The sequence below is a fragment of the Sulfuricurvum sp. IAE1 genome (assembly GCF_004347735.1).
GTDB lineage: Bacteria > Campylobacterota > Campylobacteria > Campylobacterales > Sulfurimonadaceae > Sulfuricurvum.
Genome location: NZ_SLTI01000042.1, coordinates 278,895 through 334,245, shown reverse-complemented (window position 1 = coordinate 334,245; position 55,351 = coordinate 278,895). Strand labels below are relative to the sequence as shown.

The 55,351-nt window shown below is 53.9% G+C and carries 58 protein-coding genes (1 of these 58 running past the window's edge); 30 read left to right on the top strand and 28 right to left on the bottom strand.

Annotated elements, in window-relative coordinates; all coding sequences use genetic code 11:
• The first annotated feature begins 212 nt into the window (after positions 1–212).
• Positions 213–767 carry a GNAT family N-acetyltransferase gene (locus tag E0765_RS06945; protein WP_188109928.1) on the top strand — a complete coding sequence of 185 codons (555 nt, stop codon included), beginning with the start codon at positions 213–215 and terminating at the stop codon, positions 765–767.
• Between the two features lie 80 nt (positions 768–847).
• Here the strand turns inward: E0765_RS06945 and rpsR are convergent, their stop codons facing one another.
• From rpsR to E0765_RS06920, 5 genes are all read right to left on the bottom strand, one after another.
• Positions 848–1,111: a 30S ribosomal protein S18 gene (rpsR, locus tag E0765_RS06940; RefSeq protein ID WP_037947828.1), complete on the bottom strand. Its 264-nt coding sequence runs from the start codon at positions 1,109–1,111 to the stop codon at positions 848–850.
• Positions 1,112–1,132: 21 nt separating this feature from the next.
• Positions 1,133–1,645 (bottom strand): single-stranded DNA-binding protein, encoded by a 513-nt coding sequence (locus E0765_RS06935; protein WP_132812495.1) that lies wholly within the window; start codon positions 1,643–1,645, stop codon positions 1,133–1,135.
• Between the two features lie 18 nt (positions 1,646–1,663).
• Positions 1,664–2,035 carry a 30S ribosomal protein S6 gene (gene rpsF, locus E0765_RS06930; protein ID WP_132812494.1) on the bottom strand — a complete coding sequence of 124 codons (372 nt, stop codon included), beginning with the start codon at positions 2,033–2,035 and terminating at the stop codon, positions 1,664–1,666.
• A gap of 119 nt (positions 2,036–2,154) precedes the next feature.
• Complete coding sequence (gene holA, locus E0765_RS06925; RefSeq protein WP_132812493.1) at positions 2,155–3,120, bottom strand: DNA polymerase III subunit delta; 966 nt, start codon at positions 3,118–3,120, stop codon at positions 2,155–2,157.
• Positions 3,117–5,063, bottom strand: a complete 1,947-nt coding sequence (locus tag E0765_RS06920) for a ribonuclease R family protein (protein ID WP_132812492.1) — start codon at positions 5,061–5,063, stop codon at positions 3,117–3,119. Before E0765_RS06920 ends, holA begins: the two co-directional genes overlap by 4 nt.
• A gap of 61 nt (positions 5,064–5,124) precedes the next feature.
• On the opposite strand from E0765_RS06920, the gene E0765_RS06915 reads away from it, so the two are divergent.
• From E0765_RS06915 to E0765_RS06905, 3 genes are read left to right on the top strand one after another with little or no spacing between them, the layout of a single operon-like run.
• The gene (locus E0765_RS06915; protein ID WP_132812491.1) at positions 5,125–5,451 is read left to right on the top strand and encodes a hypothetical protein; all 327 of its coding nucleotides are present in this window, start codon (positions 5,125–5,127) and stop codon (positions 5,449–5,451) included.
• 2 nt (positions 5,452–5,453) lie between these two features.
• On the top strand, positions 5,454–5,981 hold the full coding sequence (greA, locus tag E0765_RS06910; RefSeq protein WP_132812490.1) for a transcription elongation factor GreA: 528 nt from the start codon (positions 5,454–5,456) through the stop codon (positions 5,979–5,981).
• 14 nt (positions 5,982–5,995) lie between these two features.
• Complete coding sequence (locus E0765_RS06905; RefSeq protein ID WP_132812489.1) at positions 5,996–7,237, top strand: EAL and HDOD domain-containing protein; 1,242 nt, start codon at positions 5,996–5,998, stop codon at positions 7,235–7,237.
• 3 nt (positions 7,238–7,240) lie between these two features.
• Here the strand turns inward: E0765_RS06905 and E0765_RS06900 are convergent, their stop codons facing one another.
• Positions 7,241–7,696 carry an Hsp20/alpha crystallin family protein gene (locus E0765_RS06900; RefSeq protein WP_165921700.1) on the bottom strand — a complete coding sequence of 152 codons (456 nt, stop codon included), beginning with the start codon at positions 7,694–7,696 and terminating at the stop codon, positions 7,241–7,243.
• Between the two features lie 133 nt (positions 7,697–7,829).
• Here E0765_RS06900 and purL point away from each other — a divergent pair, with 133 nt between their 5' ends.
• Positions 7,830–10,043, top strand: a complete 2,214-nt coding sequence (purL, locus tag E0765_RS06895) for a phosphoribosylformylglycinamidine synthase subunit PurL (protein WP_132812487.1) — start codon at positions 7,830–7,832, stop codon at positions 10,041–10,043.
• Between the two features lie 221 nt (positions 10,044–10,264).
• On the opposite strand, the gene murA is transcribed toward purL, so the two are convergent.
• Positions 10,265–11,527, bottom strand: coding sequence for a UDP-N-acetylglucosamine 1-carboxyvinyltransferase (murA, locus tag E0765_RS06890; RefSeq protein ID WP_132812486.1), 1,263 nt, complete (start codon positions 11,525–11,527; stop codon positions 10,265–10,267).
• Between the two features lie 84 nt (positions 11,528–11,611).
• On the opposite strand from murA, the gene E0765_RS06885 reads away from it, so the two are divergent.
• Both E0765_RS06885 and E0765_RS06880 read left to right on the top strand, forming a co-directional pair.
• A complete protein-coding gene (locus E0765_RS06885; RefSeq protein WP_132812485.1) occupies positions 11,612–12,055 on the top strand; it encodes a hypothetical protein in 444 nt (147 codons plus the stop codon).
• Complete coding sequence (locus tag E0765_RS06880; protein WP_132812484.1) at positions 12,049–12,750, top strand: exonuclease domain-containing protein; 702 nt, start codon at positions 12,049–12,051, stop codon at positions 12,748–12,750. Before E0765_RS06885 ends, E0765_RS06880 begins: the two co-directional genes overlap by 7 nt.
• Here the strand turns inward: E0765_RS06880 and E0765_RS06875 are convergent.
• Entirely contained in the window at positions 12,732–16,241 is a 3,510-nt protein-coding gene (locus E0765_RS06875; protein ID WP_132812483.1) for an EAL domain-containing protein, read from the bottom strand. The genes E0765_RS06880 and E0765_RS06875 overlap by 19 nt on opposite strands.
• A 127-nt stretch (positions 16,242–16,368) precedes the next feature.
• Here E0765_RS06875 and E0765_RS06870 point away from each other — a divergent pair, with 127 nt between their 5' ends.
• From E0765_RS06870 to E0765_RS06835, 8 genes are all read left to right on the top strand, one after another.
• On the top strand, positions 16,369–16,755 hold the full coding sequence (locus E0765_RS06870; RefSeq protein ID WP_132812482.1) for a hypothetical protein: 387 nt from the start codon (positions 16,369–16,371) through the stop codon (positions 16,753–16,755).
• Complete coding sequence (gene rsmD, locus E0765_RS06865; RefSeq protein ID WP_132812481.1) at positions 16,745–17,332, top strand: 16S rRNA (guanine(966)-N(2))-methyltransferase RsmD; 588 nt, start codon at positions 16,745–16,747, stop codon at positions 17,330–17,332. The genes E0765_RS06870 and rsmD overlap by 11 nt, the downstream gene beginning before the upstream one ends.
• Positions 17,333–17,406: 74 nt before the next feature.
• Complete coding sequence (locus tag E0765_RS06860; RefSeq protein WP_132812480.1) at positions 17,407–18,453, top strand: flagellar basal body P-ring protein FlgI; 1,047 nt, start codon at positions 17,407–17,409, stop codon at positions 18,451–18,453.
• Positions 18,453–18,737 (top strand): rod-binding protein, encoded by a 285-nt coding sequence (locus E0765_RS06855; RefSeq protein WP_132812479.1) that lies wholly within the window; start codon positions 18,453–18,455, stop codon positions 18,735–18,737. Before E0765_RS06860 ends, E0765_RS06855 begins: the two co-directional genes overlap by 1 nt.
• A gap of 66 nt (positions 18,738–18,803) precedes the next feature.
• Positions 18,804–19,010, top strand: a complete 207-nt coding sequence (locus tag E0765_RS06850; RefSeq protein WP_132812478.1) for a flagellar biosynthesis anti-sigma factor FlgM — start codon at positions 18,804–18,806, stop codon at positions 19,008–19,010.
• A 33-nt stretch (positions 19,011–19,043) separates the two neighbouring features.
• Positions 19,044–19,457, top strand: a complete 414-nt coding sequence (locus tag E0765_RS06845; RefSeq protein ID WP_255417870.1) for a hypothetical protein — start codon at positions 19,044–19,046, stop codon at positions 19,455–19,457.
• A gap of 1 nt (position 19,458) precedes the next feature.
• Positions 19,459–21,315, top strand: coding sequence for a flagellar hook-associated protein FlgK (flgK, locus tag E0765_RS06840; RefSeq protein ID WP_132812477.1), 1,857 nt, complete (start codon positions 19,459–19,461; stop codon positions 21,313–21,315).
• Entirely contained in the window at positions 21,315–22,109 is a 795-nt protein-coding gene (locus E0765_RS06835) for an ABC transporter permease (RefSeq protein WP_132812476.1), read from the top strand. Before flgK ends, E0765_RS06835 begins: the two co-directional genes overlap by 1 nt.
• Positions 22,110–22,111: 2 nt before the next feature.
• On the opposite strand, the gene E0765_RS06830 is transcribed toward E0765_RS06835, so the two are convergent.
• From E0765_RS06830 to E0765_RS06775, 12 genes are read right to left on the bottom strand one after another with little or no spacing between them, the layout of a single operon-like run.
• Positions 22,112–22,315, bottom strand: coding sequence for a bacterioferritin-associated ferredoxin (locus E0765_RS06830; RefSeq protein ID WP_132812475.1), 204 nt, complete (start codon positions 22,313–22,315; stop codon positions 22,112–22,114).
• Entirely contained in the window at positions 22,312–23,490 is a 1,179-nt protein-coding gene (locus E0765_RS06825) for a glutathionylspermidine synthase family protein (protein ID WP_132812474.1), read from the bottom strand. The genes E0765_RS06830 and E0765_RS06825 overlap by 4 nt, the downstream gene beginning before the upstream one ends.
• A 3-nt stretch (positions 23,491–23,493) precedes the next feature.
• A complete protein-coding gene (locus E0765_RS06820; protein WP_132812473.1) occupies positions 23,494–24,084 on the bottom strand; it encodes a hypothetical protein in 591 nt (196 codons plus the stop codon).
• A 19-nt stretch (positions 24,085–24,103) separates the two neighbouring features.
• A complete protein-coding gene (locus E0765_RS06815) occupies positions 24,104–24,532 on the bottom strand; it encodes a Sua5 YciO YrdC YwlC family protein (RefSeq protein WP_132812472.1) in 429 nt (142 codons plus the stop codon).
• 1 nt (position 24,533) lies between these two features.
• Positions 24,534–27,791, bottom strand: a complete 3,258-nt coding sequence (gene carB, locus E0765_RS06810; protein ID WP_132812471.1) for a carbamoyl-phosphate synthase large subunit — start codon at positions 27,789–27,791, stop codon at positions 24,534–24,536.
• 57 nt (positions 27,792–27,848) lie between these two features.
• The gene (mreC, locus tag E0765_RS06805; RefSeq protein ID WP_132812470.1) at positions 27,849–28,610 is read right to left on the bottom strand and encodes a rod shape-determining protein MreC; all 762 of its coding nucleotides are present in this window, start codon (positions 28,608–28,610) and stop codon (positions 27,849–27,851) included.
• Entirely contained in the window at positions 28,603–29,640 is a 1,038-nt protein-coding gene (locus E0765_RS06800) for a rod shape-determining protein (RefSeq protein ID WP_132812469.1), read from the bottom strand. Before E0765_RS06800 ends, mreC begins: the two co-directional genes overlap by 8 nt.
• 8 nt (positions 29,641–29,648) lie before the next feature.
• Positions 29,649–30,881: an ATP-dependent Clp protease ATP-binding subunit ClpX gene (gene clpX / locus E0765_RS06795; protein WP_132812468.1), complete on the bottom strand. Its 1,233-nt coding sequence runs from the start codon at positions 30,879–30,881 to the stop codon at positions 29,649–29,651.
• Complete coding sequence (gene lpxA, locus E0765_RS06790; protein ID WP_132812467.1) at positions 30,878–31,663, bottom strand: acyl-ACP--UDP-N-acetylglucosamine O-acyltransferase; 786 nt, start codon at positions 31,661–31,663, stop codon at positions 30,878–30,880. Before lpxA ends, clpX begins: the two co-directional genes overlap by 4 nt.
• Before the next feature lie 5 nt (positions 31,664–31,668).
• Complete coding sequence (gene fabZ, locus E0765_RS06785) at positions 31,669–32,112, bottom strand: 3-hydroxyacyl-ACP dehydratase FabZ (RefSeq protein ID WP_132812466.1); 444 nt, start codon at positions 32,110–32,112, stop codon at positions 31,669–31,671.
• A 51-nt stretch (positions 32,113–32,163) separates the two neighbouring features.
• Entirely contained in the window at positions 32,164–33,246 is a 1,083-nt protein-coding gene (locus E0765_RS06780; RefSeq protein ID WP_132812465.1) for an epoxyqueuosine reductase QueH, read from the bottom strand.
• A gap of 3 nt (positions 33,247–33,249) precedes the next feature.
• Positions 33,250–33,756: a peptidylprolyl isomerase gene (locus E0765_RS06775; RefSeq protein ID WP_132812464.1), complete on the bottom strand. Its 507-nt coding sequence runs from the start codon at positions 33,754–33,756 to the stop codon at positions 33,250–33,252.
• Between the two features lie 105 nt (positions 33,757–33,861).
• Between E0765_RS06775 and E0765_RS06770 the strand changes: the two genes are divergently transcribed.
• From E0765_RS06770 to E0765_RS06710, 13 genes are all read left to right on the top strand, one after another.
• Positions 33,862–35,073: a HAMP domain-containing sensor histidine kinase gene (locus E0765_RS06770; protein ID WP_132812463.1), complete on the top strand. Its 1,212-nt coding sequence runs from the start codon at positions 33,862–33,864 to the stop codon at positions 35,071–35,073.
• Complete coding sequence (locus E0765_RS06765; protein WP_132812462.1) at positions 35,054–35,716, top strand: response regulator transcription factor; 663 nt, start codon at positions 35,054–35,056, stop codon at positions 35,714–35,716. The genes E0765_RS06770 and E0765_RS06765 overlap by 20 nt, the downstream gene beginning before the upstream one ends.
• Positions 35,717–35,848: 132 nt before the next feature.
• A complete protein-coding gene (locus tag E0765_RS06760) occupies positions 35,849–37,228 on the top strand; it encodes an OprD family outer membrane porin (RefSeq protein ID WP_132812461.1) in 1,380 nt (459 codons plus the stop codon).
• A gap of 12 nt (positions 37,229–37,240) precedes the next feature.
• On the top strand, positions 37,241–37,555 hold the full coding sequence (locus E0765_RS06755; protein WP_132812460.1) for a DUF485 domain-containing protein: 315 nt from the start codon (positions 37,241–37,243) through the stop codon (positions 37,553–37,555).
• Entirely contained in the window at positions 37,555–39,219 is a 1,665-nt protein-coding gene (locus E0765_RS06750) for a cation acetate symporter (RefSeq protein ID WP_132812459.1), read from the top strand. The genes E0765_RS06755 and E0765_RS06750 overlap by 1 nt, the downstream gene beginning before the upstream one ends.
• A gap of 53 nt (positions 39,220–39,272) precedes the next feature.
• Entirely contained in the window at positions 39,273–41,096 is a 1,824-nt protein-coding gene (locus tag E0765_RS06745) for a putative nucleotidyltransferase substrate binding domain-containing protein (protein WP_132812458.1), read from the top strand.
• Positions 41,096–41,710 (top strand): 3'-5' exonuclease, encoded by a 615-nt coding sequence (locus E0765_RS06740; protein ID WP_132812457.1) that lies wholly within the window; start codon positions 41,096–41,098, stop codon positions 41,708–41,710. The genes E0765_RS06745 and E0765_RS06740 overlap by 1 nt, the downstream gene beginning before the upstream one ends.
• Positions 41,711–41,722: 12 nt before the next feature.
• A complete protein-coding gene (gene acs, locus E0765_RS06735) occupies positions 41,723–43,681 on the top strand; it encodes an acetate--CoA ligase (protein ID WP_132812456.1) in 1,959 nt (652 codons plus the stop codon).
• A gap of 98 nt (positions 43,682–43,779) precedes the next feature.
• Entirely contained in the window at positions 43,780–44,307 is a 528-nt protein-coding gene (locus E0765_RS06730; RefSeq protein ID WP_132812455.1) for a YaeQ family protein, read from the top strand.
• Positions 44,308–44,392: 85 nt separating this feature from the next.
• Complete coding sequence (locus E0765_RS06725; protein WP_132812454.1) at positions 44,393–45,115, top strand: ATP-binding protein; 723 nt, start codon at positions 44,393–44,395, stop codon at positions 45,113–45,115.
• Between the two features lie 30 nt (positions 45,116–45,145).
• Positions 45,146–46,021, top strand: coding sequence for a DMT family transporter (locus E0765_RS06720; RefSeq protein ID WP_132812453.1), 876 nt, complete (start codon positions 45,146–45,148; stop codon positions 46,019–46,021).
• A 60-nt stretch (positions 46,022–46,081) separates the two neighbouring features.
• Positions 46,082–46,789: a YebC/PmpR family DNA-binding transcriptional regulator gene (locus E0765_RS06715; RefSeq protein WP_132812452.1), complete on the top strand. Its 708-nt coding sequence runs from the start codon at positions 46,082–46,084 to the stop codon at positions 46,787–46,789.
• A 101-nt stretch (positions 46,790–46,890) separates the two neighbouring features.
• Entirely contained in the window at positions 46,891–47,454 is a 564-nt protein-coding gene (locus tag E0765_RS06710; protein ID WP_132812451.1) for an outer membrane beta-barrel protein, read from the top strand.
• Between the two features lie 45 nt (positions 47,455–47,499).
• Here the strand turns inward: E0765_RS06710 and E0765_RS06705 are convergent, their stop codons facing one another.
• The 3 genes from E0765_RS06705 to E0765_RS06695 are packed head-to-tail and all read right to left on the bottom strand — an operon-like array spanning position 47,500 to position 49,890.
• Positions 47,500–48,147, bottom strand: coding sequence for a lytic transglycosylase domain-containing protein (locus tag E0765_RS06705; RefSeq protein WP_132812450.1), 648 nt, complete (start codon positions 48,145–48,147; stop codon positions 47,500–47,502).
• 33 nt (positions 48,148–48,180) lie between these two features.
• Positions 48,181–49,119 carry a bifunctional 2-polyprenyl-6-hydroxyphenol methylase/3-demethylubiquinol 3-O-methyltransferase UbiG gene (locus tag E0765_RS06700; protein ID WP_132812449.1) on the bottom strand — a complete coding sequence of 313 codons (939 nt, stop codon included), beginning with the start codon at positions 49,117–49,119 and terminating at the stop codon, positions 48,181–48,183.
• A gap of 57 nt (positions 49,120–49,176) precedes the next feature.
• Positions 49,177–49,890, bottom strand: a complete 714-nt coding sequence (locus tag E0765_RS06695; protein ID WP_132812448.1) for a pirin family protein — start codon at positions 49,888–49,890, stop codon at positions 49,177–49,179.
• A gap of 123 nt (positions 49,891–50,013) precedes the next feature.
• Here E0765_RS06695 and E0765_RS06690 point away from each other — a divergent pair, with 123 nt between their 5' ends.
• Entirely contained in the window at positions 50,014–50,895 is an 882-nt protein-coding gene (locus tag E0765_RS06690) for a DMT family transporter (protein ID WP_132812447.1), read from the top strand.
• A 2-nt stretch (positions 50,896–50,897) separates the two neighbouring features.
• Here the strand turns inward: E0765_RS06690 and E0765_RS06685 are convergent, their stop codons facing one another.
• The 5 genes from E0765_RS06685 to E0765_RS06665 all read right to left on the bottom strand — a co-directional run bounded on the left by E0765_RS06685 (position 50,898) and on the right by E0765_RS06665 (position 54,336).
• A complete protein-coding gene (locus E0765_RS06685; RefSeq protein WP_132812446.1) occupies positions 50,898–51,656 on the bottom strand; it encodes a TerB family tellurite resistance protein in 759 nt (252 codons plus the stop codon).
• A gap of 176 nt (positions 51,657–51,832) precedes the next feature.
• Positions 51,833–52,315 (bottom strand): BrnT family toxin, encoded by a 483-nt coding sequence (locus E0765_RS06680; protein WP_165921699.1) that lies wholly within the window; start codon positions 52,313–52,315, stop codon positions 51,833–51,835.
• Positions 52,316–52,590: 275 nt separating this feature from the next.
• Positions 52,591–53,127: a YbhB/YbcL family Raf kinase inhibitor-like protein gene (locus tag E0765_RS06675; RefSeq protein WP_132812505.1), complete on the bottom strand. Its 537-nt coding sequence runs from the start codon at positions 53,125–53,127 to the stop codon at positions 52,591–52,593.
• Positions 53,128–53,158: 31 nt separating this feature from the next.
• Entirely contained in the window at positions 53,159–53,632 is a 474-nt protein-coding gene (locus tag E0765_RS06670; protein ID WP_305000481.1) for a methylated-DNA--[protein]-cysteine S-methyltransferase, read from the bottom strand.
• Positions 53,617–54,336, bottom strand: a complete 720-nt coding sequence (locus tag E0765_RS06665) for a TIGR01621 family pseudouridine synthase (RefSeq protein WP_132812443.1) — start codon at positions 54,334–54,336, stop codon at positions 53,617–53,619. The genes E0765_RS06670 and E0765_RS06665 overlap by 16 nt, the downstream gene beginning before the upstream one ends.
• Positions 54,337–54,445: 109 nt before the next feature.
• Between E0765_RS06665 and E0765_RS06660 the strand changes: the two genes are divergently transcribed.
• Positions 54,446–55,351, top strand: partial view of a heavy metal translocating P-type ATPase gene (locus E0765_RS06660; RefSeq protein ID WP_132812442.1) — the beginning only. Its footprint extends 1,392 nt past the window's final position; 906 of the gene's 2,298 nt are visible here — the first part of the coding sequence; it begins with the start codon at positions 54,446–54,448; its stop codon lies beyond the right edge, outside the window.

Here is a 55,351-nt window from a genome sequence, read left to right as displayed (position 1 = left end):
CCGGCCCCATTCCGAACCCGGAAGCTAAGACCCTCTTCGCTCATAATACTGCATCTTTCAGGTGTGGAAACGTAGGTCGCCGCCAGGCCGCAAGATTCTTCTTTCTTTTAATACCTTCCTATACAAAAATAACTTATTCTATAAAATATAAGATTCAAAAAAAAACTTTATTCTAAAAACACCATCTACCTATTGTGCGTTATAATTCCCTCATGAATACGACACTTTATTTCCTTCGATCTTCCGAACAAAAAATTCTGAGCGATATCCTCCCTTATGCCATGCGTCTTGATCAACACGCTATGTCGCTGTCCGACGTACCGCAACTGAGCGTCTACGAAACGTTTTACGGCTATACAAGCAAAGATCTTGGTTTGTATGCCCTTGCCGATAACCAGCTTGCGGGGGCAGCGTGGATACGTCGTCTGAATGCCGATCACGGTGCTAACGGCTATATTGACGATAATACTCCGATACTCACTATGGCGGTTCTTCCGCAATACAGAGGGATGGGAATAGGCTCGCTGATGCTGGAGCAGCTGATGATTGAAGCCTCGGCTTTGTATGAGGCGATCAGTCTGGGTATTGTCGCCGACTCACCGGCACTGCGTTTTTATGAACGTCACGGTTTTACGTTGCATCCGAATGCTTTAAACGCAAAAAGCTTTACGGACGGCTCTGAGGTCGTGACATTGATCAAACGTTTGGAAAAAGGGGAAATTAAACGCCCTGGCGACGGTTACGATCCTAGACGCTGGATGGACTGAAAGGGTTTTCGGTATTTTGTACGGAGGGTAAAAAGGAGAGAAGTGAAAACATGCCGGTCGAGCCGGCATGAAAGAAGGAATTAACGAATTTCTTCGAATGGAGCGCCCGCAACCACTTTGCGTGATACGGTGTAAGGAACGAGGGCAGCCGCACGCGCTTGTTTGATCGCGATGGTGACCATGTCCTGGTGGCGTTTGCAGTTGCCTGTCAAACGGCGGGGCATGATTTTGTAACGCTCAGAGAGCGAGTATTTCAAAGACGCAACGTCTTTGTAATCGATGTAGTCAACTTTGGCTTCGCAGTATTTGCAATAGCGTTTTTTGTATTTTCTTTTTTCTGACATGGTTCTATCCTTGTACTTTCGTTAAAACGGAATTTCGTCTTCGTTGATATCAATCTCGGGGAGATTGTTTTCAGGCATTCGTGCCGGAGCGGGTTTCGAATACGACGGAGGCGGATTGTAGGCTTTCGGAGCCGGAGCATCATAGCCCCCTCCGTAGCTTGCGCCGTTATCGGAATATTCGTTATACCCTCCCTGCGAACCGCCTTCACCGCGTGAGTCAAGCATTTGCATCGTTTCGACGATGACGGAATGCTTCGAACGCTTCTGGCCGCTTTGCTGGTCAACCCACTGTTCGAACTGGAGCCGTCCTTCGACAAGAATTTTGGAGCCTTTGCGAAGGTATTGGTTGGCTACTTCACCCGAACGGCCGAAAAAAGTGATGTCGACAAAACATGTCTCCTCTTTTTTCTCGCCGTTCATCGTAAATTTACGACTGGTTGCGATGGCGGTTTTTGCGATCGCGGAACCGTTTTGCGAATATCGAAGCTCGACGTCGCGGGTGAGATTTCCGACCAAAATGACTTTGTTGTACATAGGGTTTCCTTAAAGGGCTTAAGAAGCGGCTTCTTCTTTTTTCTCAGCTACGGCAGGCTTTTTGGTTTTTTCAACCATATCGTTCCATGCTTTTACTTCGCGTTTGCTATCGTATTTCATGGTTACGAAACGCAAAATCTCCTCGTTGATACGGAAGCGACGTTCGATTTCACTAATTGCAGAAGGTGCTGCTTTGTAATACATCACGTAGAAATAACCGCGAGCGTTTTTCTCGATCGGGTAAGCCAGTTTTTTCATTCCCATCGCGTCGCGTGCAATGATTTCCGCACCGTTTACAGTGAGGATCTCTTCGACCTGAGCGATAGTGCTTTTGATCTCTTCTTCAGTAAGAGTAGGTTTGACGATTACTAGGTTTTCGTAATGTCTCATAACGTATGTCTCCTTTTGGTGTTCGCCCCTTATGGTATTCGTACAGCACGATCAGCTCGTGTTGCAAAGAGCAAGGAACATCGCGATTATACTAAAAAATAGCTTAATTTAAGTTTGAGTTATAAAACGCTTTGGAGTTTCAGAAGGGAGGAAAGAAGCAAGGACTCCTGGTCCGGGCTTCCGGAGGATTTCATTTTCAGTTCGGTATCGAGCAGAAGGTTAAGCCCTTTTTTATACCCTTCGGGTGAAATTTTTATCGAGAGCGAAGCCCGCTCTTTCTCGACGAAGCCGGGAAGTTTGTATCCCAAAACCAGCGCCGAATCGGCAACACCGTGAAGCTTGATGGAGGTGTTGAACAGGTATAGCTGTGTCAGGAATCCGCTGATGGCGGTAAGAATCTGGATTTCGTTTTCCCCCGATTCGAGAAGGTGGCGCAGGGTAGGGAGAAACTCTTTTTTTTCGATTACCTGGGCGATGAAGCGGTCGAGTTTGATTTCGCTGAGGCCGTGGACGTGCTCTTCGACGTCACGGACGGTAATAGGTTTATTTAAAACGGCCAGTTTGGGCAGCTCGTTGCATGCCAGGGCCAGATCGCCGGTGTGGATTTCCAGAAGGTGGAAAGCGGCCTGGTTGTCGAGCGTTATCCCCTGCAGCTGTGCCTCCTGCAAGAGGATAGCGCGGGCTTCGTTGGGATAGGGATGGAAAAAACGGACGGATCCCGCATCAGGCCCTTTGAAAGCCGTGTCGGCTCCTTTGACGTCATCGCCGTAATAGCAATAGAGGAAAAAGTTGTCGGAATTTTTCCCCACAAGCTCGACGAGGGTGTCCAGATCGCTTTTGGGGAGTTTTTTCTCCGACTTGACGATCAAAAGATTGCGGTCGCCGAAAAGGGAACCCTGTGAAAGGTGGGCCTTGGCGACGGACGCATCGTATTCGTCGTAATAGAGGCTCAGTACGGAAGCCCCTTCGATTGCGCCGAGGCGCTGTGCGTAGCGGTCGATCAGAAAATGGCTCTCTCCGAACAGCGCCATTGCCCGGGGTGCGGTATTGTTTTGGAGATGGCGGTCGAGGTCTTGTCGGTTCAATCCGTTTCCTTTTCGATTTTGCGTACGAATGACGCGGTGATTTTGGCGGTGGCGAGATCGGCTTTTTCAATCCGTACGACCACGTCATCAAAGAGCATCAGCCCGAAATGGCCCGTGACGGCGACGCTTGCCCCCGTCACGACGTCGTGGATTTCGGCGAAAACGTCGTCTTCGGCTTTCATGACGCGGGCTTTGAACTCCTGACCGATGACGGTAGCGGCCCAACGGGCGAATTTACGTTCGTGGAAGCGGATTTCGATGTCGCTGGCTTCGCGCTCTTTTTCGCTGATCGAGGTACAGAGCGATTCGATATTACGCAGGACGTAGGAACCTTCTTCCGTATCGCCCGCCTGGATAGCTTTGAGCAGACGGTGGACGACCAGATCGCTGTAGCGCCGGATCGGTGAGGTGAAATGGGTGTAGCGCTCGAACCCCAGACCGAAATGCCCCAGGTTGTAGGGGGCGTAGCGCGCCTGCATCTGGGCGCGGATGATGAGGGTGTCGACTTCGCTCACCAGCCCCCGGCGTTCGGCTTCGGCCTGAATGGCGGTGATGGTCTCTTTGACCGAAGCCTGGAACTCGACGAATATTCCGATCGATGCCAGTTCGGTGTAAAGGCTTTGAAGCTTCATCGGGGAAGGGGGCTCGTGGATCCGGAAAACGCCCCGCTCGTACATCGAGGCGGCCGCTTTGTTGGCCAGCAGCATGCAGTCTTCGATCAGGGCGTGAGAGGGGGTTTCGACGGCAAACTCGGTCGAGACGATGTTCTGTTCCGCGTCGATCCGCATCTCCAGTTCGCTGGAGCGGAAGTTGTACCCTTTTTTCATCCGCTCCTCGCGCAGTTTTGCCGTCAGATCGTTGAGCGGACGGATGTAGGCGAGGGCCAGCCTCTCTTTTTCACTCTGTACCGTGAAGTTCCCCTCCAGATAGGCGTCGATCTCTTCGTACGTGAAGCGGCGGTGGGAATGTATGATCGATTCGTAAAGGTCGAATGAATCGACGTCGTAGGTGGTCGGGTCAAGATGCATTTCAAACGTGTAGGCGAGACGGTCGACGTTCCCCTGCAGCGAACAGAGCGTTTCGCTGAGCTCGCGCGGCAGCATGGGAATGGAGCGGTGGGGAAGATAGATCGAGAAACTGCGGTAGATCGCCTCGGCGTCGATCGCACCGAAGGGTTTGACGTATTCGCTTACGTCGGCGATGGCGACGTAGAGGGTGTTGGTGTCGGGAACGTAGCAGATCGCGTCATCGTAGTCTTTGGCGGTGACGGGGTCGATCGTACAGAAAGGGAGGTGGCGCAGGTCGCGGCGGTGAGGGTAGAGGGAAGCATCGACCTCTTTGGGAAATTCCCGGGCCTGGCGTAACACTTCCTCGTCGAACGCATCGTGTTTGTTGTAGAGGGCGAGGACGATTTTTTCATCGACCGTGGGGTCGGAGAGGTTCCCCAGGTACGCTTCGATCTTTCCGCTTTGGTTGTTGATCTGGTAAAGCGATCCTTCCTCTGCGTTGGGAAGCTCCGAGAGGGCAAAGCCGGCGGGATGCAGGGTGCGGATGTCCTGCAACACGAGGCCGCCGAACCCTTGTGCTACCACCGCGATACTGAATGTCTCGCTTCGTCCCGCGATAAGGACTACTTTGGCCTGAGGTCCGCCGCGCCGCCCCATGAGCCGCTGGGCGATGACGAGATCGCCGTTTTTCGCCCCCATCAGGTTCGCCGCATCGATAAAATGGTCGCGGATGCTCTCCCCGATGCTCTGAAGATAAGCCCCCCGTTCCTGAACGAGGCCGATTGTCCCCGCACGGTACTGGGAAGCGAAGGTGTATTTCCCTTTTTCGTGGACGAGGAATTTCATCGAGAGCCATTGCGCGACGAGTTCACGCTCTTCGCTGGCGATATCCTGGTCGTAGAGGCCGTGGGTGAGGCGGATAAGGAGTGATTTCATGAAGCCCATTATATCTTCTGTGTTAGAATAAGCTCTTTAATTTTGCAAAGGAATGAAGATAATGACACACGAAGCGATTTTGAACCAGCTCGGATACACTCCCAATGAGGCGCTGAGCCTCCAGCTTTCCCGGATCGAAGCCAATACGCACGGGTACGAAAAAATCATCAAGCATATCCTTGATCTGCACGAGGCGCTGAAAACCGATGAATCGTATGTCGCCCTCTCCAACAGCAACGACTGTTTCAAAATCAAGATCGATGCGACGAACGAAACCAGTGCCGCCGATGCACTGGAGAAAATCAACCATTTCGCCGACAAATACAAAGTGGAACTGCAAAAAGTCGAAGGAAAACCGACCTATTACATCCTCGGATTCGCCAAATAACGATGAAAACGGAGCCGATGACGCCGAAGGGGTACGATGAACTGTTGCGGGAATTCAAGTATCTCAAAGAGGTTGAAAAACCCCGTGTAAACGGGGAAAAACAGCGTGCCGCGGAATTAGGGGACCGGAGCGAGAATGCCGAATACCATGCGGCCAAAGAGAAGCTCCGCCACATCGACAAACGCCTTTTCTACCTCAATGCAATGATCGAAAAAGCGCAGATTATCGATCCCCTTGCCCTCGATCATGCCCGGGTCCATTTCGGTGCGACGGTGGAGATTTGCGATATCGACAACGACGACGAGTATTGCTACACGATTTGCGGAACGTTGGAAAGCGAACCCGAAAACGGTCTGATTTCGGTCCATTCGCCTCTTGCACGGGCATTATTGGGAAAAGAGGTCGGGGACGAATTCAGCGTGCAGCTCCCGGCGGGGAAGAAGAGTTATGAAGTGCTTCGTATCCGTTGCACGGATCTGTTCGAACTGAAAAAAAACTGCCGCACCGAAGCGGATTTCGGATTTCATTAAGGCGAGGAAGAACGATGAGTCTGATCGGGCGCCAGAGCATCAGCGACAAAAACTACCGGATGTTCGGATACGACATCATGTTCCGTGACGATTCCGCAGATGCGGGCCGACCTACCGACGTTTCGGTTTCGGCATCGGTCCTTGACCGCGTGATGAATGAAATCGGCCCCGAAAATGCAGTCGGCGGCTACCGGGGGCTTTTGAAAACCGATCGGGAATTTCTTGAAAACGATATTGTCGAAACGATCCCCGCGCAGAAATTCCTACTGATGGTGCTGGAATCGTCGCTGGGCGACCCGCGTCTGGAAGAAGTGCTCAAACGGCGCTACTCACAGGGATTCCGGTTCGGCATCAACGATGCCGCGATCAACGAAGCCAACCTTGAACGGATCGAAGCACTCTCCCCCTGGATCGATATCGTTAAAATCGATACGCTTCGCACCATGAAGCGATGGGCGCAAGAGGGAATCGTGCGGCTTCACCGCAAGGGGAAAAAAGTGATCGCTTCGAAAGTCGAAACCCACGTGATGTTCGAATTTTACAAATCCCTCGGATGCGATTATTTCCAGGGGTTTTACCTCAAGCGTCCGCACGTCGTGCAGGGAGAGTCGCTGAGCCCTTCGAGGGAACAGGCGCTGATGATCTGGAATCTTCTTGAAAACGATGCCGACATCACCGAGATCGTTGAGGCTCTTGAGAAAAACCATGTCCTTTCACTGCAGCTGATGCGGTTTTTGAACTCGTCGTATTTTTCATTCCGGGCCCCGATTACGTCGATCCGGCAGATCATATCACTGATCGGGCGGAAGGCACTCGCCAACTGGCTGATGCTGATGCTCGCCGCTTTCCGCAGTGTGGGCGGGGCCAATCACCCGCTCCTTCTGATGGTTATCAACCGCACCGAAATTATGACGGGACTGTTGAAGCTGAGCCGGCCTGAGGCATCGCAGGAAAAAATCGATACGGCGTATCTGGTGGGGATGCTTTCGCTGATCCATTTGCTGCTGAACATGTCGCATCGGGAATTTTTGCACAAGATCAACGTCTCCCCCGAAATCGAGGAAGCGATGTTCGAAGCGCAGGGGGAATGGGGCGAGCTGCTCACCGTGACCCGCCACATCGAAAATACCGATTACGAATCGATCCGTCCGTTTATGGAACGCTACCGGATCGATCCGAAAAAAATGGACCGCCTGATTGCCGATGCGATGGAAAAAGTGAATCGGTTCGACGAACTGCTCAACCAGGAGTTCTAGCGGTTATTTGACCTCGATTTTTTTCGATACCTTTTTCCCCGTTTTGGGGACGGTAATGGTCAGTACCCCGTTTTTCGAACTCGCTTCGATCGCATCGAGGTTCGCATCAGGGGGAAGGAGGTAGCTTTGCTGGAACTGGGCGTAGCTTCTCTTGGACGACTCTTTGTCCGCGTTCTCTTCTTTGTGCTCTCCCGATACGCTAAGACGGTTTCCCGATGTTTCGACGGTGATCTCTTTTTTGTCGATCCCCGGAAGGTCGATCGTGATGAGGTAGCGTTTTTCATCCTCTTTCATTGTCGATGCGAAAGCGTTTGTTCTGGGATAGGGACGGTTGAAGAAGTTTTCCATCTCTTCGATTCCCCAGAACGGGCAACCCGAGTTGCAGGGTTTGGAAGGGGCCGCCGCCAGCAAGAGGGGAACGGCACTCAAAGCGATTACAAGACGTTTGGATACATGCATGGGTACAAACCTCCGATAATGTTTTTTCAAGTGATAATGTAAAACGGTTTGGTAAATCGACAGCAAATTAAGGGGGCGCTTGATTACCCTTTGGTATAATCGCGGCATTATTTATTTCTACAAGGAATTTGCCGTGAGCACTCCACTTCCAGATATCGAAAAAGTTCTCAAGCAGCACAAGCTGTCGACGGGTGACTACGAACACATCAAAAAAATTCTCGGACGCGAACCGAACCTCGTCGAGATCGGTATTTTTTCGGCAATGTGGAGCGAACACTGCAGCTATAAATCTTCCAAAAAACATCTGAGCGGCTTTCCGACGAAAGCACCGTGGGTCATTCAAGGACCGGGTGAAAATGCCGGGGTTATCGATATCGGGGGCGGCTATGCGGCGGTTTTCAAAATGGAAAGCCACAACCACCCCAGCTTCATCGAACCGTATCAGGGCGCCGCTACGGGCGTCGGCGGTATCATGCGCGACGTCTTTACGATGGGTGCCCGCCCTATCGCGAACCTCAATGCGCTCCGTTTCGGAAACGTTCTGAACAATGACGACGTGAGCAAGCACCAGCGTTTCCTCGTGCGCGGCGTCGTTTCGGGGATCGGCGGATACGGTAACTGTATGGGGGTTCCGACCATCGGCGGTGAAACAAGTTTCGATGAGTGCTACAACGGCAATATCCTCGTAAACGCCTTTACCCTCGGGCTTGCGAAAAGCGACGAGATTTTTTACGGCCGTGCCGAGGGGATCGGCAACCCCGTCATCTACGTCGGCTCCAAAACAGGTCGCGACGGTCTGGGCGGTGCGGTGATGAGTAGCGACAGCTTCACCGAAGCGTCGAAAAGCCTCCGTCCTACCGTGCAGGTCGGGGACCCGTTCACCGAAAAACTCCTCCTTGAAGCGTGTCTGGAGCTCTTCAAAACCGATTACGTCGTCGGGATTCAGGATATGGGGGCTGCGGGCCTCACCTCCAGCTCGTTCGAGATGGCCGGACGTGCCGGAAGCGGTATGATCATGCACCTGGACAAGGTGCCGGCCCGCGAAGAGGGGATGCAGCCGTATGAGTTCATGCTCTCCGAGTCGCAGGAGCGGATGCTCATCTGTGCGAAAAAAGGGTCGGAGCAGGCGATCATCGATATTTTCGAGAAATGGGACCTCGACTGCGCCGTCATCGGAGAAGTAACCGATACGGGCCATATGGAGCTGTTCTGGCACGGCGAAAAAGTGGCCGATGTTCCGGTCGATCCGGTAAGTGAAGAGGCTCCGGTTCTGGATCGTCCAATGAGTGAACCCAAATACCTCGCCGAGATCAAAAACGTCAAACTAGGGGATTTCGAAGCGGTAGACAACCAAAAAGCGTTCGAAAAACTGATCTCTTCGATGGAGGTCGTTGACAAAGGGTGGATCTATCAGCAGTACGATTCGATGGTCCAGACCAATACGATCAAAAAAGGGGGAGAGCTTGATGCATCGGTGATCCGTGTCAAGGAAAACGGTGTGGCGCTTGCGATGAGCGCGGACTGTAACGTCCGCTACTGCTACATCGATCCCAAAGCCGGAGCCGCGGCCGCCGTCATCGAGAGCGGCCGTAACGTCGCGATGAGCGGTGCGACCCCCAAAGCGATCACCGACTGTCTGAACTACGGAAACCCCGAAAATCCTGAAGTAATGTGGCAGTTCGCCCAGGGGTGCCTCGGGATAAAAGAGGCGTGCGCCGAACTGAACACCCCCGTCATCGGCGGTAACGTATCGCTCTACAACGAAACGAACGGTAAATCGGTTTTCCCGACCCCTTCGATCGCGATGGTGGGCGTCAATGAAGACCAGAACAAAGTGCTTCTCTCTTCGTTCCAAAAAGAGGGGAACATCCTTTACCTCGTCGGTGAAAACAAAAGCGAGTTCGGCGGGTCGCTCTACATGAAAGAACTCTACAACGTCGTTGCCGGAACGATTCCTGCGATCGATTACGATAAAGAGCGGGCTCTGTGGAACCTCGTCATCGAAGCGAATAAAAAAGGGCTTCTCGCTTCGGCGAAAGACTGCAGCGCCGGCGGTGCCGCGATCGCGCTGGCAAAAATGGCCTGTATCAGCGCCAAAGGGGTTCAAGCCGTCATTGAGGTCGCCGACAGCCGCGACATCTTTGCCGAGAGTATGAGCCGCGCGATCATCGAGGTCGCACCGGAAAACTGCGCCGCGTTTGAAGCGATGGCAGGCACCCTGGCCTGCCAGAAAATCGGAACCGTGGGGGGCGATACGTTTGTCCTCAACGACGTTACGATGGACCTCTCGGCGATGCGCGATGTCTACTACAACACCTTCAGAAAAGTGATCGAAGGCGATCTCTAACCCTTTCTCCCCTCGCTTCCCCGTAAGGGGGAAACTTCTTCTTCCCCATCTCTTTTTATTGGCATATTTTTTGCATGCAATTTGGTATGAAAAAGCTATTCCGAAAAATTTTTCGCAAACGATCAAAACGGTATTGCGAGTATTACATTACGAATCTTGCATACGGCTGCGGGGAGTAAAAGAAAAAGGGGTTTCCCGCGCCAGCGGGAAAAAGGCGGCGTTTATTCTTTGAGGCGGTCGATGGTCGCGCCGAGTGCGCGCAGTTTTTGCTCCAGGTTTTCGTATCCGCGGTCGAGATGGTAGATACGGTGGACGTTGGTCGTCCCTTCGGCTGCCATGCCCGCCAGTACCAGTGCACTGGAAGCGCGAAGGTCGGTTGCCATAACATCGGCTCCGAAGAGTTCGCAAGCCCCGATAACCGTTGCCGTATGGCCGCTGAGTTTGATTTCGGCACCCAGACGCTGCAATTCGCTTACGTGCATAAAACGGTTTTCGAACAGGCGCTCTTCGATGGTGCTCGCTCCGTTGGCACGGACGGCGAGGGCCATGAATTGTGCTTGCATGTCGGTCGGGAACGCAGGGTATTCCTGGGTGATGATATCGACGGGTTTGAGCTTTTGGGCAGGGTGAATCGTCATCGTCGTTTCGCCGAGTTCGAAGGTGCACCCCATGTGTTCAAGTTTCGCCGTGACGGCATCGAGGTGATCGGGGCGTACGTTTTCAAGGGTGATTGATGAATCGGTAATGGCGGCGGCACAAAGATAGGTCCCGGCTTCGATCCGGTCGGGGATCACTTCGAAATCGATCATGTCGATCGTTTTGCCGCCCGTTCCGATAATGACGAGTTCGGAAGTGCCGATTCCGCTGATGTCGATGCCGCTGTCGCGGAGGATCTCGCACAGCTGCACTACTTCGGGTTCGCGCGCGGCGTTTTGAATCACCGTTTTGCCGTGGGCAAGGGCGGCGGCCATAACGATGTTAGCGGTTCCGGTCACGGTAATTTTATCGAAAACGATATGTGCCCCTTTGAGCCCCTCGGGCGCTACGGCATGGACGTACCCCGCATGGATCGTGATTTCCGCTCCCATCTGTTCGAGTGCTTTGAGATGCAGGTCGATGGGACGCTGCCCGATGGCGCATCCGCCCGGAAGGGAGACCTCACAGTGGCCGAAACGGGCAAGCAGGGGGCCGAGGACGAGAATCGACGCCCGCATGGTTTTGACGATGTCGTAGTTGGCCATCGTGTGGTTGACCGTCGAAGTATCGATGGTGAGGGTATGGTTTTCCAGGTTGTAAGACGCTCCCAGATTCTGGAGCAGTTTGAGGAGCGTTTTGATGTCCGCGACTTCGGGCATGTTGGTCATAGTGACTTTGTTGTGAGCCAGCAGTGCCAGTGTGATAAGGGGTAATGCGGCATTTTTCGCACCGGAGATCACAACGGTTCCCTGGAGCTTGGTAGGGCCTTGAATACGTAGATAGTCCATAAAAATCCCATATAAAAAAAGTTTGATATTATAAGTCAATGTTCGTTAAAATTATCCAAATTTACGGTGTTCCAAGGAGAATATGTGAGTTCAGCCCTCGACCGTCTCAAAAACCTGACCGCACAGATCTCCAGTTATGAGCTCGAACGCAAAAAAAATCTCAAAGAACTCGAACGTCTCCATACCGTTTTGGGCATCGACGCAAAAGTTCCCCGTTTTGAGGAACTCTTTGATTTCAAAGCGATCAATCTCTCCGGGATCTCCCTTTCAGACGAAGATCTCGGTAGCCTCAAAGAGGGGAAATACGCCCAGATTATCGGGATCGTGTATGACAAAGAGGCGAAAGTCAAAAACAAAAATATCTCGCTCGCCTATTACGGACGGGTCGAAAAGCTTTCCGAAGGGCGAAAAAAAGAGATTGTCGCCTTTGTGTTGGGGTGGCGTTTCGAGAAAAGTTTCCGTACGCTCGAACACTATTACCGCCTCATGGGCCGTGTCGGCCCTGTCGGCGACGCTGAAGCATGTTGATCTTTTTTGACACCGAAACCACCGGAGTCGAGGCAAAAGACCGCATCTGCGCCGTCGGAATCGCCTGCGAGACTCATCTGCATGAAGAATTGATCCATCCGGGGAAAAAGATGCCCCCCGCAGCCTCGGCAGTGCACCAGATAACGAGCGAAATGGTTGCCGAAGCGCCGGAATTTTCCCGTTCGGAAAGCTGCCGGATCCTCAAAGCGTTCAATCTTCCTTCCAATACGCTCGTTTCGCACAATGCGCCGTTTGATCTTTCCATGCTTTCCAAAGAAGGGATCGAATGGCAAGGCGACGTTATCGACACCCTCAAATGCGCCAAGGCGTTGATGGACGATCTGGAAGGGTACTCTTTACAGTTTCTGCGGTACGAATTGCGGCTGTATCGCGAGGAAGAGGCGTTTTTTGCCGCTGCCGGCGTATCGGTTGCTCCTCATCGCCCTTTGAGCGATGCGCTTCACGTTCGGATGCTTTACGATTACCTGCTCGATCTCGCCGATCATCAAAAACTGGTCGATATTTCCCGTTCCCATATCCTGCTCAGCCGTCTGCCTTTCGGCAAATACGCCAAAAAGAGGATCGAAGAGATCGCCCTCAAAGACCCCGGCTATCTTAAATGGATGCTCGATTCCCTCCATGACATGGATGAGGATCTGCGTTACAGCATCGACTATTATTTACGAAACGACTGAACGTATTTACGCTCAAATTCCTGTGCCGGAATCGGTTTTTCATAATAATATCCCTGCACCTCGTCACACCCCGCAGCGCGTAGGATTTCAAGCTGTTCGGCGGTTTCCACCCCTTCGGCAATCGTTTTCATGTTCAGGCTGTGAGCCATTTTGATGATCGTGTTGACGATGGTGCGGTCTTCGGGATTTTGGGCGACGTCATGGATAAACGACTGGTCGATTTTGAGTTTATAGGCTTTGAACTGTTTCAGGTAGCTCAGTGACGAGTATCCGGTCCCGAAATCGTCGATCGACATACGAATCCCGTTGTCGTAGAGGGTATTCATGATGTTGATCGCTTCGAGCGGGTTTTCCGAGGCGATCCGTTCGGTCAGCTCAAGTTCGAGATGCTCGGGGGGAAGGGCCAGCTCTTCGAGAATCTCCAGAACCCTTTGGGTGAGCTGGGGGCTGCGGAACTGGACGGCGGAGAGGTTGACGGCCATGATGAACGGTTCTGCACCCGCATCGATCCAGGCTTTGAGCTGCCCGAGCGCATGGCGCAATACCCAATCCCCGATGGCGACGATTTGGCCGCTCTCTTCGGCGACGGGTATGAATTCATCGGGAGAAACGGCTCCGAGCTCGGGGTGGGTCCATCGCAGCAACGCTTCGGTCCCGATGAGTTTTCCGTCGGACAAAGAGATTTGAGGCTGATAGTGGATTTGGAGTTGATCGCGTGCAACCGCGTGTCGCAGAGCGTTTTCGATTTCGAGGTTGCGGGCCGAACGGGCCTGCATTTCGGGGGTGAAAAAGCAGTAGCGGTTTCGGCCGTTGTGTTTGGCCCGGAACATCGCCGCATCGGCCGCTTGGGACAACGTCGTGAAGTTGGTACCGTCCCCGGGATAGAGGGCTATTCCGATCGATGGGGTGATTGAAAGTTCATAACTTTGGATCTGATAGGGCTGGGAAATGCTTTCGATCAATTTTTCGGCGACATTCGCGGCGCCCTCTGCATCGATCCCGGAGAGGAGGATCATAAATTCGTCCCCCCCCTGCCGCGAGAGGGTGTCGGATTCGCGGATCATGGACTGGATGCGCAATGCAACCTGGACGAGCAGTTCGTCGCCGATATGGTGCCCGAGGTTTTCGTTGATGTTTTTGAAATGGTCGAGATCGAGATAAAGCAGTGCGACCGACGTATGGTTGCGGTAGGCGATCCGTATCGCGTAATTGAGCCGGTCGTTGAGCAGCGTCCGGTTCGGAAGCCCCGTCAGGGAGTCGAAATGGGCAAGCCAGTGAACCTTGTCTTCCGTCGCTTTTTGCGCCGTGATGTCCTGGATGGAACCTCTCAACCGGATGACTTCACCGTTTTCGATGACCGGGATACCGATGGTACGAACCCATTTTTTATTTCCGGCGGGGGTGGTCATGTGCACTATCAGATCGTAGGGCATCGCACGGGTGATTGCGTCATGGATGGCATTTTTTATCTTTTCGAGAGATTCGCCCTCGTATACGCTCAGTCCGATCTGTTCGGTCGTTTCGGCATCGGGGTCCATGTCGTGGATTCGCGCGGTAATTTTGGTCCATGTCCCTTTACCTGTTTTGACGTCGTATTCCCATCCTCCGATCAATGCCGCCTCGCTCATCTCTTCGAGAAGTTTTTCGGTACGGATAAGATCTTCTTCGACCGCTTTACGTTTGGCCTCGCGGTCGAAGTTTTCCATCGCGAAACTGATGTCCATCGCCATTTCGATCAAAAGTTCGCGGCTGGAAGGATCGAATGCATTGAGTTTAGTCGAGTAGACCATAAACGCTCCGACGGGTTTGCCGTAGAGATGAAACGGCAAAGAGGCGGATGATTGCCATCCGACCGCTTCACCGCGTTCGTGCCATGGAGCGGTCGCGGGATCGTTCATGAAGTCCTGACACCAGTAGGGGCGGTTTTCACGGATGGCGGTGCCGGTCGGACCGTTGCCCGATGGGATCTCCTCGCGGATCGAGATCTCGATTCCTTCGAGATAACCGAACCGATCACCGTATGATGCTACGGGACGGACGAGATCGCTTTGGGGATCGACTAACCCGATCCACGCCATGTTCATTCCCTCTTCGGATACGATCCCCCGGCACACTTCGTCGAAGAGCTCCTGGGGCGTCGATGAGCGAACAATTGCTTTGTTACAGTTACTAAGGGCGGCGTAGAGATGGGTGAGTTGCCGTATCCGCGTTTCGTTGGTATGGCGCTCGGTAATGTCACGGGCGATACCCAGGATCCCGACCAGGTTTCCCGTTTCGTCGATCATCGGGGTTTTGATCGTTTCCATCAGCGCGGTATGGCCGTCGTCGGTAAAGGTGAGCCACTCTTCGTTGACGCTCGGGGCGTGTTTTTCCATTGCAAGACGGTCTTTGGCCCGGAAAAAATCAGCAAGTTCCCGGTCCACAAAATCGTAATCGCTTTTCCCAACGATTTCGGTTTCTTTCGCACCGAAAAACCGTTCGAACATCGGGTTGCACAGCAAATAGGTTCCCCCTGTGTCTTTAAGCCATATAAGGTCGGGAATCGTATTGAGCAGCAGCCGGAGCCGGTTTTGGGTCAATGAAATCTCGGTGACCCGTTCGGCAACGCGGTGTTCGAGGGCGTTGCGCTGATTGCGCAGTTCGACGTATTGTTTCGCGATATAGCCGGCCAGAAGGCTGAACAATATCCCCAGGACGCTTTGGAAAAAAATCGTCCATCGATCATGCCATCCTGCGGCGGGGGAGATGCTCAGCGTCCAGTCGGCATTCGGAAACGCTATCCGTTGCCGTATCGGCCGATCGAGCGGCTGGGGATCCGAAGCCGAGATGATCTGAACCTGTTTTGAATTCGGATACGTTCGGGTGAGTTCGTAGCGGTATCCGCCCGCAGAGAGGTCGCCCAATGCGGCGGAATGAAGAAGATCGGGCATTTTTATGACGATGAGAACAAAGCCCCAGAATGTTTGATCTTCCTTGCGGAAAACGGGGAATCTGCCGACAACCCCTTCACCTCCTTGCATTAGGCGAATCGGTCCGGCGAGAGTGAGTTTGCCGCTTTTGAGGGCCAGCAGCGCCTCGGCCTTTTGTTCGGGATGCCTGAGCAGATCAAGACCGAGCGCTTTTTCGTTGCCTTTGACCGGAACGATGTGGGTAATGATCCCTTCCGGGGCCAGGGCGATTTCGTGGATGAGGGGATGGTGTGTGATCAGTTTGTCGGCGATAAATGTAAAATCTTGAGTATCCATCCCGGTTTCGATCGCCGCCGCAATCGGATATGCCAGTACCATGCTCTCGTCGATGTGCTTGTGCAGCCGGGATGCATGTTCGTGTGCAACGGACTGAACGACATGGAGTTTGTCATGCGTTCTCATCCGATCGAGATGGATGACCACGAACGCTGAGACGGCGGCGCCGAGTAGAAAAACGGCGGCACCGACGCTCCATTCTTTGCATCGGGGACCGCAGGAGAGATTCACAGAAAAAATGCGCAACAAAATACTCCCATATCTTCTTTTGCTCTATAGGCCAATAATAGCAGAAATAGGTGAAATTAGCGATGAGAAGCCTCCGAACTATGTTAATATACCGAGAATGGAACAAGGTGGAGGGGGAAAAGACGTGAAAGTAGCCGTACAATGCGATTCGCCGCTTTTGCAGCGCTCGCTGGAACTTTTTTTGGAAGGGCAGCTCAGCTCGATCCGCCAGTGCGATATTCTGATCCGCGATAAAGATATCCGTGACGACAACCGCCCCACTTTTGTCATCGGTGCGACGGAGTCGGCCGATTTGATCAAACCGTTTTCGAAAGCGCAGCTCCTCCACGCCCTGGGACGCAAACTCGAATCGCTCAACCGTTCTTCCGCGGAACCTCCCGCCTGCGAACCCCCGGCCTGTCCCGAAGAAGAAGCGATCAGCTTCGAAGTGCTCGAACGCCACATTGAAAAACTGACCCGCGAATACCAGGCTAATATCCTCAAGGCGATACGGGCGTTTTATGAAAAATAATCCTCCTCTCACCAAAAAAATCATTGCGGGGAAATTCAAAGGCAAAACGCTTTGCCTCCCTTCCAAGGAGACGACCCGCAGTTCCAAAGCGATCGTCCTCGAGTCGTTTTTCAACACGATCCAGTTCGACGTCATCGATGCCGTACTGGTCGAAGTGTTCTCCGGAAGCGGTTCGGTAGGGCTCGAAGCGCTCAGCCGGGGGGCGAAAAAGATTCTGTTCATGGAAAAAGACCGCGATGCGATTAAAACGCTTCGCCAGAATATCGCCCAGACCGATCCTGCCGCCTGCGAAGTGTTCGAAGGGGACAGTTTTTCGAATGTCGCACAGGTGAAAAAAAGGCTTGAAAGCCTCGGCGAAAGCGCTTTTGTCTATGTCGATCCCCCCTTTGCCTACCGCGAAGGGATGGAAGAGATTTACGACAAAACGCTCGATCTGATCGCCGCGTTTCCCCCGCATCTGGCCAAACTCTTTATCATCGAACACATGAGTACGCTCGAACTTCCCGAAGCGATCGGGGAATATCGGCGCCTCAAAAGCAAAAAATTCGGAAAAACGTCACTGACTTACTACGCCTGAGTATCCTTCATGGTTCCGCTTCCGAAGAAGTGGAATGAACTTTGCTTTTTCTTTGCACGTTTCAAAGGATAAGCATGAAAGTCATCGTAGCGTTTTTTTTACTCCTTTCATCACTGCAGGCCGCCCGCGTCGGTGAACTTGCCAACGTCGTAGGGGTGCGCGACAACCAGATCATCGGCTACTCGCTTGTCGTCGGTCTGAAAAAAACCGGGGACGGGACCACCTCTAAATTTACCCTCCAGTCGATTGCCAACATGCTTAAAGCGATGAACATCGATATGAACCCGGTCGACATCAAATCCAAAAATGTCGCGGCGGTCGTCGTTACGGCCAAGTTCGCCCCGTTCGCCCGTCAGGGGGACACGTTCGACGTCGTCGTTTCATCGATCGGCGATGCGAAATCGCTCGAGGGCGGGACGCTGTTGATGACCCCGCTCAAAGGGGTGGACGGAAAAATCTACGCACTCGCACAGGGACCGGTGAGCATCGGCGGTAAAAACGAGCGGGGTGCGGGTTCAGAATCGCATCCGACCGCCGGGATGGTGTACGGCGGCGGCCTTGTCGAACGCGAAATCCAGCAGGACCTTTACCACCAGCAAAACGCGACGCTTTCACTGAAAACATCGAATTTCAGCAACGCGGTCGCCATTCAGAATGCCGTTAACGCCCGCTACCGCAGCGAAGTCGCGACCGCGCTCGATTCCCGTACGATCAAACTCCAACTTCCCAAAAACCGTTCGATGGTCGAGTTTCTGGCCGAAGTGCAGAACCTGGACGTCAACTACGCCCAGGAGCCCAAAATCATCATCAACGAGCGGACGGGAACCATCGTTGCGGGAGTTGACGTCGAAGTCAAACCCGTTGTTATTACGCAAGGAGACATGACGGTTAAAGTGTTGTCGCAGGATAATGTGGCAAAGCCCGCCGGAAGCGTCGCGATGGATAAAAGCCTTGTCATCGGGTTGAACGAAAACGAAATATACACCGAAAAAGGGACGACGACAGTCGCGAACATCGCCCGTTCGCTCCAGAAACTGGGGGCAACCCCTAAAGAGATGATCGCGATTTTGCAGGCGATGAAAAGCGCCGGTGCCATTACCGTAGACCTGGAGGTGATCTGATGGACGTTTCACACGTACAGTACCAAAAACCCGTTCCGACGGTGGGGACGAAAGAAGGGGACGCAATCCTCAAAGAAAAAACCGATCAGTTTGAAGCGATCATCGTGAAGATGTTGCTCGATGAAGCGATGAAGGATGAAAAAAACCTTTTCAGCGCCAATGATCCGGGAGACAAAATCTTCAAATCGATGTACCGTGAGGAACTTTCCAACGCCAGTGCGGGGGGATTCGGATTTTCGCAAATGCTGTTTGAACATTTGAGTCAAAAAGGGGTAAAAAACTAAATTTTTCGGAGTGTTTGCCGATATGGTAGATAGACATCATAAACGGACAAACCGGAAGGATTCACCATGATCTCAAGTGTGAACAGCTCAATCATGAAAGGCGTTTACCAAGAAACGTCGCTTAAGCCGAAAGAACAGGAAAAATCCTCTCAGTCGGTTTCCAAACAAGGTGACACCAGCCGGATCGAAGAGATAAAATCTTCGATCGAAAAAGGCGAATACCGTGTCGATATCGAAGCGTTGGCCAAGCGCATCGCGCAAGAGCTGACTTAAACCAAACAGGAGTTTATGATGTTGTCGTATCAGTTGAAAAGCGCTATAAAAGAACTGGAAGCCCTTATCGCATTGTCTGAAGAAGACATCGCCGATATAAAGCAGGCCAAGCATAATACCCAGTTCGAACGGTTGGCGATCAAAGAAGAAAAAATCAAAAGTTTTGAAAACAAAAAAGCGATGATCGATCGCGAAATTTCGAAACTGATGACCGCCGAGCCTTCCAAAGCGCTTTTCGAACTTCTCGATGACGAACAACATCAGCTTCTCGATCTTCTTAAAGAAAACCTCGCAAAACTCCGCGAAGTCAACCAGCGTTACGCGAAAATGGTTTTAAGCGTCGGGGCTTTTTACAATACTCTTCTCGAACGTGTCGTTCCGACGCAAATGGAAGGGTATCAAAAAGTCGCGTCCGCCGACGCGTCATTTTTGGAAGTGAGAGCGTAAAATGGCCTCCATCTTCAATGCCCTTCATATCGGTTATACCGGCCTTAATGCCGCCCAGATCGGGATCGATACGACCGGTCATAATATTTCCAACGCCGAAACCGAAGGGTATTCCCGCCAGCGGGTCGTAACGTCGACCGCGTTTCCCGTCAGCGTCGATCCCGGACAGCGCGGTAACGGTACCCAGATTACCGAAATCGTCCGTATCTACGATTCGTTCGTGTTTAACCGTTATTCCAATACGGCACAGTCCAAATCGTATTCGGACACCATGAAAAAGCATCTGGAAGAACTCTCGACCTATTTTCCCGATATCGACAACATCGGGATCAAATCGGACCTTCAGAATTACTTCAACGGATGGCAGGCCCTGGCGAATAATCCGGGCAACAGTGCGTTGAAAGTTTCTCTTGCTCAACTGGCACAGACGCTGACTCAGCATGTCAACCAGACGCGCGACCAGATTGCGGCGCTACAGAGTTCGATCAACGACCAGGTTAAAATCAATATCGAAGAGGTCAACCGTATCGCCGAAAAAATTGCGGGACTGAACAAATCAATCAACGAAGCCGAAGCCGGAGGGATCAACAACGCCAACGATCTCAGAGACCAGCGAACGCAGCTCGAGATGACCCTCTCGAAACTGATCGGGGCAAAAACGGTTGTGGAAGGTGCAAAGACCAACAATTCGATTGACAGCAATATCGCAGTCGAAGAGGGGGGCTATACGATCCTCGTCGGCGGCTTCAACATCGTTGACGGTTCGAACTTCCACCCGATCGGCATCGAAAGCGCGAGCAGTTCAAAAGGATATAACACCCTTTACTTTGAACGCCAAGACGGAGTCCAGATGCCGTTTGCACAGGATGTACGCGGGGGAAAAGTCGGGGCGCTGCTCGAATTACGCGGATCGATCATCGGAGCTGACGGAGAATTCGAAAACGGTTTTTTGCAAAAGACCATCGATAATCTCGACACGTTTGCGGCCGGATTGATCGAAGCGACCAACAACCTCTACGCGCAAAGCGCGACGACATCGATGCAGTCGACGTCGCAGGCTTATGCAGATTCCCAGACGCTGCTGACGACGGGGAAAAATTTCAGCGCCGGAACCTTTGATATCGTCGTATACGATATCAACGGGAATGTCGCCGCCCGTCGTACGGTTACGATCGACGATGCGACGGTCATGGGATCGATGCCCGCACCTCCTGCCAACAGCATCGTCGGACAGCTCAATGCGGTTCAGGACGACACCGGAGACGGGAATGCGCTCAACGACATCGACGACATGCTCGAAGCGCAGTTCGGTACGGCTCAGAATATTCTCCGCATCGATTTCAAAGCGGGAAGCGGGCTGGCAGAGCAGGGGTATACTTTTGCCATCGAAGACAACGGCACGAATTTTGCCGGTGTAACCGGGCTGAGCCGCTTTTTCGACGGCGACAGTGCCAAAAACATCGATCTCAATATCGATATCAAAAACGACGTTACCAAAATCCGGGGATTCAAGTCACCCGTGGAAGGGGATTCCCAAACGGCGCTTGCCATGGTTGAGCTGCAATTCTCTCGTGTCAATTTTATGCAGGATGCCCAAACGACGGATGACACCCTCTACGGATATTACGATGCGCTGGTTACCACGGTGGGGACGACTACGAACTCGGTTATTCTGAGCAACGATACGATTACCGCGCAATTCAGTGCCATCCAGCAAGAATACGACTCGATCTCTAAGGTGAGCATCGACGAAGAGATGGCGAATCTCATCCGTTATCAGACCTCTTACGGCGCCGCCGCCAAAGTCATTACGACGATCGACCAGATGATGCAGACGCTCCTGGGGCTGAAGCAGTAATGAGCCTCTTTAGTATGGTCTCCCTTGCGGGGGTCATCCTTTTTTCTTTTTTCGGCCCTTTTTTCTATACGGTCGATCCGCAGTATTTCAATCCGAACGCTATTCTCCTTCCCCCCTCGTCAACTTATTGGTTCGGTACTGACCGTTTGGGGCGGGATATGCTCGCACGTCTGATGGAAGGGGGCCAGGTATCGCTGTTGATCGGTCTGGGAAGCGCTCTTTTTTCGACTCTGATCGGGCTGATGTACGGAGTCAGTGCCGCGCTGCTGCGGGGAGGGTTTGATAAGCTTTTTATTGTCGTCGTCGATTTGTTTTTGACGTTTCCGACCCTGTTTTTGCTGCTGACGCTGGTTACCTACGTCAATGCGTCGATCTGGGTGCTGATCGTCATTATCTCGGTAACGGGATGGATGAGCACCGCGCGTCTGATCCGTTCGGAGAGTTTTGCGATTTCGTCAAAGCCGTTTATCCGTATCCTGCGTATCGCGGGGGTCAACCCGCTCAAGATCATTTTTAAATATTATGCGCCGCTTCTTTCTCCGATCGTGCTGGTGAGTTTCACGTTCGGGGTAGGGGGGGCGATTCTGGCTGAATCGGGACTGTCGTTTCTGGGGCTTGGGATCACACCGCCCCAGATGAGCTGGGGGAGCATCCTCAGCACCGGAAAAGAGGTGATCGACATTGCATGGTGGGTCAGTTTCTTTCCGGGGCTGATGATTTTTATCGTTACGTTTGCGCTGATGAACATTTCGAACGACGTACAAGCGAGGATGAATCGCAAAGAGGTACGCTAAAGTCAGGAACGCTCCAAGATGGCTTCGGCGTTGAGGAGCGCGTAGGGGAAAGGGAGATCGACGTCGCCGCAGGCAGGATCGAGGCATTCGGTGCATCCCTGTCCCACGCAGGTGATGCTTCGGATCGTTTCGGCGTCGTTGCCGTGGCGTTCCATCGCTTCGATGATCTCTTCGAGCGTGACGCTTCGGCAGGCGCAGACGATCATCTCAGCACGTGCCCGACGAATTTGGAGAGATTGTCCAGAATGGCCCCTCCGCGGCGGAATCCGAGCCCGCACGCTTCGTAGGCGAAGAACACTCCCGCCTGGTAGGCGTTCCCGTGTGTATCGCGGGGGAATTCGACGTATTCTTGGTAGACCGGTTTGAAATTGCCGTAGGGGCCGCCGTTGGAAGCGGTAACGTTTCCGGCCGCGTCATGGATTCTGACATTCGATCCCTCGCGCCCGAACATCCGTTTCTCGACGTACGGAACCCCCTTGAGTGGTTCGAAGGACGTTTTGAGGAGGTAGGGAGAATCGGGGAAAAGATCGCACAGGATCTTCATCATACCTTTGGACTGGAACAGCAGGGTGTAGGCGGGGTTGAGGATGATCGCCTTCTGGTTAGCCATGATCGATTGAAGCTGGGTTGCGAGTTCGGGTTCTTCGATGGCGATATCTTCCCACGGGTAGAGCTTGAACCAGTATTCGTAGGGATATTCATGGGAATCGTAGATCCCCTCATCGTCGAATTTGACGCCGCCGAGGGGCTCGAACCCCGTTTCGAATCCGGCATCGATTGCCATCTGCTGCAGCAGCCGGACCGTTTGTTCCTCTTCGATGTTGCCGCTGACAGAGCTGAAGAGAATTTTCCACCCTTCGTAATAACGTTCGAACAGCCCGGGATCGTCAAACAAGGTAATCAGACGGCGGAAATTGTCGCTGATGGCCGAATAGACGTTGTTGAACTGCCGATCTTCGTCCATGCGGTTGTGTTTGAGTATCGCCCACTGGATGATGGCCGTCTCGAAAAGGGCGGTCGGAGTGTCGGCATTGAATTCGATCAGTTTGATCGGTGCGCCGTCGATCCCCCCGGCGAGGTCGAAGCGTCCGTAGAGATGCCAGTGGACGTCGCTTTCCCAGCTTTTCTTGATCGTTTCGACGAGATTGAAAGGGATGCCGAGGTCGAAAAACAGGTTGTTGTCGATAACGTGCTGAGCGGCGGTGGCGTACATGTCGTAGATATCGTTGACCGCTTCGTAGTAGGCTTCGGCTTCGGCGTCGGTGACGACGACGAGTTCGTCAGCGACGTATTTTCCCGACTCGGCATCGGTGTGCCAGTGAAATCCGATTTGTTCAAGGACGCGGTCATCGATCGGGGCGACTTTTTCGAGGGCAACCATTCTTTAGCCTCCGTAGCTGCTGCTGGAGGTTGTCGATGAGGAAGCGGTATTGCCGAAGTAGCTTTTTTTCTGGGTAGATCCGGTCGACGTCGGGGTGCCGCCGGAGGTAGAACGGTAATAGCCCGAACGGTTCGACATGTCCTGGTGTTTGCGGACGTTGGCGTTGTTCATCAGGGCGTTTCCGATCATGTTCCCAAGCAAAGCTCCCCCCGCCGCGGCGAGGATCGTTCCGGCAAGTCCCATCCCTTCGCCGGAGGGTTCGGCATTGAGCTCGGATTGCCCGGCTTCCATTTTTTTGTATTCCTGGTCGGCCAGCTCTTTCATCTCCGCTTCGGTAAGGACCCGTTCGTGGACGGTGCCGTTTTCGTCCGTTTCGCGGATAATGGCGCGGCTCGGTCCTTCGGTCGGCATCTCTTCGACGATGACGTATTTGCCGTTGGTGAGCTGCTCGACGACGAGGAATTTGTTTTTGGCCTGTGCCTGTTCTTCGGCGGGTTGCTCTTCGGGTGCGCTCTGGCATCCGGTGAGGGCATTGATGAGGATGAGTCCGAATGAACCCAGAAAAGCGGATTTGGCATTAAAAACGTGTTTCATGATGACTCCTGTATTATGGTTATCGGATCCGTTTGAGACGGGTGCGGCCCAAACGGTAAATTTTCGAGGAGGGCTGTTCGCTCAGCCCCCGAGCATCTTCGACGATCCGGTTTGCCCTCTCACGGCAAAAATCGGGATCGAACGAGGCTCCGCTGGCATTGGCCGACGTGGAGTAAAACCATCCGTGAGGACGGAGGAATCGGGCGTGTTCGGGTTCGGTTACGTAGCGGAATGCCTGGTTCTTGACGATAAATGTGGTTTTTCGCGCATGGCGCACGCGGCGTCTGTGGACAAGGGGGACGCGCAATTGCGCTTTGAGGACGTGCAGCTCGCAGAAGACTTTTAAAAATGGTTTGTTCTGATCGCGCCCTTTGGCTTCAAAGAGGCGTCCGGCGTCTTGGGAGAGAAAACCGACGGTGGTGTCGGTCTGCGCGAGATAAAGGCTCATGTTACGAGCGGAGATAGTCTTGCAGCGCGTTCGGAGACATCCAGCTCTCGTCGCTCATGTGCCCCATCGCTTCGATGGCGGCGCGCGCCGCGCTCAGTGTCGTGAAATAAGGAATCCCCATACGCAAGACGATCTGGCGGATCTGTTCGGCGTCTTTTTTGGCCGTCTGGTTATCAGATGTGTTGATCGCCAGGGCGATTTCGCCGTTTTTCATGACGTCTTCGATGTTCGGGCGACCTTCGGAGATTTTGAGAACCGCTTCGCACGGGATTCCCGCATCTTCGATGATCTTCTGGGTTCCGCGCGTCGCGATCAGCCGGAAGCCCTGATTGTGGAGCCCGCGGGCAATTTCGGGGGCGTGTTTTTTGTCGCCGTCGATAAATGACAAAAAGCAGGTTCCCGACGTCGGGATTTTGTTTCCTGCCGCGAGCTGGCTTTTGGCGAAACTGACACCGAAGTTGGCGCTGATCCCCATTACTTCGCCCGTCGATTTCATTTCGGGGCTGAGAACGAGGTCGGCACCGTAGAGTTTATTGAACGGGAAAACCGCTTCTTTGATCGCGACGTGTCCTTTGAGGCGCGGTTTGAGCAGACCGTTCTCTTCCATCACGATATTGTAGTGATCGTAGTATTTGAGGGCGTCGCGGAGCTTTTCGCCCATCATGACGCGCGTCGCGACTTTTGCCAGCGGCATTCCCGTCGCTTTGGAGACGAAAGGAACGGTGCGCGAAGCGCGCGGATTGACTTCGATCAGGTAGATTTCGTTTTGATAGATGGCGTACTGGATGTTCAGAAGACCGATGACGCCCAGCCCGAGCGCGATTGTCTTGGTCTGTGCCTCGACCTGCGCTTTGAGTTCGGGAGTGAGGCCCACCGGCGGGAGCGAACACGCGCTGTCGCCTGAATGGATCCCGGCCTCTTCGATGTGCTGCATGACCGATCCGATGTAGACCTCGGTACCGTCGCTGATCGCATCGACGTCGAGTTCCACCGCCTGGTCGAGGAATTTGTCGACGAGGACGGGAGAATCGTTGCTCACCGAGACCGCGACGTCCATATAGGTGCGCAGTTCGTCTTCGTTGTAGACGATCCGCATCGCGCGCCCGCCCAGAACGTAAGAAGGACGCACAAGAACGGGATAGCCGAGTCGCTGCGCGATTTCGAATGCCCCTTCTTTGGTCATCGACAGACCGTTTTCGGGCTGTTTGAGCCCTTTTTCAACGACGAATGCCGAGAATTTTTCGCGGTTTTCAGCCAGATCGATGACCTCCGCCGAGGTTCCGGCGATTTTCGCGCCGATCGCGTGAAGACCGTTGGCCAGTTTAAGCGGCGTCTGCCCTCCGAAATGGACGATGATACCATCAGGCTGTTCGGCTTCGACGATCGCTCTGACGTGCTCGAAATCGATCGGTTCGAAGTAGAGGACGTCGGAGGTGTCGTAGTCGGTCGAGACGGTTTCGGGGTTACAGTTGACCATAATGGTCTCGATCCCCATCTCTTTGAGTGCGAATGAGGCGTGGACGCAGCAGTAGTCGAACTCGATACCCTGACCGATCCGGTTCGGTCCGCCGCCGAGGATCATCACTTTTTTCTTGTCGCTGGCTCTGGGGGCCTGAAGCCCGAGGCGGGTGATGTTGGTGGTCGAGTACAGATACGGTGTCAGCGAACCGAATTCGGCCGCACACGTATCGACTTCATTGTATTCAAAAGCGATTCCCAGCGCTTTGCGGGCGTTGTAAACGTCGAGTTCCGTCGCGCTTCCGCCGTTTTGGGCAATCAGTTTGGCGATCATCTTGTCCGAGAACCCTTCGGTTTTGAGACGGCGAAGCTGTGCTTCGTCCGAGAGGGTTGCCGCAGTGACGTTCGCTTCCTGCGCCACGATCTCTTCGATCTGGTTCAGGAACCACGGGTCGATTTTGGAGAGTTCGAAAATATCCTCGACTGAGAGGCCCATGCGGAAGCCCTGAGCGACGTAGAGGATCCGCTCGGCGTTGGGGCGGCGGATTTCATGTTTGATGAATTCGGGATCGGCACTGATCGGATCGAAGCCGCACAGACCGGTTTCGAGCGAGCAGAGGGCTTTTTGGACCGACTCTTTGAAGGTGCGCCCGATGGCCATTGCTTCCCCGACCGATTTCATGCTCGTCGTAAGGGTCGACTCGGCTTCGGGGAATTTTTCGAAGGTGAAGCGGGGGAGTTTGGTGACGATGTAGTCGATGACCGGTTCGAACGCAGCCGGGGTTCCGGTGATGTCGTTGGTGATCTCATCGAGGGTGAAACCGACCGCCAGAAGGGTTGCGACCTTGGCGATCGGATAACCCGTCGCTTTGGACGCCAGCGCCGAGGAGCGCGATACACGGGGGTTCATCTCGATGACGATCATCCGGCCCGTTTTGGGGTTTACGGAGAACTGGACGTTCGATCCGCCCGTATCGACGCCGATTTCGCGCAGGATCGCGAAACTCGCGTCGCGCATACGCTGATACTCTTTGTCGGTGAGGGTGAGCGCCGGGGCGATGGTGATAGAGTCTCCGGTGTGGACTCCCATAGGATCGAGATTTTCGATGGAGCAGACGATGATACAGTTGTCGTTACGGTCGCGGATAACTTCCATCTCGTACTCTTTCCAGCCCAGAAGCGACTCTTCGATCAGGATTTCGGTGATGGGTGACTCGTCCAGACCGCGCTGGGCGAGGAGCTTGAACTCGTCGATGTTGTAGGCGACGCCGCTTCCGCCCCCCGCGAGGGTATAGGAAGCGCGGATGATGATCGGGAACCCGATCTCTTCGGCCGCCGCGAGGGCTTCTTCCATGTTGTAGGCGTAGCGGGAGATCGGGAGGTCCATTCCGATTTTGATCATCGCCTCTTTAAACGCCTGACGGTCTTCCCCTTTTTTGATCGCAGCGGGGTTTGCACCGAGGAACTCGATCCCCTCAAGCATCCCTTTCTCAAACATCTGCATGGCGGCGTTGAGCGCGGTTTGACCTCCCATTGTCGGGAGGATCGCGTCAACGTTCTCTTTTTTGATGATTTCGGCGATGATTTCGGGCTTGATCGGTTCGATGTAGGTACGGTCGGCAAATTCGGGGTCGGTCATGATGGTAGCCGGGTTCGAGTTGATCAAAACGACGCGGTATCCGAGCTCTTTGAGCGTTTTAACCGCCTGTGTTCCGGAATAGTCGAATTCGCAGGCTTGACCGATGACGATCGGGCCTGATCCGATGAGTAATATCGTTTTGATGTCGTCGCGTTTTGGCATTGAGACCCCTCATACAAAAAATTTGTATATTATAGGGCAAAGGCACTTAAAATCGGATTATCTGACCTTCGTGATGACGTGAAAATAGGCGGGATTCTTACCGTAGAAGTAGGGTTCGACGACGGCGCTTTGATACCCCTGTGCTTTGGAAATCGAGACTACTTTTCCTACCTTGAGCCCTGCAAGGAAAATTTTGTCGAGTCCCGACGTCAACACTTCGTCCCCGACCGCAATAGGGATCCAGGTCGGGATGAACTCGACGATCAGGCGCTTGCTGTTGTTTCCGCGCACGATACCGGGGGCCATATTGGCCCCGACGCTCACGGCATAGGAGCTTTTGACGTCGCCGTTGAGCAACGCCATCGCACGGCCGTTGTTCGAGACGACGATCCCCGCCGCATAACCCCGATACAAAAGTCCGTAAACCGAGCGGGGGTTAAACCCGCTCATTTCGATCCAGAGTTTGTGCGGATCGCCGAAACGGACGTAGGAGAGGGCGCGGACGAGGGATACGTTCGCGTCGGTTTGCATCGTGCTGTTGTGTTCTTTGAGCAGTTTTTGGTATTCGTCCGCAACCTGGTGCAGCGAAAGGAGCTCCGTCTCGTAAAAACGGTTTTTTTCGCGCAGGTCGATGATGGTGCGTTGCTGGTCGAAATGTTCTTCGATCGAATGTGCGACGGCTTCAGTCCCTTGATGGTAGGAAAGTTTGAGGGCGGATGTCAGGCGGAGGATCGGGGATTGCAGCAATCCGGTAAAGTAAAGGGCCCCGCTGACCGCGAGGGCCAGCAGGAGAATGAGACTCAGTTTTTGTTTATTCATTATCGAACAGTTCGTGGAGTTGGTCGATCTCCTCGAGTGCGCGTCCGGTACCGCGGGCGACGCACAGCAGAGGCTCGTCGGCTACGTAGACCGGGATTTTGATGATTTCGGAAATGTATTTGTCGAGCTGGCGGATCAATGCGCCTCCTCCGGTGAGGATGACCCCGTTGTTGACGATGTCGCCGGCAAGATCGGGAGGCATGTTCTCCAGGACGTCACGTACCGCTTCGAGGATCTCTTTGAGTGGCTCGCGCATCGCTTCGCGGGCATCTTCGCTGGTCAGTTCGATCGACGTCAGAAGCCCCTCCACCTGGTCGCGGCCGTTGATGATCATTTTGAGTTCCTGGTGCAGCGGCATCGCCGTCCCGATATTGATCTTGATGTCTTCGGCGATACGCTCCCCGATGAGGAGGTTGTATTTGCGCTTGACGTAATCCATGATCGCGCGGTCGATTTTGTCCCCTGCGATACGGATCGAGCGGCACAGTACGAGACCGCCGAGCGAGATAACGCCGATTTCGGTCGTACCCCCCCCGATGTCGACGACGATGTTCCCTTTGGGCTCACGGATGTCGATTCCCGCTCCGATGGCGGCCGCCATCGGTTCGTCGATCAGGTACACTTCGCGTGCGCCGGCGCTCATCGCCGATTCGCGGACCGCTTTTCGCTCGACCTGCGTCAGACCGTAAGGGACGCAGATGATGATCCGGGGGCTGATGAGGCTGCTGCGGCCGTGCGCTTTTTCGATGAATTTACGGATCATCTTTTCGGTCATGTCGAAGTCGGCGATCACCCCGTCTTTCATCGGGCGGATCGCTTTGATGTTCCCCGGGGTTTTCCCCACCATCTCTTTTGCTTCGCGCCCGACGGCGAGGACTTTCTGCTGACCGTATTTTTCGGTTTTGACGGCAACGACGGAGGGTTCGTTGATGATGATTCCGCGTCCTTTGGAAATGACGAGCGTATTAGCAGTCCCCAAGTCGATGGAGAGGTCATTTGAAAACATTCCGATAAGTTTGTTGAATAGCATTCTCTGTCCTATGCGCTTTTTTGATTCGATTTTTTAATGTAAACCGGCTGGGTCTGTGATTCGACCACCTCTTTGGTGATGAGCACCTCGTATCCGCTGTATTCGGGGAGCTCGTACATGGTGTCGCCCATGATCTCTTCCATGATGGCACGAAGCCCCCTGGCCCCCGTTTTACGGGCGAGTGCTTTCGCGGCGATCGCTTTGAGGGCGTCGGGTTCGAACGAGAGCTCGACGTTGTCGATGGCGAAGAGCTTTGTGTATTGTTTGACGAGCGAGTTTTTCGGTTCGGTGAGGATGCGGACCATCTCGTCTTCGGTGATTTTGTTCAGCGACGCGATGATCGGCAGACGGCCGATCAGTTCGGGGATGAGGCCGTAGCTGACCAGGTCGTCGGGCTCGACGTTGTCAAAGCTGTCGTCCATGTCGGCTGATGAGCGTTTTTCCTGTCCGAATCCCATGACGTTTTTCCCCTGTTTGCGCTCCAGGATCTGTCCAAGGCCGTCAAACGCCCCGCCGCAGATGAAAAGGATTCCCGACGTGTCGATCTGGATAAAATCCTGGTTGGGGTGTTTGCGTCCCCCTTTGGGCGGGATGTTGACGACGGCACCCTCGATGATTTTGAGCAGTGCCTGCTGGACCCCTTCGCCCGACACGTCGCGGGTAATGGAGCGGTTTTCGCTCATGCGCGAAATCTTGTCGATTTCATCGATAAAAACGATCCCCTGCTGGGCGCGCTCGACATCCCCTTCGGCTGCCTGCAGCAGTTTGGTCAGGATGTTCTCGACGTCTTCGCCGACGTATCCCGCTTCGGTGAGGCTGGTGGCGTCGGCGATCGCGATGGGGACGTTGAGGACCCGTGCGATCGTCTGGGCCATGAGGGTTTTACCGCTTCCGGTCGGCCCGATCAAAAGGACGTTGGATTTGGCGATTTCGGTTTCGTCTTCGATCGCCGAATGTTTGAAAATCCGCTTGTAATGGTTGTAAACGGCAACGGAAAGGAGCTTGCGGGCACGTTCCTGGCCGATGATGTACTGTCCCAGGAACGCGTTGAGCTCTTTGGGGGTCAACAGTTCGGTGGGGATATGCTCGATTTTTTCGCTGCTTTGTTCGTCATGGTCGCCGAACATGATTTTATAGGCCGAAAAAACGCAGTTTTTGCAAATGTAGACGTTGTTGCCGGCGATGAGCGGGTTGTGGTCGCTCTCTTGCGCTTCGCAGAAGCTGCAGTGGCGATGGATCATGACTCTTTCCTTTCAAACGGAATACCCCGCTTGGTGTTGATGATAAACGCGCACATGTTTTTGACGTACTCGCTGGCAGTGTTTTCGGCGAGCGCCGCGGCGACTTCCTGAAGCGGTTTTCCCGATTCGAACAGCTCGCGGTAGGCCGAACGGAGCGCGTCGATGTGCTCGCGTTCGATGTGGCGGCGCAGGCCGTTGAGGTTCAATCCGCGCAAAACCGCCCGGTTCCCTTCCGCCAGACAATAGGGGGGGACGTCCTGCGAGAGTGCCGAGGCTCCGGCGATCATCGCATAGTCGCCGATTTTGACGAACTGGTGGACGGGGGTCATCCCGCCGATAACGGCATGATTCCCCATTTCGACGTGCCCGGCCAGCGTCGCGGCGTTGGCGAGGATGCAGTGGTTCCCGATGATGACGTCGTGTCCGAGGTGGACGTACCCCATAAAGAGGTTGTCGTTTCCGACGACGGTTTTGCCGCCCCCTCCGGCGGTGCCGGGATTAAAAAGGGTGAATTCGCGGATTTTGTTGCGGTCGCCGATGATCAGTTCGACCTCTTCGCCCGCGTATTTGAGATCCTGCGGGATGGAACCCAGGACCGCGTGAGAGAAAATCTCGTTATATTCACCGATCGTGGTGTTTCCGTAGATGCACGCACCCTGCGCGATGCGGGTCCCTCTGCCGATTTTGGCTTTGCCCGAGATGAAGCAAAAAGCGCCGATTTCGACGTCGGGGCCGATCTGCGCTCCCTCTTCGATGATGGCGTGTGGAGAAATCAGACTCATAAGGCCTACTTGTCTACGATCATGGCTTTGAGCTCGGCTTCGGAGACGAGAGTGTCGTCAACGTAGGCTTCCCCTTTGAGAACCCAGATCGAACCCTTGTGCTTGACGACGCTCATACGGTATTCGAGACGATCGCCCGGGCGGACGGGAGAGCGGAATTTGGCTCCGTCGATACTCATGAAGTAGACGACTTTCTGCGCCGCTTCCTCTTCGGTCATATCCATGCTCTGGAATGCGAGGATGCCTCCCGCCTGAGCCATACCTTCGAGAATCATGACGCCCGGATAGATCGGGTGGCCCGGAAAGTGCCCTTCGAAAATCTGTTCGCCGATCGTAACGTTTTTATAGCCGACAAGAGTTTCGTTGGGGGTCAGGTCGGTAACGCGGTCGACAAGCAGGAAGGGGAAACGGTGGGGCAAAATTTTTTGAATCTGGACGACATCTATCATGCTGTTAAATACCTCGGGTAAAAAAATCGTCCTAGTTTATCGCAAAAATGGTTAATTATTGATTATGAGTTTTTCCCTCGTGTCCGTATACGTCTTTGTATCCAGCAAAAGGGAGACTTTGGCGGTCGGGATCGAATCGACGACAATGACGGCGGAAGTATCATAGGGGCTTCCGAGCAGGAGGGTGCGCAGCGAAATTTCGGTTTCGACCGGCGGTGCTTCGAACATGAGCCGGCGGGTGCTTTCGTAAGCCGACGACGTGAGGGCGTTGAAGGTGTCGAGCGTGATGAAACGCACCTCCTCGCGGTTGAGGAAATACTGCCCGTTGACCTCGAATTCTATTTTTCCTTCGGTCGACGTGCGGCTGATGGTTGAATAAAAAAGGGGATGGGAAGGGACGACCTCTCCTCCCACGCGCAGTGATGCGCGAAAGAGGCGGTAATTCAAAAACCGCTCCTTGACGATCCGGTAGGGGATTCCGGAATCTTCAAGATCCATGCGGCGCTGATACATCGTGAGGCGCTCTTCGATCGATGCGGGAAGAATTTGGCGGGAGAGGGGGGAGAACATTTCGTCCATCAGCCGCTGCTGCTGATCGCGCTGCATGGAGAGGCCGAAGAGGCAGCCGCAGTAGTCCTGGCGGTAGAGCTGTTGCTCTTTTGCAACGCGTCCCTGATCGGCGGTTCCGTTGTTTTTGCGGTAATCGAAGGCGATGAATTTCACCCCGTGGCTCGCTTCGAACGCTTCGCCGGCCCTGATGAGCTGTTCCTGGGATTTTTTGGGGCTGACGAGGAGGGTGGTGGTCATCGCCGATTCGCCCAGTTCGAGCGCTTTTTGCGCGCTTACTTCGAAGCGGCGGTCAAAGCACACTTCGCATCGCCCCCCCTTTTCGGGCTCGTGTTCCAGGCCGCGTACCGCGTCCATCCATGATTCGAAGTCGTAAGGGCCTTCGATGAGCTCAATTCCCAGCTTTTTGCAGCTTCGTTCGACATCCAAAAGGCGCAGACGGTATTCGCTGTAAGGGTGGATATTGGGGTCATAGAAGAAACCGACGAGTTTTTCGTCGGGGTATTCATGCTGCAGCTTTTCGATAAAGAAGTGCGAATCGACGCTGCAGCAGATGTGGACGAGCACGGTTTAATTTTTCTCTGCGAGAATTTCCACTTTTTCAATGGTGTCGCGCATCTGGATGCTGTCGAGGACCGCCATCGATTCGGCGTCGTCGGCTTCGATGCCGCCGAACACGGTGTGGACGCCGTCAAGATGCGGGCAGTTGACGAAGCAGATGAAAAACTGGCTTCCGCCGGTATTGGGGCCGGCGTGCGCCATGGAGAGGGCCCCTTTTACGTGGCGGTGTTTGTTGAGCGCCGTTTCGCAGGGAATGGCCCATCCCGGCCCCCCGGTTCCCGTACCGTGAGGACATCCGCCCTGAGCCATGAAGCCCGGGATGACCCGGTGGAAATTAAGGCCGTTGTAGAACCCTTCGTTGACGAGGTGGGCGAAATTGGCCACGGTGTTGGGGGTTTCGTCCTGATAGAGTTTGAGCCACACAACCCCTTTGTTGGTGGTCATTTTGGCCCATTGCATCGTTGCGAGTTCTTCAGCCGTCGCATTGTAGTTTTTGAGTTCTTTACGTCCGAACATTGTTTCCGAATCCTTCGAGAATTTTTTGAAATTATAGTCGAAGAATCTTAACCTAATAAAGCGGAATCGGTTATAATGCCCTAAATTTATTTGGAGAACGAATAATTGGAATCCTGGCTGCAGCGTCGTTTGGCCCGTTTGTCACTGCGTGAACTCCACTTCTACACCATTGTTTTTATTCTCCTTTTTACCGTTATTTTCGCCTCGTTGCTGATTTATGACGAGTATCGCCAGTTTGCTTTGGCTTCGGACACGACACTGTTCGGTATGCGGGGCGATCCCCATGCGCTGAAGGGGAGGCTGATCAAGATCATCGTCGAGATCTCGACGCTGGCGTTGATCCTTTTCAGTTTCATTTTCGGGATTTCCAAAATCGTCAATACGATGATTGCGCGCGACATGGAACGCTTTATGAAGTTTTTCGAAGCGGTTCATACCAATGCGAAGCCGATCGCCGGGGATGAACTCTATTTTAGTGAGTTCAAGCGGATGGCGGGGTATGCCAACGAGATGGCGTCGACGATCCAGGAACAAAAAGAGACGCTCCGCACCCTCAACGCCGATCTCGAAGAGCGGGTGAAACGAAAAACGGCCGCGCTGCAGCTTAAAAACGAGGCGCTGGAAGCCGAGCAGAAGTTTTCGCAGGAGCTGCTCGAATCGCACAAGCAGTTCATCCGCTACGCCGTTCACGAAACCCATACCCCCCTTTCGGTCATCATGGCCAACATCGAGCTTTTTTCGATGAACGAGGGGCGAAACCGCTACCTGGCGAAGATCGAGGCGGCGGTCAAAAACATCTTCAGTATCTACGATGACCTGAGCTACCTGGTGAAAAAAGATCAGATCGAATACCCTAAAAAACCGATTGAACTGGGTGAATACGTCGAAAAGCGGCTCGAATTTTTCGATGAGGTGGCCCAGTTTTCCAACCACTCGTTTGTCTACAAGCGTCCTGAGCCCGAGTCGTGGATCCACTTCAACGAAACGAAGCTTCAGCGGGTGATTGATAACAATATCACCAACGCGATCCGCTACAGCAAAAGCGGCGAACCGATCGAAGTGGGCATTTCGTGCGACGGTTTGTCGTGCCGTTTCTGGGTTCAGAGCCGGTCGCAGAAGATTCATGACGCCCAAAAGATTTTCGAGGCATACTATCGGGAACGGAAAAAAAGTGACGGGTTCGGGCTGGGGCTGAGTCTGGTCAAATCGATCTGCGACGAGGACGGTGTCGAAATCCGGATCGGTTTCGAAGACGATATGACCCGTTTTGAATACCGTTTTAATAAAGAGGGTGCGATTGAAAATACTTCTGCTTGAAGACGAGGCGATGCTCAGCGAAGCGATCAACGAGTATTTGGCCTCTTTAGGACATCGGATCAGCCTGTTCGAGGACGGTACCGATGCCCTGGAGAGGCTCAAAACCGAAACGTTCGATCTGCTCGTGCTCGATATCAACGTTCCGGGGATCAACGGGCTGGAGCTGCTCGAACAGCTCCATGCCCTCAAAATACGGACGCCTGCCATCTACATCAGCGCGCTGATTGACATCGAAGGGATCAGCCGCGCGTACGACCTGGGCTGCTACGATTACCTGAAAAAACCGTTTCATCTAAAAGAACTTTCGCTCCGGATCGATAAAGTGATGCAAAGCTGTGCGATTCCCCAAAGCCACCTCAAACTCTCCAAAAGCTACAGTTACGATGCCGCGACGTCGACTTTGATGTGTGAAAACGTAACACAGCCGCTGACCAAGCGGCAACTCCAGATTATAGACCTTTTGGCCAGGAATCGCGGCCGAATCGTCGATTTTGACCAGTTTCGCGCCTATATATGGGATGAAGAGTACGTTGATAATGCTACGATCCGTGCGGAAGTTAGCCGTCTCAAAAAATCGCTCAAAGAGGATTTCATCCAGAATATCCGTTCTTTGGGTTACATGATCGATATTCCGCGTTCCTAAGCGTTACTTTTTTACTCAAATAGCTTATTTTTCTCCTTTTTTTTTCCCGGATCGTTTCCGATTTTGATTTTGCTACGTTCGTGCTACGTTTTGTTTTCATAATGACAGTGTGAAAAAAAAGAAGGAGTGAGAATGAGAGGTAAAGTGTCTCTGTCGCTTTTGGCGTCGGCGCTCGTCGTCAACGCTATGGCTGCCGATGATTTGGCAGGTATGTTTAAAGAAGGGAAAGCGAGCGGTCAGCTGCGCGCTTTTTTCATCGACCGTGATTACGACGGATACAGCAATGCTACGTCGGTCCACCGTAACGCGACCGCTGTGGGCGGATATCTGAAATACGATACGGGTGCATGGAACGGTGTAAGCCTGGGTGCGGCGTTTTACACGTCGAACGGTTTGTTTTTGAAAGACAAAACGACCTCCTCCGGAGCCGACAATCCTGAAGTTGATCCGACATTGCTGGGAAAAAGCAACGATTCGGTGACGTACCTGGGTGAAGCGTATCTGCAGTACAAAAACGGTAACACGACATTCAAAGGCGGACGCCAGAAACTCGATACACCTCTTGCGGGAAGTGACGATGCGCGTATGCTTCCCAACCTGTTCGAAGCGTATGTGCTGACAAATACGGACGTTAAAGACACGACGCTGATTGCGGCACATGTGACAAAATTCGCACAGGGGACTTTCGGCCGCGCTTACAACGGTGCAGGCGGCGTACCGGATAAAGTACTCAGCGGAACGTCGGGATATTCCCTCGTCGATACGAAAAACTATGTCGGGGAATTCGTCGACATGGGTACGTATGCGATCGGCGACAATACCGGGGGCGTGAGCGTTTTGGCCGCTGTTTACACAGGGATCAAAGGACTCAAGCTTCAATTGTGGGATTACTATGCGCATGACATCCTCAATGCCGTTTATACGGAAGCCAACTACGGCTGGTCGTATGCAAGCGGCATTTCACCGTATGTCGGGGTGCAGTGGATCAACGAACGCGATGTGGGATCGAACAACGCATCGCCCGCTTTGGAACTCAACAAAATCGAAAGCGATTTCGTAGCGGCGAAAGTCGGAGCAAAAATCGGAAACTGCGATGTTTCGGTCGCCGTTTCACACAATACCAAAGATGATGCTTCCGCGATCAACGGCGGAACGGTCTCTCCGTGGGGCGGAATGCCGGCGTATACCCAGGGTATGGTAACGCGTCACCAGTTTATGGCCGGCACCGATGCCTGGAAAGTTGCGGCGTCGTACGACTGGAAAGATTACGGCGTCAATCTTAATACGGGCGTTTTCTATGTCGAATATGACATGGATCCGCTCAACGGGTATTCGGACGCCGTATCGGCGGATAAAGCGACCGAAGCAGGATTTGATATCATTTACAACCCTCAGGTCGTTAAAAACCTTCAGCTGCGCCTGCGCGGCAATTTCCCGCGCGGCTACAAAGAGACAACCGCCGGAAACATGGGTTGGGACGAATACCGCGTTATCGCGAACTACAACTTTTAAAGGAGGTTGATTATGAAACAAGAACTGGTAGATCAGATCAAAAATGATCCTGATTATCTCCGTTTGGTAAGCGAACGGGGGCGTTTTGCCTGGATACTGACCATCGCGATGCTCGTCATCTATTTCGGGTTTGTCCTGGTGATCGCGTTTGATCCGAAACTTTTGGGGGCTCCGCTTTCTGCAGGTTCGGTTACCACGGTCGGTGTCCCGGTCGGGATCGGGGTTATCCTCAGCGCATTCATTTTGACGGGTATCTACGTCAAACGTGCCAACGGCGAGTTCGACGAAGCGACGAACCGCATCAAAGCGAAAGTAAAGGGAGAATGATGAAAACGTTGTTACTGACCCTTCTTGCCGCAGGGTATGCCTTTGCGGGCGACGCTCTGGGCGGCGAAGTGGAAAAACAGGCGCTGAACATGTCGGCGATCATTATGTTCTTGATCTTTGTCGGTGCTACATTGGGTATCACCTATTGGGCCGCAAAACGGACCAAAACGGCGAAAGATTTCTATACCGCCGGCGGCGGGATCACCGGATTCCAAAACGGTATGGCGATCGCGGGCGACTATATGTCGGCGGCATCGTTCCTGGGGATTTCGGCACTCGTTTATGCCAAAGGGTATGACGGTCTGATCTACTCTATCGGGTTCCTTGTCGGGTGGCCGATCATTCTGTTCATGATCGCCGAGCAGCTTCGCAACCTCGGTAAGTACACGTTCGCGGACGTTGCGTCGTATCGTCTGCAGCAGACGCCTATTCGTACTTTGGCGGCTTTCGGTTCGATCGTGACGGTTATCCTTTATCTGATCGCGCAGATGGTCGGTGCGGGTAAACTGATCCAGCTTCTGTTCGGTCTGGATTACGAAGTTGCGGTTATCCTCGTCGGCGTCCTGATGATCCTCTACGTTACGTTCGGCGGTATGCTGGCGACGACATGGGTACAGATCATTAAAGCGTTCCTCCTTCTTTCAGGTGCGACGTTCATGGCGGTTGCCGTTATGGCCCACTACAACTTCAACTTCGAATCGCTGTTCGCGACTGCGGTTGAGATGAAAGGGACAACAGACATTATGGCTCCGGGCGGGCTCGTTTCCGATCCGATTTCGGCCATTTCTTTGGGTATCGCTCTTATGTTCGGTACGGCGGGTCTTCCGCACATCCTGATGCGTTTCTTCACCGTTGCCGATGCCAAAGAAGCTCGCAAATCGGTGTTCTACGCGACGGGATTCATCGGGTATTTCTATATCCTGACGTTCATTATCGGTTTCGGTGCGATCGTCATGGTTTTCCAGAACCCGCAGTATCTTGATGTGGCAAAACAGGCGATCGACGGCGGTGCTCCGATCCTCGGCGGCGACAACATGGCGGCGATCCACCTTTCACATGCGGTTGGCGGAGACTTCTTCCTCGGGTTCATCTCGGCGGTAGCGTTCGCTACGATCCTTGCGGTCGTATCGGGTCTGACGCTTGCAGGTGCCTCGGCGATCTCACACGACCTTTATGCTTCGGTTCTGCGTGCAGGACGTGCGGATGGGCTTATGGAGATGAAAGTTTCTAAAATCTCTACCGTTGCGTTGGGGATTGTTGCGATTTTCCTGGGAATCGCGTTTGAGAGCCAGAACATCGCGTTCATGGTCGGTCTTGCCTTCGCTATTGCGGCGAGTGCGAACTTCCCGATCCTGTTCCTCTCCATGTTCTGGTCGAAACTCACCACTCGCGGTGCACTGATCGGCGGATCGCTCGGTTTGGCTACGGCTGCGGTTCTGGTGATCCTCGGGCCGACCGTATGGGTGGACGTACTGGGTAACGCGGAAGCGATCTTCCCGTACAAATATCCGGCTCTGTTCTCGGTCACGGCGGCGTTCGTCGGTATCTGGTTCTTCTCGATCACCGACAAGAGCGATACGGCCAAAAAAGAGTACGAAGCGTTCGAAGCGCAAAACATCCGCTGCCAGACCGGTATCGGTGCTGAGGGTGCCGTTGAGCACTAAAGCCTTCCCCGTCCTTTCGGGGGCGGGTTTGATTAATTTTCCAGGAGATGGTTTTGAGTCTCTTTGACCAAAAAGCACTTTTAATGTCGATCCATCCGTTTGATCTGCTTACCGAGCGTATGATCGAAAAGCTGATGACCCAGATGGATATTGCCTACTATCCCAGGGAGACGGTACTGATCGCTCCGAGGGTGAGGGCCGAATCGCTTTACATTATCATCAAAGGCATCGTCAACGAAACCATCGACGGTGAACTTCAAAACGTCTACGGCGAACGTGACAGCTTCGATGCGAACTCCCTTATATACGGCAATACCCAAAGCACTTTCATCGTTGCCGAAGACCTGATCTGTTACTCCCTACCCAAAGAATCCTTCCTCAACCTTCTCCAAGACGCCGAAACGTTCCAAAACTATTTCATGCAGGATTTCATCACCAAACATCAGCGTCTTAAAGAACGTCAGCACCAAAACGAGCTGACCCCGTTTATGGTCGCCCGTGTCGATGAAATCTACCTCCATGTCCCTTGCATTATCGGTGCGCAGGCCTCGATCCGAAACGCTCTCTCCGAGATGGCGGGGACAAACGCAAAAGTGATTCTGGTGGATAATGAGGGGGTAATGGGGATCGTCACCGACACGAACCTGCGCGAGAAAGTCCTTTTGGCCGACAAAAGCGTTTCCGATCCGATCGGCGACATCGCAACGTACGGTCTTATTACGATCGAGAGGAGCGACTTTTTGTTCAACGCGCTTTTGCTGTTCACAAAGCACGGGGTTAAACGCCTCGTCGTGACCGAAGAGGGAAAAATCGTCGGTATTCTCGAACAGCTGGATCTGCTGAGCCATTTTGCCAACCATACCCACCTCATTGCCGCCTCCATCGAGCGTGCCACTTCCATCGACGAGCTGCAAAGCATCGAACGCTCGCTTATGCAGGTGGTCAGGTCGCTCACTTCCAAAGGGGTACGGGTCCGCTACGTCTCCAAGCTCGTGAGCGAACTCAACGCCAAGGTGTACCGCAAAGTGTTCGAAATGGTCCTTCCCGAGACGATGCAGGGCCGCTGCGCGCTCGTCGTAATGGGAAGCGAAGGGCGCGGCGAGCAGGTATTGCGCACCGATCAGGACAATGCCCTCATCATTGCCGACGGTGAAGACGAAGAAGCGTACTGTCCTTTCATGGAGCGGCTCAACGAGTACCTGATCCGGCTCGGATTTCCCAAATGCGCCGGCAATATCATGGTCAGCAACCCTTACTGGCGCCGAAGTGTTTCGGGCTATAAAAAACAGATTTCCTCATGGACCGATACGCTCAACGAAGAGACGCTCCAGTCGCTTTCCATTTTTCTTGACGCCCATTGTGTGGCGGGTGATGAGACGCTTTTAACCGAGTGCAAAAATTTTCTCTTCGAGCGTTTCGAGGGTCGCAGCGATATTCTGGCCCATCTGGCGAAGGCATCGCTGGCGTTCGAGACCCCGCTGTCGCTGTTTTCGGGCTTCGTCCTAGGACGCGACGCGCATGAGAGCGAACTCGACATCAAAAAAGGAGGGGTGTTCGCGATCGTCCACGGTGTGCGGATCCTAGCCCTTGAGCACAAGATTGAGACGACCAATACGACCGAACGGATCAAGGAACTCAATAACATCGGATTGTTCGACAAGCGGTTCGCGAGTGAACTGATCGAAGCCTACGATACGCTGCTCTCGATCCGGCTGCGGACGATGCTCTCTCAAAAACAGGTACTCAAGGAACAAAATTACGTCAATCCCAAACTGCTCAGCAAAGCCGACCGGGATCTGCTCAAAGACGCATTCAAAATCGTTAATACGTTCAAAAAATTCCTGACCTACCACTTCCATCTGGGGATGGTAGTGTAATGTTCGAGGCGTTCAGACGCACATGGAACCTCCGGGGGCTCAAAGACGATGCGTATGCGTCGCTCTTCGAGCCCTACGAAGGGGATGAAACGGTCGTTTTCGATACCGAAACTACCGGATTGAATCCGAAAAAAGACGAAGTTCTGAGTATCGGCGCGGTCAAAGTCAAAGGGGACAGAATTCTCACCTCGCAGAGTTTCGAGGTGTTTCTTAAACCGTCCCGCGCCATCAGTGCCGAAAGCATTAAAATCCATCATATAAGGCCGTGTGATCTTGAACACGCCGTCGAGCCGTTAGAGGGGGTGAAAAAGTTTTTAGAATTTGTGGGGAACCGCCCGCTGGTGGGCTATTACCTGGAGTTTGACGTCTCCATGATGAACCGTATGATCAAGCCGTGGCTGGGGGTAACGCTCCCCAACCGCCAGATCGAGGTGTCGGGGCTTTATTTTGACAAAAAAATTGCCCTGATTCCGCAAGGAAATATTGATTTACGCTTTGATACAATCCTCAAGGATTTAAACATCCCGAGGATGGGTCAGCACAACGCATTGAACGATGCGATTATGACCGCCATGGTCTACATAAAATTACAACACACCATTAAATTAAACTAAGGAGCAATTGCTATGAGCGATACCGTAAAACCGATTTTTCATCCCAACCGTGAGTTTGCGAAAAACGCGCGCATCAAAAACATGTGCGAGTACAAAGAACTTCAAGAATGGGCCAACGAAGATTACGAAGGGTACTGGGGACACTTCGCGAACGAAAAAATCGACTGGTTCCAGCCGTATACGCAGGTGCTCGACGAGAGCAACGCACCGTTTTACAAATGGTTTGTTGGTGGAAAACTCAACGTTGCCCACCAGTGTATTGACCGCCATCTCTCAACCCGCAAAAACAAAGCGGCGATCATCTTCGAAGGGGACCGCGGCGACAAGCAGATCATTACGTACCTCGAGCTTTATTACAACGTCAACCGCTTCGCGAACCTCCTCAAAAACGAGTTTCACGTCAAAAAAGGTGACCGCGTCATCATCTACATGCCGATGATTCCCGAAGCGGCCTATGCGATGCTCGCATGTGCCCGTATCGGTGCGATCCACTCGATCGTATTCGGCGGGTTCTCGGCCGAAGCGCTCAAAGACCGTATCGAAGACGCCGAGGCGAAACTCGTCATTACCGCAGACGGCGCATACCGCAAAGACAAACCCTACATGCTCAAACCGGTCGTTGACCAGGCGATTACCGAGAATTCTCCGGTCGAGAAAGTGCTCGTCATCGAACGTAACAACGAAGATATCAACTGGGTTGCCGGACGCGACTATTCGTACAACGAACTGATCAAAAACCAGGCCCCCGAATGTCCTGCGGAGATCATGGACGCCGAAGATCCGCTTTTCCTCCTCTACACATCGGGCTCTACCGGTAAACCAAAAGGGGTTCAGCACAACCAGGCGGGATACATCCTGTGGGCGCAGATGACGATGGAATGGGTATTCGACGTCAAAGAAAACGACACCTACTGGTGTACGGCGGACGTGGGCTGGATCACCGGGCACACCTACATCGTCTACGGACCGCTTGCGATGGGTGCGACGACCGTGATGTTCGAAGGGGTTCCGACCTATCCGGATGCGGGACGTCCGTGGAAAATGGTCGAAGAGTACAAAATCAACCAGTTCTACACCGCGCCGACCGCGATCCGCGTTCTGCACAAAACAGGTGAAGACGAGCCGGCCAAATACGACCTTAGCAGCCTGAAAGTCCTCGGAACCGTGGGTGAGCCGATCGACCCTCCGGCATGGAAATGGTACTACGAAGCGGTCGGCGGCGGCAAATGCGCCATCGTCGATACCTACTGGCAGACCGAAACGGGGGGACACATCGTTTCTCCGCTGCCGGGTGCGACACCGATCAAACCCGCGTGTGCAACCCTGCCGCTGCCGGGTATCATTGGAGAGATCCTCGACCCGCAAACGGGCGAGAAAGTGGGCGTAGGTGAAGGCGGTTACATGTGTGTGACACGTCCGTGGCCGTCAATGATCCGTAACATCTGGGGAGACCCTGAACGTTTCGTCAAATCGTATTTCGGCGACGTCAAAAAAGACGGCAAAGCGGTCTACTTCACGGGTGACGGCGCCATCTACGACGAAGACGGCTACATCACGATCACGGGCCGTACCGACGACGTCATCAACGTTTCGGGCCACCGTATGGGAACGGCTGAAGTCGAAGCGGCGTGTAAAAAACACCCCAACGTCGCCGAAGTCGCCGTCGTCGGAAAACCGCACGACATCAAAGGGGAAGGGATCTTCGCCTACATCGTCCTCAAAAGCGAAGACACCATCGGCGAAGAGATGGAGATGGTCAAAGAAATCAACAAAGTGATCATGAAAGAGATCGGTAACATCGCGGTGTGCGACGACATCGTTTTCGTTCCGGGCCTCCCGAAAACCCGTTCGGGCAAAATCATGCGCCGTATCCTTCGCTCCATCGCGAAAGGCGAAGCGATCACGCAGGATATTTCGACCCTCGAAGACCCAAGCATCGTTGCGACGATCGAAGCGAAAGTCAAAGGGTAATCCTCCTTTTCTTCTCTTTTCCCGCTTCGGCGGGAATCCTACACGCGTTTTTCTTAGCCGTTTTATGTCATAGTTTTGTTTTACTCAGAGGAGCACCCATGGCCGCCGGTTCGACCATCTGCAAAGTCCAGCTCAACATCGCCGACATGGACCGCAACTATTACGAGACCCACGAGATCACGATCGCCCAGCACCCCTCTGAAACCGATGAACGGCTGATGATGCGCATCGTGGCATTCGCGCTGCATGCCTCGGATCGGCTGGTGATCACCAAGGGGATCGGGGGGGAGGACGAACCGGATCTTTGGGAGAAAGACTACGGCGGCGACATCGAGCTGTGGATCGATCTTGGGCAGGTAGACGAGAAACGGCTGCGCAAGGCGTGCGGCAGGTCGGAAAAAGTTATCGTCTATACCTACAACCTCAAAGCCGCGAGCGCGTGGTGGCGCCATAACGGCGGCACGTTCGCACGGTTCAAAAACTTCGAAGCGCTCCATCTGCACGCAGAAGGGATCGAAAAACTCCATGCGCGTACGATGCGCCTTTCGGTGACGATCAGCGACGGCGAGCTCAGTCTGCATTCGGACGACGGGGATGTTACGATAACGCAAGAGCAATGGCGATAGGTGGCGCGTCGGCGCGTCGATTCGGGCCATTTATCTTTATTTGGCTATACTCTCTTTTATACTATTTCATCCATCGGATACGACCATGAAACGAAAAATCGGAAAATTTAAAAACTCGATCGCCAACCTCGAACTGCATGACCGCGTTCTGCGCGAAAACACGCTGATCCTGGCGGAACCGGGTTCGGGGAAAACCCATCTGGCCAACAAAATCCGCGAATTCGTCATCGACAACGGAATTGCGACGCTGTATCTCGATTTTTCCGATCCGGCCATTGACCAGATCGAAGAGCGTTTCAAACACGGGAGCGAATTTCACTACATGCGTTTTGACGAAAGCGACGAATTCGATGCCGCCGTGGATGCGGCGATCGCCGAGCGCAAAAACATCTACATGGCGGTCAACCCCTCCTATTTCGCGAGCAAACGCGACATCAAGAGCAAACTCTCACGGATGATGCAAAAGCGCGAACTGCTTGACAACTATTACTATTTCATGCAGGATATCGCCAACATCGAGGGGTTCCACGCCAAATTCGAAGATTTCATTTTCTACATTTTCGATCTGGTCAACCTCAAAAAATTCGGCCTCACGTTCCTGGCGCAGCCCAACGAGATTTTCGAAAATCCGCGCATCAAGCTCCTCTTTTCGTTCCTCTTCATCGGGCGCTGCTCGAACGCCTATTATTACAACACGACCGTCCTGCGGAACATGAAACCCAATACGTTTCTGTATCAGCACCGGGTCGATAACCGTTCGCTCCTTTTCAACAATATCCAAAGCGATATTGTCCACATCGATCTCTAAACCGCCTTGCGCGGTTCGGACGCCCCTTTTATGAATCTTCCCCTTCCTTTGTTGATGATCCTCGCGATGATGCTCTGGGGCGGCGGCTGGCCGGCGCTCAAAATCCTCTCGGAAAGCGTGTCGTGGGAAGTCGCGACGTTTTGGCGGTTTGCCCTGATGGCTGCGGCGTTCGTCCCGATTCTGTGGTGGCATCGCAAGCCGCTGCGGCTGAGCACCGGTGCATTGGGCTGGGCTGCGCTGAGCGCTTTGCTCAATTCCCTTTTCATGGCACTGTCGTTTTACGGCGTTTATGTCGGCACCGCCGGGGCGGGCGGGGTCGTTATCACGACGCTTAGCCCGGTTCTGACGGTTCTGATCGCGGTTGTGGCGCTGGGGATGAAACCGACGCGCCGCCACATCGCGGGTCTGGTGATCGGTTTGGCGGGCGGAGCGGTCATGGTGCAGGTGTGGGACGGGGAAGTACTGCTGCACGGGGGGAACCTCGTCTTCGTCGCGTGTGCACTGGTGTGGGCCGCACTCACCCTTGCCGCGCAGCGCTCGCATCTTCATCTCGATCCGATCCATTACACGTTTTTGCTGGGGCTGATTGCCACGGTGCTGATGTTTTTCGTCGCCTATCCCCACGGCATCGGCTCGGTTTTTTCGCAGGACGCCCGTTTCTGGGGGGCGCTGCTGTATCTCTCGGTGCTGGGGCAGACGGTCGCTTCGACGATCTATTTCATCGCTTCGGGGAAAATGGGATCGGGGAGGGCGAGTTCGTACATGTTCCTTGTCCCCGTCTGCGCCCTCGTGAGCAGTTATTTCCTGCTGGGCGAAATTCCCTCGAGTGCGTTGCTCATCGGCGGGGCGATCAGCAGTGCGGCGGTCTATCTGATCAATTTTTCAGCCCGCAGGCGGTTGTCATAATCTCTCAAAACGGTTATAATTCGACCAATTTTTTACAGATCACACAGAGGAGCATACCGCATGGGAAGAGCGTTTGAATACCGCAAAGCGGCCAAAATGAAACGCTGGGGAAATATGTCGAGAATTTTCCCGAAACTTGGCAAAATCATTACGATGGCCGCCAAAGAGGGGGGAGCCGACCCCGAAATGAATCCCAAGCTTCGGACCGCGATTTTGACGGCGAAAGCGCAGAATATGCCCAAGGATAACATCGAAGCGGCGATCAAACGGGCGTTCGGTAAAGACGCGGCGAATATCATCGAAGTGAACATCGAGGGGAAAGGGCCGCACGGCGTTCTGATCTTCGTAGAGTGCGCGACGGATAACAACACCCGTACCGTCGGAAACATCCGCAGCTACTTTTCCAAAGCCAAAGGGGAGATGCTCAACAACGGCGCGCTCGAATTCATGTTCAGCCGCAAAGCGGTGTTCAGCTTTCCAAAACCTGAAATGGACCTCGAGGAGCTCGAGATGGCGCTGATCGACGCCGGGCTCGAAGAGCTCGAAGAGGACGAGGGCGAAGTGAGCGTGACAGGGGATTATACCGCGTTCGGAACCCTCTCGGCGGCCCTCGAAGAGCTGAATATCGCCCCTTCCAAAGCCGCACTTGAGCGTATCCCGAACACGACGGTCGAATTCACCGATGAACAGATGGTCGATATCGAGAAACTGATTGACCGTATCGAAGAGGACGACGACGTCCAGGCCGTATACACCAACATCGGCTAACCGCTTCTCTCCCCGTACGGGGATTTCCCATCACATATCTATCACATTTTATCCGAACTGCGCTATACTTATCTCTTCCAATCGACTATACAGGAGTGAGAATGAGATTGACTACATTGGCCAAAACGGCTCTCGCCGCATCCCTTTTGATCGGCGCGGGTGCGTCGGCAGGCGAGTTTAAAGCCCTTCCGATCCTGGACGCGGGTTTTTGCCCGAATATCCAGGTGGGCGTGAGCACGGGGTACATGAACCTCAAAAACGTTTCGGCCGCCGGTCAGACGGCGGGGATCGAAATCTCTCTGGACTGCCCCGTATTTACCCTCCCGTGGGACAACCTCCGCCAGCAGATCATGCTGAACCGTTTCAACAGCGACGGCTTGTCGATGACCAACCTCGAATTCAACCCTTATTACCTCATTACGCTCTCAAACGGCGTCGAGTGGGGATTCGGACCCGGATTCGGCGTCATTTTCTCGGATATGGACAAAAGCGATACGGTCTTTACCCTTCAGGCGGGGACCGGGCTTAAATACAACATCAGCCGCGAAGTCTATACCGGTGCGGATATCCGCTATCAGTGGACGCAGAAAGCCGAGCTTACCAACACCTACAAAGAAGACCTCGACAACTACCGTGCTCAGGTCAAGATCGGTTACCGCTTCTAATCTTTCCCCGTACCGCTTCTCCTGAGAGGAGAGGCGGCTTCCGTTTTAGTTTTTTTCTTCTTTTGCGGCGGCAATACGCGCCTGCAGGAGCAGCGTTTTGGCAAAATGGGCTTTGGTTCCCGAAGGGAAATGGGGATCTTTGAGAAGAACCGAGAGTTTTTTACTCCCGTTGCGCCGAATCAGCTGTTGCAGTTTTCCTTCTCCCATCCCGTAGGCGAAATCGACCAGATACCAGCTTCCGAACTGGCGTTTGAGGCTTTTGATGTAACGTATCGCGGCCTGCGTCGAGCGCTGCGTATCAAGGCGTTCGTCATTCCCTTTTTGGACGGTGAGGCCGAAATTGCGTGCGCTCTGGCGGGTGAACTGCCACAACCCGGCAGTGCCGTACCCGCGGGCATCGGGATCGAATTTGGATTCGCAGTAGGGGATCAGCGAAAAATAGGGCGGAATTCCCGCTTCCGCAAACGCCTCTTCGATTCGGCGGTGTTCGGCGGCGGTGGCGCGGTATCGGCGGTGGAGGATCGAAACGGAGGGTGAATACCGTTCGAGCAACAGGGCCAGGGTTTTTGAATCGGAGAGCTGTTCCTCGCTTCCCAGCGCCGCAAGCGATACATCGATCTTTTCGGCGGGTATTGCCGCCGCCCCCAGCGGGAGCAGTACGACAAGCGATAATAAAAATAAATAACGTATCATAGGTTTATTGTAGCATATTCGCCGTTTACACGGTTAACGCGCCGTCTGGATACGGGTTGCCGTCAGAAACAGGTAGTCCTTACCCGTCACGCTCACCCGGAACTTTTTTTGCTGCAGGTACTTTTTACAGTAATGGATATCCTTTATGACGAGCGAGAGTTCCGAATAAGGATAATTGGGGGCCTTGGCGCCGTAAATCATCTCTCCTCCCATCCAGCGGCAGTTGGGGAACCCGAGTATCATCGAGCCTTGCGGGTTCAGATACTCCTGCACCAGCTTGGCAAAGAGCGGTTTGAAATCGATTCCCGGGCTTTGGAGGGTCCCGATCGAGACGATGAGGTCGAATCGCCCCAGATTCAATGCATCCAGATCGTTGATGTCGTGGACATGGAAGAGGGCATTCCCCCCGGCAAACCGTTTCCGTGCGAGATCGATGGCGCTGGCCGAATGGTCGACCCCGACGAGCTCGATCGCGCGGTAGGTCTCCTCCGGCACGATGCGGCGGATCAGCTCGAACTCGTCCCCCGTATTGATCCCCAGGTTCAGAATCCGTTTTTTCTCTCCCACCCTGACACTGCGCAAAGCACGCAGATAGGCCGAAAGAAAGGCCGGTTCCTCGTTTTTGCGGATGCGGGAAAAATGCGACGCGGTGCCGTATTTCTCCTCTTTTTCTTCACTTCGGTGGAACGAGTCGTTCCGGTCGATTTTCTCGAACGTCAACAAGACGGTGTATTCGGATCGTTTTTCGGGGGTCAAAAGACGGCAGAAAAGGAGTTCGGCCAGATCGTTCCACGCTTTGTAGGAACGGTAGAGGTAGTCGCTCCCCTCGATCGTGAGGGCTTCTCCCGCGTAGGAGCCGCGCGCGACGTCGGGGTTGAGGACCTCGAACGAGAAGGTATCAGCCTGCTCAAGCGATTTTTCGGCCCACGCGAGAATCGCGCTCATGGGTTCGGTCGTGAACGATTTTGGCATGGGGCTCCTCCCTGCAAATGGTGCCGTGATTGTAGCATACCGGCCCGCATGGAGGGATCAGGAACGGCGCATCGGCATGTCGAACAGCAGTACCTTCGACGCTTCCGAAGCGGTGAGACTGCATTCCTCCCCTTCGGTGATCTGCATCTCGTCGCGTCGTGACAGGGTGGTTCCGCAGACGCGGAGGTCCCCCTCCATGACGAAGAGCAGCAACCCGCGGCCTGAGGGTACCGGGGGGAGGGGAAGGATTTCCCCCTTTTCGAGCCGGGCGATCGAGATGGCGGCATCCTGATGTATCCGAAGGGAATTTCCCCTGCCGTCCCCCGAAACCAGAGGATGCCATCCTTTTTGATCGGCGATATGGCTGAAATCGCGCTGTTCGTAATGGGGCGGGAGAGCTTTTTGATCGGGGAAAATCCAGATCTGGAACAGCTCCGTGTCCATCTGCGGCGTTGCGTATTCGGAGTGGTGTATCCCCGACCCGGCGCACATGTACTGAACCTCCCCCGCACGGGTGATCCCGTGGTGCCCTTGGGAATCACGGTGTTCGATGGCCCCTTTGGTGACGATCGTGACGATCTCCATATCCCGGTGGGGGTGCATCCCAAATCCCATCCCCGCTTCGATAACGTCGTCGTTGATGACCCGCAGGGCACCGAACCCCATCCGCTCAGGATTGTGGTATTCGGCAAACGAAAAGCTGAACCGGCTGTGAAGCCATCCGTGTTCGGCAATGCCGCGCTCATGCGAGCGGTGAATGATCTGTGCCATTTTTTTCTCCTTTAACTGCGCTATATGTTAACTTAATACGAATGGGTAACAATGTCAAGGGCTACCGTTTAGCGGTTCGTACGATTCATCCCCTTCAAAGCCAAAAGAGAGCACAATCACGCCATGAAACATCGCCCCCAAGCCCTCTATTTCGCCGGAATGATCGTCGCCATGTTGCTGTGGGGCGTGGCGTGGACGGCGGGAAAAGTCGCGGCCCACCACTCGAATGCCGAAATGGCGGCGTTCTGGCGCTATGCCGTTTCATTCGCCTCTATCCTTCCGCTGATATGGTTTATGAAATCGCCTCTGCGTTCCGATCGGCGAGGAGTGATGTACATGATCGCGGCGGGGTTGCTGACGTCGGTATTCAACTATTTTTTCTTTGCGGGGCTGCTGCACGGCCAGGCGGGATACGGCGGGACGCTGGTCACCTCGACGTCGCCCATCATCACCTACCTGCTCTCCGTCGCGTTGCTGGGGCTGAAGGTATCGGCCAAAGAGATCGCCGCCCTCACGGTCGGGGTCGTCGGCGCGCTGGTACTGATGAAAGTGCCGAGTGAGGGGTGGGGATTTTTAGACCTCGAAAACAGCTATTTCGTCGCGGCGGCGATCGTGTGGGCGCTGGTGACGATCGTTTCGCAAAAAGCGTCCAAACACACGACCCCGATGCTCTATACGACGGTCGTGTTTGCCGTTGCGATGACGTCGAACCTTATTTTCGCGTTGCCGTATGAGCCCTTTGCGTTCGCGAAATACGACAGCACGTTTTGGTGGACGATCATTTTTATCGGGATTTTCCCGGGGACGCTCAGCACCGCGCTTTTTTTTGCTTCGGCGGGGAAAGTGGGGGCGCACCGGACGGGGGTGTTCATGTTCATCGTCCCCATTGGGGCGATTGTATCGAGCATGGTGGTTTACGGTGAGAAAATAGAGATTTCGACCCTTGTCGGATCCGTTTTGGCGTTTGCGGCGGTCGTGATATTCAACGCAAGGAAAAAGCGCTAGCGCTACATCCCCCGCGCTTTTTTGATCGTCTCGTACGCGGCGTTGATCTCCTGGACCTTTTCGGTCGCTTCTTTGAGATACTCGTCCGACGCCCCCTGGGATTTGATGATGTCGGGATGGTATTCGCGCACCAGAGAGCGGTACGCCTTTTTCACTTCGCCGTCGGAAGCTGCGGCGGTGATCCCCAGCAGCGCATACGCCTGATCGATCGAACTCTCTTTGACGCTGTGGCGGTGGTAGGAACTGAAACGCTCCATCATCGATCCCATATCGGCTTCGCTGAACCCCATATAGTAGCCGATCCGCTTGAGCATCTCCTCTTCGCTCTGGCTGAGGGTGCCGTCGATGTAGGTGAGGTTGACCAGAAACTCCACCATCTTCTGGCGTTTGTGCGGTTCGTTTTTCAGCGCATCATAAAGCGCCTGAGCGACCCGGTCGAGGTTGTGCGGGGCGTTTTTCTCTTCCTCGAAGATCTCCTTGAGAAGGGTTTTGGTCCGGGTGGGATCGGGGAAGAGGGCGCTGATATCGGTGAACATGTTGCCGATCAGCTCGGCCTCGAGCTCGTCGATCCGCCCGTCCGCCTTGGCCACTTTGGCGCACAGCGCGGTAAAAAGCCCAAGTTCACTGTAGGCCAGCGATTCTTTGGTCAGTTTGAACCCCGAAAACTGTTTTTTCGAATAGGTTTCGCTGTTTTTGGCAAACCCCCGCGAGAGCCAGTAAAAGAGGAGCGCGACCACGATAAAAATGATAATTTGGGTCATGAGAATATGCCTTTGTCAGTTTGATGGATGGAAGTGTAGCGCGGGATGGATAATAAATCAGTCAAACGGCTTTAATGGAGCTGTACACCATGATTGTCTCACTCCCAAGCTCCAGCTTGGGAGTGTCTATCTGCGTTCCCAATGAGGACGTTGGGGATGAGGGGAATTGTTATTATCTATTGAAACCCTGTTTTGTACAATTCTTCTTCATCTGGCTTTGCACGATGAACCGATATAATTCGTTGAGTCATTAAGCCCTGTTCTCCTCTTAGAGTAGTTACCATTTTCCACACTTTATCCCAATGTGAGAATAAATACCAATCTCGTACCGGGTCAAGATTACCTTTATTCTTATCAATGCCAAGCTCGTCAAAGTTCAATCCCTCAAGCTTTTCCCATTGTGTATCTGGTTTTGGTGCTGGGATTCGAAGTGCTTTTGGATCAGCATCACAAGCTTGTACTGCCTCATTGAAATCGATGCCATGTTTTTCAGAATTTATCTTGTTCTTTTTTTCATCCCATTCCCATTTTGGCCTTGTAGAATCATAAGGGATAAATAAGGAACATGATTCAACTTCCGGCTGATTAATGGGAGGGGGCCAATCACCTTCCAGTGCCCGTGACTCTTTGCCACAGCGAGTAAGAATACCATCAGGCATACTGAAAGGGCTACCTCGGAAGTTAAGAAGAAAAGTACAATTGGAACACGTGCTCATTATATATCCTTGTCATTCTAATGTTTAAAATGAGCAATCAAAAGCTCCCTTTGGGTTTTTGATTGACTCCACTGATTTGTTAGATTGAATCTTCACTTTTTATACTTATAATCTCTTTATCCGTGAATTTTGTCTCGCTCCCAACCTCCAGCTTAAGAGTGTCTATTTGCATTCCAAACGAGGACGTTCGGAACGAGGAATCATCCAGTAGTACCGGATCAGCGGCCGTAATACGACACGAGGGTCGATTTGGCGATCGTGTGCATCGTCAGCATGTATCCTACGAGGGCGGGAGAGGCTTTTTCGTCCAGATCGAGATGATCGACGTTCAGGGCATGGACGGTGAACATGTAGCGGTGGGGACGGTCGCCGACGGGGGGGCAGGCGCCGCCGAATCCGGTTTTGCCGAAGTCGGTGATACTCTGCACCGCGCTGATGGGCTGTTTTTTCGCCGTGTTGCCGAAATCGGCGGGGAGGGAGGTCACGGAGGCGGGGATGTTAAAAACGACCCAGTGCCACCATCCGCTCCCCGTAGGGGCGTCGGGATCGTAGACGGTCACCGCGAAGCTCTTGGTCCCTTTGGGGGCGTCGCTCCAGTGGAGTTCGGGAGAGATGTTTTTCCCGTCGCAGCCGAAGCCCGAAAACTCCTGTGTTTTGGTCAGTTGTCCGGCGAGGTCGTGGCTGCGGAGGGTAAATTCGCCTGCATCGAGGGATGAGGCGAGCAACACGCCGGCAAATAGGGTAGAGAGACGCATCATGGATGCTCCTTGTAGGGTTTGGAGTATTTTACCGTGATTTTGGATGCCGTTCCAGCGCTAGGAGAAATGCTTTTTTCTCCACGCCGCCGCTGTATCCGCCCAGCCCGCCTCCCGTGGCGATGACGCGGTGGCAGGGGATGAGGATGCTGATCGGGTTGCGGCCGTTGGCGCTGGCCACGGCGCGGACCGCTTTGGGGTTGCCGAGTCTTTCGGCCTCTTGTGCATACGAGATCGTTTCACCGTAAGGGATCGTTCGCAGCCTCTCCCAAACCGCGAGCTGAAACGGCGTCCCGCGGGGGGCGAGGGGAAGGTCAAAGGTGCGCCGCTTGCCTGCGAAATACTCCCCCAGCTCTTTTTCGAGGCGCAGCAGCAGGGGATGATCGGAGTTTGGGAAGTCTGGTGCCTCATCGGCGAAATCGAGCGAGACGATCGCATCGCCGTCGGTGGCAGCGATCATCGATCCCAGCGGTGTGTCGATCAGTCGGTTCAAAAGAGGTTCCACGGTTCGCTCCATTGGCTTAATCGCTCTTTTATCTCCGCACTCGTAAACCGCTCCCCTTCCTCTGGGGGGAGGACGAACGAAAACTCCTCACCTCCGAACGTAAAGCGCAGCGCGTAGGCGTGCAGATAGCCCCGATCTTCTTTACGGGCATCATCGGCGGCGGCGTAGCGCTCGTCGCCAGCACAGGGTGAGCCGAGCGATTTGAGGGCGACGCGGATCTGGTGGGTTTTGCCCGTATGGGGCTTGACGAGGAAAACCCGCTCGTTGGGGCGGAGCGAGGCGCTGATGAACTGGGTGATCGCAGGGTTGGTCATCGTCGTGAGGAGCTTGTAGTCCCCCCGGCGCGCCTTGCCCATGTCCCCTTTGACCCACCCCTGTTTTTTCTTCGGTTTGCGGGTGCTGATGGCGAGGTAGTATTTCTCGATTTCTCTGGACTCGAACATACGGGTGAACTCCGCCGCCGCTTCGGGACTTTTGGCGAGTATCAGCAGCCCAGAGGTCATTTTGTCGAGACGGTGGACGCTAAAGAGGGACTGGCCCAGCTGCTCGCTCAAGCGAACGACGAATCCCGCCTCCTCTTCGGAGTGGAAATTGACCCCCTCCGGCTTGGCGGCGACGACGAAACGGTCGTTTTCATGGACGATACGGACGGCTGAGAGATGCGCTTCCAAACGGTTTATCGCTCCGAAAATAGTATGTGCCATTGTACCGATATTAACATACGGTTCGTATTGCGCGGCGCGTAAAAGTGCTACAATGGTATGAAATCGAGGTAAATGTATAAGTTTTCCAAATCAACGAAAGGGGGACAAGATGGCAAAAGACATCGTCTGCGGGATGGAGGTCTCCGAATCCACCCCCTATCAGGCGCAGAGGGACGGAACGCATTACTATTTTTGTTCCGAATCGTGCCGTATGAAATTTACCGGGCATCCTGAAACCTATCTGCATCCCACTGCGAACCCCGCCGCATGCCCCGATCACAGCTGCACAATCGATCACACGCTTTACACTTGCCCTATGCACCCCGAAATCGAGCAGGAAGGGCCCGGAACCTGTCCAAAATGCGGGATGGCGCTGGAACCAAAAGAGGTGCGTTTGGATGAGGAAAACGGCGAAGAAAAAGAGCTGACACGCCGATTGCGGGTGAGCGCCGTACTGGCTCTGGCCGTTTTCATCAGCGCGATGGGATCGGAGATGTGGCCCGGGACGTTTAACGCTCTGATCGACCCCAGAGTCCGCCAGTGGTGTGAACTGATCCTCTCGGCGCCCGTCGTATGGTGGGGCGGGTGGAGCTTTTTTACCCGCGGCATCCAATCGCTGCGCACCCGCAACTTCAACATGTTCACCCTCATTGCGATGGGGATCGCTACGGCATGGATTTACAGCGCCGTAGCGGTGATCTTCCCCGGCATCTTTCCCCCGCATATGACGATGCACGGGGTTATTCCCGTCTATTTCGAAGCCGCGGCGGTCATCACGGCGCTGGTGCTGCTGGGGCAGGTGCTCGAAGCGCGCGCCCGCAGCCGCACCAACGAGGCGATCCGGCTGCTGCTCGCTCTGGTGCCCACAACGGCGCGGATCGTACGGGACGGGGGGAGCGAAGAAGAGATCGATCTGCGGATGGTGCAGGTCGGGGACCGTCTGCGGGTCCGCCCCGGCGAGAAGATCCCGGTGGACGGCGTCGTGGAGGAGGGGGAGAGCTACGTCGATGAGTCG

Coding starts and splice junctions, on each gene's coding strand:
- E0765_RS06945 (WP_188109928.1), top strand. CDS start 213: ATGAATACGACACTTTATTTCCTTCGATCTTCCGAACAAAAAATTCTG.
- rpsR (WP_037947828.1), bottom strand. CDS start 1,111: ATGTCAGAAAAAAGAAAATACAAAAAACGCTATTGCAAATACTGCGAA.
- E0765_RS06935 (WP_132812495.1), bottom strand. CDS start 1,645: ATGTACAACAAAGTCATTTTGGTCGGAAATCTCACCCGCGACGTCGAG.
- rpsF (WP_132812494.1), bottom strand. CDS start 2,035: ATGAGACATTACGAAAACCTAGTAATCGTCAAACCTACTCTTACTGAA.
- E0765_RS06920 (WP_132812492.1), bottom strand. CDS start 5,063: ATGAAATCACTCCTTATCCGCCTCACCCACGGCCTCTACGACCAGGAT.
- E0765_RS06915 (WP_132812491.1), top strand. CDS start 5,125: ATGACACACGAAGCGATTTTGAACCAGCTCGGATACACTCCCAATGAG.
- greA (WP_132812490.1), top strand. CDS start 5,454: ATGAAAACGGAGCCGATGACGCCGAAGGGGTACGATGAACTGTTGCGG.
- E0765_RS06905 (WP_132812489.1), top strand. CDS start 5,996: ATGAGTCTGATCGGGCGCCAGAGCATCAGCGACAAAAACTACCGGATG.
- E0765_RS06900 (WP_165921700.1), bottom strand. CDS start 7,696: ATGCATGTATCCAAACGTCTTGTAATCGCTTTGAGTGCCGTTCCCCTC.
- murA (WP_132812486.1), bottom strand. CDS start 11,527: ATGGACTATCTACGTATTCAAGGCCCTACCAAGCTCCAGGGAACCGTT.
- E0765_RS06880 (WP_132812484.1), top strand. CDS start 12,049: ATGTTGATCTTTTTTGACACCGAAACCACCGGAGTCGAGGCAAAAGAC.
- rsmD (WP_132812481.1), top strand. CDS start 16,745: ATGAAAAATAATCCTCCTCTCACCAAAAAAATCATTGCGGGGAAATTC.
- E0765_RS06860 (WP_132812480.1), top strand. CDS start 17,407: ATGAAAGTCATCGTAGCGTTTTTTTTACTCCTTTCATCACTGCAGGCC.
- E0765_RS06855 (WP_132812479.1), top strand. CDS start 18,453: ATGGACGTTTCACACGTACAGTACCAAAAACCCGTTCCGACGGTGGGG.
- E0765_RS06850 (WP_132812478.1), top strand. CDS start 18,804: ATGATCTCAAGTGTGAACAGCTCAATCATGAAAGGCGTTTACCAAGAA.
- flgK (WP_132812477.1), top strand. CDS start 19,459: ATGGCCTCCATCTTCAATGCCCTTCATATCGGTTATACCGGCCTTAAT.
- E0765_RS06835 (WP_132812476.1), top strand. CDS start 21,315: ATGAGCCTCTTTAGTATGGTCTCCCTTGCGGGGGTCATCCTTTTTTCT.
- E0765_RS06830 (WP_132812475.1), bottom strand. CDS start 22,315: ATGATCGTCTGCGCCTGCCGAAGCGTCACGCTCGAAGAGATCATCGAA.
- E0765_RS06825 (WP_132812474.1), bottom strand. CDS start 23,490: ATGGTTGCCCTCGAAAAAGTCGCCCCGATCGATGACCGCGTCCTTGAA.
- E0765_RS06820 (WP_132812473.1), bottom strand. CDS start 24,084: ATGAAACACGTTTTTAATGCCAAATCCGCTTTTCTGGGTTCATTCGGA.
- E0765_RS06815 (WP_132812472.1), bottom strand. CDS start 24,532: ATGAGCCTTTATCTCGCGCAGACCGACACCACCGTCGGTTTTCTCTCC.
- carB (WP_132812471.1), bottom strand. CDS start 27,791: ATGCCAAAACGCGACGACATCAAAACGATATTACTCATCGGATCAGGC.
- mreC (WP_132812470.1), bottom strand. CDS start 28,610: ATGAATAAACAAAAACTGAGTCTCATTCTCCTGCTGGCCCTCGCGGTC.
- E0765_RS06800 (WP_132812469.1), bottom strand. CDS start 29,640: ATGCTATTCAACAAACTTATCGGAATGTTTTCAAATGACCTCTCCATC.
- clpX (WP_132812468.1), bottom strand. CDS start 30,881: ATGATCCATCGCCACTGCAGCTTCTGCGAAGCGCAAGAGAGCGACCAC.
- lpxA (WP_132812467.1), bottom strand. CDS start 31,663: ATGAGTCTGATTTCTCCACACGCCATCATCGAAGAGGGAGCGCAGATC.
- fabZ (WP_132812466.1), bottom strand. CDS start 32,112: ATGATAGATGTCGTCCAGATTCAAAAAATTTTGCCCCACCGTTTCCCC.
- E0765_RS06775 (WP_132812464.1), bottom strand. CDS start 33,756: ATGTTCGGACGTAAAGAACTCAAAAACTACAATGCGACGGCTGAAGAA.
- E0765_RS06760 (WP_132812461.1), top strand. CDS start 35,849: ATGAGAGGTAAAGTGTCTCTGTCGCTTTTGGCGTCGGCGCTCGTCGTC.
- E0765_RS06755 (WP_132812460.1), top strand. CDS start 37,241: ATGAAACAAGAACTGGTAGATCAGATCAAAAATGATCCTGATTATCTC.
- E0765_RS06750 (WP_132812459.1), top strand. CDS start 37,555: ATGAAAACGTTGTTACTGACCCTTCTTGCCGCAGGGTATGCCTTTGCG.
- E0765_RS06740 (WP_132812457.1), top strand. CDS start 41,096: ATGTTCGAGGCGTTCAGACGCACATGGAACCTCCGGGGGCTCAAAGAC.
- acs (WP_132812456.1), top strand. CDS start 41,723: ATGAGCGATACCGTAAAACCGATTTTTCATCCCAACCGTGAGTTTGCG.
- E0765_RS06730 (WP_132812455.1), top strand. CDS start 43,780: ATGGCCGCCGGTTCGACCATCTGCAAAGTCCAGCTCAACATCGCCGAC.
- E0765_RS06725 (WP_132812454.1), top strand. CDS start 44,393: ATGAAACGAAAAATCGGAAAATTTAAAAACTCGATCGCCAACCTCGAA.
- E0765_RS06720 (WP_132812453.1), top strand. CDS start 45,146: ATGAATCTTCCCCTTCCTTTGTTGATGATCCTCGCGATGATGCTCTGG.
- E0765_RS06715 (WP_132812452.1), top strand. CDS start 46,082: ATGGGAAGAGCGTTTGAATACCGCAAAGCGGCCAAAATGAAACGCTGG.
- E0765_RS06710 (WP_132812451.1), top strand. CDS start 46,891: ATGAGATTGACTACATTGGCCAAAACGGCTCTCGCCGCATCCCTTTTG.
- E0765_RS06705 (WP_132812450.1), bottom strand. CDS start 48,147: ATGATACGTTATTTATTTTTATTATCGCTTGTCGTACTGCTCCCGCTG.
- E0765_RS06700 (WP_132812449.1), bottom strand. CDS start 49,119: ATGCCAAAATCGTTCACGACCGAACCCATGAGCGCGATTCTCGCGTGG.
- E0765_RS06695 (WP_132812448.1), bottom strand. CDS start 49,890: ATGGCACAGATCATTCACCGCTCGCATGAGCGCGGCATTGCCGAACAC.
- E0765_RS06690 (WP_132812447.1), top strand. CDS start 50,014: ATGAAACATCGCCCCCAAGCCCTCTATTTCGCCGGAATGATCGTCGCC.
- E0765_RS06685 (WP_132812446.1), bottom strand. CDS start 51,656: ATGACCCAAATTATCATTTTTATCGTGGTCGCGCTCCTCTTTTACTGG.
- E0765_RS06680 (WP_165921699.1), bottom strand. CDS start 52,315: ATGCCTGATGGTATTCTTACTCGCTGTGGCAAAGAGTCACGGGCACTG.
- E0765_RS06675 (WP_132812505.1), bottom strand. CDS start 53,127: ATGCGTCTCTCTACCCTATTTGCCGGCGTGTTGCTCGCCTCATCCCTC.
- E0765_RS06665 (WP_132812443.1), bottom strand. CDS start 54,336: ATGGCACATACTATTTTCGGAGCGATAAACCGTTTGGAAGCGCATCTC.